Below are 42934 nucleotides of genomic sequence, written 5' to 3' on the forward strand. Positions count from 1 at the left end.
AGGCAACCAGGGGCGGAAGGTCTTGGGCTTGCTCATGGCCCATGATCTCGTCCAGAACCATTGCTGTCACTTGATTCTGGGCAGATACACAGCCGTCTGCGGAGAAGGTGCTCCGAGATCTATGCGCAACAGCCTCCTAGGCAGGCCTGGTGAGTTCGGCCACGGCCTCCACCAGCCTCTCCAGCTCCGCCTCCGTGGTGGTGATGTGGGTGCAGGCCCTGAGGCAGTGGGGATCGTCGAGGGTGCGCAGCCAGATGGCCCGCTCCCCCAGCTGACGCACCAGCTCCCCGGGAGAGGTGCCCTCCACCACAACGCTCACCAGTCCCGCCGGCGGCGGCACCTCCAGCAGGGGGTGCACGCCGGGCAGTTGCCCCAGGCTCTGCCAGAGCTGCTGGCTGCGCTTCTGAATCAGCTCCAGCCGCTCCGCCGCCGGGGCCACCGCCTCCAGCAATTCCAGCGAACGGCGCAGGCCGGCCAGCAGGGGAACGCAGGAGGTGGCCACCTCAAAGCGCCGGGCATCCCTGTGCCAGGCACTGCCGCCATCATTCTCCTGGGCCAGGCTGCGCCAGCCGCCCATGGTGGGCTGTGCCTCAGCCAGCAGCCGCTCCGAGAGCGCCACTCCGCCCAACCCCTCGGGGCCGCAGCACCACTTGTGGCCGGTGAAGGCATAGATGTCGGCCACGGCCGCCGCACCAGCCCCACTGGCTTCCGCCTCGGGCGAGGACAGCGGCAGGCTCCCCACCGACTGGGCCGCATCCACCAGCAACCAGGGCCGGCGCGGGTGCTGCTCCAGCCGCTGGGCCACGGCCGTGATCGGCATCAACTGGCCGGTGTTCCAGAGCAGGTGCGAGAGCACCACCAGGCGGGTGCGGGGCGTGAGGCTGGCCTCGAGGGCCTCCAGCACCGAGGTGCTGGTGCTGGTCAGGTCGCCCCGCAGCTCCTTCACCGCCAGGGTGGAGATCGTGAGCCCCTCACGGCGGGAGAGTTCACGGCAGGCGGCCACCACGCCCGGATGCTCGCAATCGCTGATCAGCAGCTCATCGCCCGCCTGCCAGGGCAGGCCCCACAGGGGCAGCACGCAGCCACTGGTGACGTTCTCGGTGAGGGCCAGGCGCTCCGGCGGCACTCCGCAGAGGGCGGCCAGGGCTCCGCGCAGGCCGCCCACCTCCTGCTCCAGCCACGGCCAGATGTCGGCGGTGAAGGGCCCCAGCTCCTGGATCGTCCCCCAGCTGGCGTTGATCGCCGCCAGCGATGGACTGGGCAGCGGCCCCTGGCCGCCGTAGTTGAAGTAGGTCTTGTGGGCCAGAGCCGGCATCAGCTGCCGCAGTTGCTCTGGGCTGATAGAGCCGATGCTGGAGCCAGGGTCTCTCGTCAAGGCGAACGATCGACAGGGTTCAGAAGCATGGCAGTGCTCCCGCTCCGTAGGGGCAGGCCTCAGGCCCTGTTCAAAACCGAAGGGGCCTGCTGATCAAGTGCCTGGATGCCCATCCAGGGATGATGACGCGGCTGAAGGGGCTCGATTTCAGAGCACCTGACCGACCATCACCGCAGCAAGAGCTGAGAAGAGGGTGATGCCGAGGGCCGTGAGGGGGTTCTGTCCCTGGGCCACAGCGAAGCTGGTGACGACACCGGCTCCGAGGCAGGCGACGACGATCTGGGTGGCGGTGGAGGGACGATCCAAGGCGGACATCACGACTGAGCAGCAACGTAGGGACCCTTTTTGCAGGCACCAGCAGGGATCAGGGGTTTCGTTACCGGGGGTTGGGCTTCGTTACAGGGCGACATTGTCCTGGCTTTGCGGCCCAACCAGGTTCGCTGACCAAAGCAGGCGCACTCCGACCTGAAAGCCATGATCCGAGAAGACAGAGTTGCCCGTTAGCCCATGGAGATCAATCACCCCAACCGCAAGCCGCTCACGGCCGAGGAGCTCGTGCTTTTGGAGGAGTTCCGCCAGAAGTTGAAGGCGCGGGTGCTCAGCGTGGGCCTCACCAGCGACGATGTCCGTCAGATCATCGAAGGTCTGCGCCGGCATCCCAACGCCAGTCTCGAAGTGATCCAGGCGGTGCTGGAGGACGCTCGTGCCCTGGTCCCTGGGCGGCGCCTGGTCACCTTCGACTGGGAATGAGGCCAGAGCCAGTGATGTCAGGGGCGATACACCTGGCGTTGGCAGACCCTCGAGGTCGTGGGAGGGTGCGCTGAACAGGACATAGACAGCCGGCATGGCCATGGACCACGACCAGGAGCTTCAGCTGCTCGACGCCTGGTGGCGTGCCGCCAACTACCTGGCGGTGGGGATGATCTATCTGCGCGAGAACCCGCTGCTGGCCGAGCCCCTCCGGGCCGAGCACATCAAGGCCCGCCTGTTGGGGCACTGGGGCTCCAGCCCCGGTCAGGCCTTCATCTGGGCCCACGCCAATCGGGTGATTCGCCACCACGATCTGGAGATGATCTACCTCTCCGGGCCAGGCCATGGGGCCCCCGGCGTGCTGGCTCCCACCTACCTCGATGGCAGCTACAGCGAGGTCTATCCCGATAAGTCGCAGGACGGCGGTGGGATGCAGCGCTTCTTCAAGCAGTTCTCCTTCCCTGGCCATATCGGCTCCCATTGCACCCCGGAAACCCCGGGCTCGATCCATGAGGGGGGTGAACTGGGCTACGTGCTCTCCCACGCCTGCGGCGCCGTTTTCGATAACCCCGATCTGATCGCCCTGGCCTGCGTGGGGGATGGTGAGGCCGAAACCGGCCCCCTGGCCACGTCCTGGCACATCAACAAGTTCCTCAACCCCATCAGCGACGGGGCGGTGCTGCCGGTGCTGCACCTCAACGGCTACAAGATCGCCAACCCCACCCTGCTGGCCCGCATTCCCCGCCAGGAGCTGGTGAGCCTGATGCGTGGCTACGGCTGGGATCCGATCCTGGTGGAGGGCAGCGAACCCGCGGCCATGCACGAGGCGATGGCCGCCGCCATGGATCAGGCCATCGCCACCATCCAGCGGGTGCGCCACGACTGCCGTCAGAGCGGTGAGGCCGTGCGGCCCGCCTGGCCGATGATCGTGCTGCGCTCCCCCAAGGGCTGGACCGGCCCCAAGGAGCTCAACGGCAAGAAGCTGGAAGGCTTCTGGCGGGCCCACCAGGTGCCCCTGCCGGCACCGAACAAGGATCCCGAGCAACTCAAGATGCTCGAAGACTGGCTGCGCAGCTACCGGCCCCAGGAGCTCTTCGACGCCGAGGGCACCCTCCGGCCTGAACTCCAGGCCCTCTCCCCGAAGGGGCTGCGGCGGATGGGCTCCAGCCCCCACGCCAATGGCGGCCGGCTGCGCCGCAACCTCAGGCTGGCGCCGATCGAGGCCCATGCCGTGCATGTCGAGCGACCCGGGCAGAGTGAGCACGAGAACACCGCACCGCTGGGGGCGCTGCTGCGCGACACGATCGTGCGCAACCCCGACTCCCTGCGGGTGTTCGGCCCCGATGAAACCGCCTCCAACCGGCTGCAGGCCATCTATGAGGTGAGCAAGAAGGTGTGGATGGAGGAGTTCCTCCCCGAAGACCTCAACGGCAGTGAACTGGCCCGAGAGGGCCGGGTGGTGGAGATGCTCTCCGAGCACACCCTGGTGGGAATGATGGAGGGCTACCTGCTCACCGGCCGCTACGGCTTCTTCCACACCTACGAAGCCTTTGCCCACGTGATCGCTTCGATGTTCAACCAGCACGCCAAGTGGCTGGAATCCTGCAATCTGCATGCCAGCTGGCGGGCACCGATCGGTGCCTGGAACTGCCTGATCTCCTCCACTGTCTGGCGGCAGGACCACAACGGCTTCACCCACCAGGACCCCGGCTTCATCGATCTGGCCGGCAACAAGAGCGGCGATGTGGTGCGGGTTTACCTGCCGGCCGACGCCAACTGCCTGCTGGCGGTGGCCGAGGAGGCGCTGGTGGAAACCAACGTCTGCAACATCATCGTTTCAGACAAGCAGAAGCACCTTCAGTACCTCACCCTGGAGGAGGCCCGCCGCCACGTGGCCAAGGGCATCGGCCTCTGGGGCTGGGCCAGCAACGACGACCGCGGCGATGAACCCGATGAGCCCGATGTGGTGATGGCCTGCGCCGGTGACATCCCCACCAAGGAGGTGCTGGCGGCGGTGGAGATCCTGCATCGCGAGGTGCCGAAGCTGCGCATCCGTGTGCTCAATGTGGTGAAACTGTTTGCCCTCACCCAGCCCAGCGAGCACCCCCACGGCCTCTCGGATCGCGATTTCGACAGCCTGTTCACCACCGACAAGCCAGTGATCTTCAACTTCCACGGCTACCCCTGGCTGATTCACCGGCTCACCTACCGCCGCACCAACCATCCCAACATCCACGTGCGCGGCTACAAGGAGAAGGGCAACATCAACACGCCGCTGGAGCTGGCGATGAACAATCAGATCGACCGCTTCAACCTGGTGATTGATGTGATCGATCGGGTGCCGGGCCTCGGCTCCCGCGCCGCCCACGTGAAGGAGCGGATGAAGGAAGCGATCCTCGGCCACCGCCTCTACGCCCACACCCACGGGATGGATTCCCCTGATGTGACCGGCTGGCGCTGGACGCCGCCCACCCCCCTCTAGCCGTGGACGCCCTGGCTTCCGCTGCCCCTGCCGGGGGGGCGGCGCTGGTGCTGAACGCGGGTAGCTCCAGCCTCAAGGCTGGGCTGTTCGCCGCCGATGGCCGCTGCCTGTGGCGGGAGCAGCGCCGCTGGCACCCTTCCTCCGGTGCCATGGAGGAGGTGCTCGGCAGCTGGCTTCCCGCTGCCCTGGCGGCGTGGGATGGGGAGCCGCTGCTGGCGGCCCATCGGGTGGTCCATGGCGGCGAGCACTTCACCGCGCCCACCCCGTTGAACCCTGCGGTGCTGGAGGTGCTGGAGGATCTGATCCAGCTGGCACCCCTGCACAACGGCCCGGCCCTGGCGGTGATGCGCTGGTTGGCCCAGTGGCGGCCCCAGCTGCCCCAGTGGGCCTGCTTTGACACGGCCTTTCACAGCACCCTGCCGCTGGAAGCCCGCACCTATGCCCTGCCGGCGGCCTGGCGGCAGCTGGGTCTACGCCGTTTCGGCTTTCACGGCCTCAACCATGAACATGTCAGTGACACCATCAGCCGCCAGTGGCGCTCCGGGGCCAAGGCCCCCAGCGGACCCCTGCGGTTGATCAGCTGCCACCTGGGGGCCGGCTGCTCCCTCTGCGCCATCCGCGAGGGCCGCAGTGTGGCCACCACCATGGGCTACACCCCATTGGAGGGGCTGGTGATGGCCACCCGCAGCGGCTCGATCGATCCGGGTCTGCTGCTGCGGCTGCTGCGCCAGGGGCTGACGCCCGAGCAGCTGGAGCGGGGGCTGCAGGGGGAGAGTGGTCTGCTGGGGCTCTCCGCTGGCCTCAGCTCCGACATGCGTCAGCTGCGCCAGGCCGCCGCCGCTGGCCACGACGGTGCACAGCTGGCCATCGCCGTGTTTCGCCACAGTCTGCTGGAGGGCATCGGCGCGATGGCGGCCAACCTGGGGGGGGTGGATGTGATCGCCCTCAGCGGCGGCATCGGCGAGCACGACGATGAACTGCTGGCTGATCTGAAGGCCTCCCTAGGCTGGCTCGGCCGTGTGGAGCTGGTGCGCGTTCCCGCCGATGAGGAGGGCCTGATCGCCCGCCGGTGCCTCAGCGCAGCAGGCGGGAGGCCGGCCGAGCCCGACCGCTGCTCGCCCACTGCTTGAGGGCCTCGAGCTGCTCGCGGGCCGTGCGCGAGAGGGGCACCAGATCACTGGCGGCGGCGATCAGATCCGCCTCGCCGAACTCCCGGTGCTGCGCAAAGGCCAGGTGCATCGCCTCCACCACCGTCTGCTCCAGTTCGGCGCCGGAGAATCCCGCCGTGCGGTCCACCACCACCTCCAGGGGAATGCTGTGGTTCGGTCGGCGGCGGCGCAGTTGCAGGTCGAGAATCGTGCGCCGCTCGGCGGCATCGGGCAGATCCAGCAGGAAGATCTCATCAAAGCGGCCCTTGCGCATCAGCTCTGGCGGCAGGCTCTCCACCCCGTTGGCGGTGGCCACCACGAACACCGCCGAGCGCTTCTCCGCCATCCAGGTGAGCAGGCTGGCCAGCACCCGCTGACTGGTGCCGCCGTCGCTGCGGCTGTCGCCGCCGAAGCCCTTGTCGATCTCGTCGATCCAGAGCACGCAGGGGGCCATGGCCTCGGCGCGGCGGATCATGTCGCGGGTGCGGGCCTCACTGGCGCCCACCAGGCCGGCGAACAGCCGCCCCACATCCAGGCGCAGCAACGGCATGGCCCAGCTGTGGGCGATCGCCTTGGCGGTGAGGGATTTGCCCGTGCCCTGGGGGCCCACCAGCAGCACGCCCCGCGGCAGGGGCAGGCCATAGGCGGCTGCTTCGTCGCTGAAGGCCAGCCGCCGCTGCTCCAGCCAGTGCTTGAGCGCCTCGAGCCCGCCGATGTCGGCAGGGCTGGCCTCGGTGGGGCAGTACTCCAGCAGCTCGCTGCGGGCGATGGCCTGGCGCTTCTCCTCCAGCACCTCCGCCAGATCAGGCTCCCCCAGCTGGCCGCGTTGGGCCAGGGCCCGCGCGGCCACCTGGCGGATGCGCTGTTCACTCAGGCCGCTGCAGCAGTGGCTGAGCTGCTCCAGCACTGCGGCGCTGAGGGGATGGCCGCAGGCCTGGCCGATGCTCTCCAGCAGGGAGCTGATCTCAGCGGCATTGGGCAGGGGCAGATCAAGGATGGTGAGGCACTCCTCCAGCTCCCGCGGCACCTGCCATTCCGGCGCGGTGATCACCAGGGTGCGCGGTTTCTGGCGCAGGCTGGTGGCCAGATTGCGCAGCCGGCGACCGATGCCGGGATCGTCGCAGTAGCGGTGGAAATCGAGCAGCAGCAGAATCACCGCCTGATCCGGTGGCAGGCTCTCGATCGCCTCCAGAGCTCCCATCGGATTGCGTTTGGCCTCACCCTCGCGGTTCGGCAGCCCTTGGAGCCCCTCCACGAAATCCCAGCGCAGCAGGGTGCGCTGACCCAGACGCTGGGCGGCCCGCCTGAGCAGGGTGGCGATGCGTTCCTCCTCGGGGCTGCGGATCCAGAGGATCGGTGCCCGGGCCCGGATCAGCAGATCCAGCTGGTCGGCCCACTCCTCGCTCATCGCCACTGGCGCAGGGCCGACCAACGGGGATCGATGGGCGCATCGCCGGATGGGTCTGAGTGGACCGCGGCGGCGGATGCGGAGCCGGTCTCCGCTGGATCCGGCAGGGCTGGTCCGGGGCAGTCGGCGCCGCAATGGTTCTGCAGCGGCAGCTGCAGGCTGAGTTGCTCGAACAGCCAGCGGGCCGGATCGAAATGGCCGCGGGGGTCGAGGCTCTCGATCAGATCGCTGTCGGGGTCGTCAGTGAGCTGATCGGCCTCGCCCAGCCAGAGCCGCTCGGAGCCGCGGAAGTGCAGGAGGTGGTTGTAGTGGCTCAGGCAGCGGTCGCAGCAGAGGCTGACGATGGTTTCGGCCTCCCCTTCCACCTCCAGCACCGGCTCACCGTGCTGGGCGCTCAGCCAGCCGCGCACCGGCGTGAGGCTCTCGAGGTCCTCCAGCTGCTGGTCCACGGCCCACAGCCGTGGCTCCGGCTGCACGCGCAACTCCTGCAGGGGCACGGGCCGCAGCAGGGATGGTTCGGGCAACGGCGTGGGACGCCGCGTCATCACTTCTTGCCCTTGGGCTCGAAGGGCAGACGCTCCATCCCGCCGCCGCTGGCGGCCACCGCCACCGTCTGCTGACTGAGTTGCTGATCGAGGATGTTCTGCAGGTTCTCGGGCAGGGCCTCGCGGCTGAGCAGGAAGGTCTGCAGGGCCTGGAAGATGTTGGCCACCACCATGTAGAGCAGTACCCCGGCCGGCAGCGGGAAGAACAGGAACATGCCGGTGATCATCACGGGGGTGATCTTGTTGGCCGTCGACTGCTGCGGGTTCGGCGGCATCCCGGCTCCCGAGAGGATCTGGGAGATGAACAGGCTGGCGCCGAAGGCACCCACCAGGATGGCGATGTCCCAGTTGACCGCCCCATCGGTGTAGAAGCCCACCTGGCCGAGGGCCTTGATGAACAGGAAGCCGCTGCGGGCCGCCAGGCCGGGCACCGTGCCCTCCACCGTGGCATCACCGACACCGATCGCCTCGATCAGCCCGGACTCGCTGACGCGCACCACCTCCTCGCCCTTGCTCACTTGCCAGACCGGCTTGAACTTGGAGCCGTTCTCTACACCTTCCAGCACACTGCTGAAGGGCTGACCGTCCTTGGTGTGCAGGTTCACCTGGGCTGAGTCGCCGATGCCGAGCTTGGTGCCGGCCTCCAGGCTGGCGACCACGGGCACATGGCTGGTTTCGGTGATGAAGATCGAGTGGCTGCCGCTGTTGAAGGGCTTGATCTCCACCGCAGCGATCTGATCCGATGGCAACACCTTGAGGTTGAGGGTGTAGGGCACATCGGCGAAGGGTGAGCCGCGCAGCGTGGCGAACAGGGCGAAGAGGATCGGCATCTGCACCAGCAGCGGCAGACAGCCGGCCAGGGGGCTGCCGAACTCCTTCATCAGCTTGCCCAGTTCCTCCTGCTGTTTCTGGGGATTGCTGGCGTAGCGGCTCTTGATCTCCGCCTGACGCTTCTGCATCACGGGCTGGGCGATGCGCATGCGCCGGGCGCTGCGGATCGAGCCTGCGCTCAGGGGGAAGAGGGCCAGCCGGATCACCACGGTGAGGGCGATGATCGCCAGCCCGTAACTCGGCACCAGCCCATAAAAGAAATCGAGGATGGGCAGCAGCAGGTTGTCGGAGATGTAGCCGATCACAGCGGAGAGGCGGCGGAAGGGGGAGGGTTTGGCCCAGTGTGCCCGAGCAGCCGATCGGACTGCTGCCGATGCGGGCAAATCCCATCGGGATGGGTCGCTCGGGAGGCCTGGGCCAGGGGGTCAGGCACTGGCGGCCTGAGGGTCGGCGAATCCCTTGATGTCGGCTGAGGGCCTGGAGCCACCGCGACGGGCCATCTGTTCAAGGATGTAGGCCTCGGTTTCACGGAAACGGGGCATGGAGCGCATTTCGAGCTTGGCCCCATCGCTGAGCACCAGCACCATGTCGCCCCAGGCGCCGAAGCCGCGGGGCACCGAGCGCACTTCCCGCACCTGGCTGTAGACCACCTGGGTCCGGTCGCGGCCCAGCCAGCCACCGCTGACGGAAATCCGTCGGCTGGTGATGCGGAACCGCAGCCACAGGGCCCGCACGATGGCCCCGACCGCGAAGGGTATGCCGATAAGCGTGAGCCCGAACAGCAGGTTGAACAGCAGGTCACCACGGGCTGGTCCCCCCTCGTAGAAGGTGGTTTCGGTTATCTCAACGGTCATGAGCTCAGGCCTGCCTTGCGCAACAGCTCGGAACATTCTCCCAGCAAGGCCTCGGGGCTGGCTTCAACGCAGCCCGGCTTGAGGCTGAGCAGCAGCCAGAGGCCGTGGGCATCGGCGGGCCACTGACCACAGCGTTCACTCAGCCAGCTGTGCAGCAGGCGTCTGAGCCGGTTGCGTCGCACCGAGCGTTTGCTCACCTTGGTGCTCACCACCACGGCGCAGCGGCAGCCCTGCAGTGGGGCCTGGCCCAGAGGCGCCCGCAAGAGTGTGGGATCACCCACCACGGAACGCAGCACCAGGTAGGTGCCATGAAAACGGCGGCCTTTGCGATACAGGTGATCAAAGGCCTTGTCGCCCCGCAGACGCAGATCCCGGGGCAGGGCCATGGGGCGAGGGGACTCTCTTCAGGCTTCAGACAGCCAGGCGAGCACGGCCGCGGCGGCGGCGGGTGCGGATCACGCGGCGTCCGGTGTGGGAGCGCATCCGCACGCGGAACCCCGACACCCGCTTGCGCTTGCGGCTCGTTCCTTCCAGGGTGCGCTTGGTCATGGGGCGTCTCGGCGTCGGGCCTGTTGTCGATTGGTCAACTTAACAGCCAGGGGTCAATCAATCCCGGGATCGATCTGGATCAGCCAGCTGCCCAGATAACCGCCGAAGGGCACATCGCCCGGCGCCTGGGCCAGGGCGTTGAACTGGTACATGCCGATGTTGAACGGGTTGAAGAGCGACATGTAGACGCCAATGGTGCCATCTACCGGCACGGGCCGCTCCGGGAAGATCTCGATCGACTTGCCATTGGCATTCACCTCGATAACGGCAGGAATCGTTTCCTTGCAGCGGGTTCGGGAGAGCATGCCGCCTTCCTTCATCACGCAGAGCTTGACATCTTTGGGGTCAATCTTAGCGTCGAAGTTATCAGGAACAGAAATGGTGAGCTTGAGCATGGCTGTCTTGCGATCCTTCGGCCTCAGGATCAGGTAGTAGTCCGACCGCTTCAGACGTGAAGTGTCGGTCATGAAGAAGTAGAGCCGCCGGTAGTCCTTGTTGTTGTCCCAGCGGAACTCCAGCAGACCAGGGGTGCCCTGGGCGAGGCTGGTGGCCGGAGCGATGCCGGCGCCCGCTCCCGCCAGCACGGCCCCCAGGCCCACGCCCGCGGCAGCCATCAGCAGGCCGGCCCGCTTCGGCCAGGTGGCCGCCAGTCGGCGCAGCCGTTGTTGCAGGGTCGGGAGGGTCATGGAAAAGGGAGCAGGTCTGGCCAGCGCGGGGCGGGCCCGGGTGTGAACTGGATTCTCGGCCCGCGCCAGCGGGGGCAGCCCCGTGGGGGTGCAGCGGTGCAGCTGTCAGTTGTGACCGGATCTGTCCGGCCGCAGCCGGGCTGCCTGCCTCAGGTAGGGGTGCAGCGGCACCCGGGTGGGCTCCATCCAGGCGTGGGCCAGCACGCGGATGCAGCGGGGCAGGTCCCCTGCCACGGCCATCTGCTGACAATCCAGCAGGGCCACACCGTCCCAGCCCGGCTGCCGCCGGGCGACGGCCGCCGGGAAGCCGGCATCGAGATCGGCGGTGACCGAGAAGGTCACCGACAGCACCCGGGAGCCATTCAGGCCGTTGGCGCTGATCAGGCTGTCGAGCAGCTCGCTCACCGCCTCCTCGATGGCGGCTGCGGTGTTGGCGTTGGCAGTGGTGGCGCCCCGCAGGGCCCGCAGCTCCCGGGCCTCGCTCATGGCCGCCAGAGCCACAGCGGTTGACCGCACCAGGCCAGCTCCAGGCTGAGGGCCTGCTGCAGGCCCCTCAGCATGTTGCGGCCGGGGATCAGGCCGCCCAGTCGCTTCTGGGGCTTGCCGAAGAGCACCGGCCGGGTCTTCTCCTCATCCAGACCGGCCAGCCGTGCCGCCAGCCGCCGGGCGTGCTCCTCATCGCCGAGTTCATCGATCAGGCCCAGCTCCCTGGCCTGGGCACCGCTGAACACCCGCCCGTCGGCGAAGGCACGCACGGTGCTGTCGCTGAGTCCGCGGCCTGTGGCCACCGCGTCGACGAACTGGCCGTAGCTGGAGTCGATCAGACCCTGCAGCAGCTCCCGTTCATCGGCGGTCAGCGCCCGGTCCGGCGAGAGGATGTCCTTGTAGAGGCCGCTCTTGACGGTTTCGAAGCTGATGCCGATGCGCTCCAGCAGCTTCGAAATATTGTTGCCGCGCAGGATCACACCGATCGAGCCGGTGATCGTGCCGGGGTTGGCCACGATTTTCTCGGCGGCCACCCCCACATACACGCCTCCGGAGGCGGAGATGTTGCCGAAGCTGGCCACCACGCGACAGCCCTTGCTGCGCAGGCGGCCGATGGCCGCATGGATCTCCTGGCTGTCGCCCACGGTGCCGCCGGGGCTGTCGATGCGCAGCAGCAGGGCCGGGAATTCCCTCTCCTCAACTTGGCGTAGGGCTTTGACCACGCGCTCCCGGGTGGGGCCGGAGATCGCCCCCTCGATCACGATCCTCGCCATGCTCTTTCGGGACTTGCGGCGCCAGGGCCAGGGCATGCGATGCAGCTCGGAGTCGCTGGATCTTAAAAAGGTCACCGCCGATCGCTTCGATGACCCCTCCGCTGCGTTGGCTGTTGATGCTGCTGCCCTTTGCCCTCTGGGGCACGGCGATGGCGGCGATGAAACCCCTGCTGGAGACGGCCGGGCCGCTCACGGTCGCCTGGATGCGGCTGCTGCCGGCGGCTTTGCTGCTGCTGCTGGTGGCCAAGCTGCAGGGGCGTTCGCTGGCGGTGGCGGTCTCCGATCGTCCCTGGCTGCTGGCCTTCGCCCTGGTGGACGGCACCCTGTTCCAGGGCCTGCTGGCCCGGGGCCTGGAGAGCACCGGCGCCGGTCTGGGCTCGGTGCTGATCGATTCCCAGCCCCTGCTGGTGGCCCTGCTGGCCCGCAGCCTCTTCGGTGAGGCGATCAATCCGGTGGGCTGGTCGGGCCTGCTGCTGGGCCTGGCCGGCATCGCCTGCCTGGGGCTGCCGGCGCCGCTGCTGCGGCACTGGTGGCTGGATGGACCGGAGGCCCAGGGCTTGCATCCCTGGAGCCATGGCGAGACCTGGATGCTGGCGGCGGCGGTGGCGATGGCGGTGGGCACCGTGCTCTGCCGCTACGCCAGCCGCGGCAGCGACCCGGTGGCCGTCACCGGCTGGCACATGCTGATCGGTGGGGTGCCCCTGTTGATCGGTTCACTAGGTGTCAACCACTTCGATGCGGCGGCGGCCCCCTTCTGGCCAGCCTGGAGCGCCCTGGAGTGGGGTCTGATGGCCTACGCCAGCGTGCTGGGCAGTGCCCTGGCCTACGGACTGTTCTTCTGGTTCGCCAGCCGCGGTGATCTCACCGGCTTCACCGCCCTCACCTTTCTCACGCCCGTGTTCGCCCTGCTCTGCGGCCTGCTGCTGCTGGAGGAGCGCCTGCTGCCGCTGCAGTGGTTCGGCTCGGCGCTGGCCCTGGTTTCGGTGCTGCTGATCAACCAGCGCCAGCGGCTCTGGCGCCCGGCCCTGGCCGATCCACCGGCCCTGTTGCCGTGACGGCTTCCTGGCGCCTGCTGGTGGTGAGCACGCCGGTGGGAGCACTCGGCTCCGGCGCTGGCGGCGGCGTGGAGATCACCCTCGAGGGGCTGGTGGCTGGTCTGATCGGTCGCGGCCACCGCCTCACGGTGCTGGCTGCCGAGGGCTCGCGGCTCTCGGCGGCCTGCGCCGCCGCGCGGCTCTGGACGGTGGCCGGCGTCGATCAGCCCAGCTGGCAGCACCAGCCCCGTGACGCTCCCGTTCAGATCCCCGCTGCCGGGTTGCTGCCGGCCCTCTGGCGCCAGGTGCAGGGCCGTCAGGGCGAGTTCGATGCGGTGCTGAATCTCGCCTACGACTGGCTGCCCTTCTGGCTCACTCCTCTGCTGTCCACGCCGCTGTTTCACCTGGTGAGCATGGGCTCGGTGGCGGCGGTGATGGATGAGGTGATCGAGGAGGTGGCCCGCAGCGACCAGCGTCGGCTGGCCTTTCACACCAGGGCCCAGGCCGGTGATTTTCACCTGCCCGCCCCGCCGCTGGTGGTGGGCAATGGCTTCGACCTCTCGGCTTACAGCTTTCAGGAGCGGCCGGATCCTGAGCCCCTGCTGGGCTGGGCTGGTCGCATCGCCCCGGAGAAGGGCCTGGAGGACGCAGCGGCAGTGGCGGCAAGCCTGGGGGAGCGACTGCTGGTCTGGGGGGTGCGGGAGGACCCCGCCTACGCGGCGGCTGTGGAGGCTTCGGTGCCGCCCGGCACCATCGACTGGCGCGGCTTTCTGCCCACCCAGGCGCTGCAGGCGGAGCTGGGCCGCTGTCGCCTGCTGCTGAACACGCCCAAGTGGAATGAAGCCTTCGGCAACGTGGTGGTGGAGGCGATGGCCTGCGGCGTGCCTGTGGTGGCCTACGCCCGGGGCGGTCCCGGGGAGTTGATCGTGCCGCGGGTCACCGGGCTGCTGGTGCCCCCCGACGATGTGGCGGCCCTGACGCTGGCGGCCCGGGGCGCGGCGGGTCTGGAGCGCTCCGCCTGCCGCCGCTGGGTGGAGCGCCACGCCTCCCGGCAGGCCTTCGCCGAGCGGATCGAGGCCTGGATCCGAGCCGGTCTGCGCCCGGCCTAAGTTCGCTGCGACTCAGGCGCCCGCGTGTCCCCCTCCCCTTCCCGTTCCCCGGATGGGGGTCATCTGGCCGCTGGCCGCTGGGCGGTGCTCGCCCTGATCCTGCTGCTGGGCGTCGCCCTGTTCCTCTGGCAGCTGGGCTCCACGGGGCTGGTGGATGAAACGCCCCCCCTGTTCGCCGCCTCCGCGCGGGCCATGGCGGAGACCGGCCAGTGGCTGATTCCCCATGTCAATGGCCTGCCCCGCTACGACAAGCCGCCCCTCACCTACTGGCTGATGGGTCTGGTTTATGCCATTCCCGCTCAGGAGCAGTGGAATCCTCTGGGCACCTGGGCGGCCCGCCTGCCCTCGGCCCTGTCGGTGATCGCCGTCATGCTCAGCCTGGGATACACCCTGCTGCGCTGGCCCCAGTCGGGCGGCGGAGGACTGCGCTCGGCCTGCACGGCCCTGGGGGCGAGCCTGGCCTTTGCCCTCTCGCCGCTGATCCTGCTCTGGGGGCGGATCGCCGTCAGTGATGCCCTGCTCACCGGCTGCCTGGCGGTGGCTCTGCTGCTGTTCTGGCAGGGCTGGGCCGAACCCCGTCGGGCGGTCTGGCCCGGCTGGGTCGTGCTGGGCCTGGCGGTGCTGGCCAAGGGGCCCGTGGCCCTGGCCCTGGCGGGACTGACCCTGCTGGGATTCGGGCTCAGTCAGCGCCGCCTGGGGGCGCTCTGGCGCCGGCTGCGGCCCCTGCCGGGGCTGGCGCTCACGGCCCTGGTGGCCCTGCCCTGGTACGTGGTGGCCCTGGCATTGGAAGGCGGCGCCTTCTGGGACAGCTTCTTCGGCTATCACAATCTGCAGCGCTTCACCTCGGTGGTGAACCAGCACCTGCAGCCCTGGTGGTACTTCGTGCCGGTGCTGGTGGTGGCCGGCCTTCCCTTCACCCCCCTGCTGCTGCTGGGGCTGCTCAGGGCCCTGGGCCGCTGCTGGCGCCGCTCGAGCCTTCCGCTGGCCCCTGGAGCCGCCGCCCGGCAGGAGCTGCCCTCCGGCTCCCTGGCCAGTTACTCCGCCTGCTGGCTGCTGGCGGTGCTGGTCTTCTTCACCCTGGCTGCCACGAAACTGCCCAGTTACTGGTTGCCGGCCACGCCGGCCGCCGGTCTGCTGATCGCCCTCACCGCCGCCGAGGGGGGACGGGCCAGCCGTTGGGCCCTGGGGGCCTCGGTGGCGCTGATGGGACTGCTGACTGTGGTGCTGGCCCTCTCCGCCAGCTGGATTCCCCTGATCAACGATCCGGAGATGCCCACCCTGCCGGCGGAGCTGCTGGCCAGTGGGCTGGTGCTGCGTGCGGCGGTCTGCTTCGGCCTGGCCACCGCAGCTGGGATCTGGCTCTGCTGGCCTCTGCAGCGGCGGGCCTGGGGGCTGCTGCCCGCCCAGCTGGCCCTGGTGCTGTTCCACCTGCTGGCGGTTCTGCCGATGTGGAGTCTTGGAGACGGGGTCAGGGGGCTGCCGGTGCGGACGGTGGCCCAGCAGGTGCGGCTGGCCCGCCGGGGCTCCGAACCACTGGCGATGGTGGGGATTCTCAAGCCATCGCTGCACTACTACAGCGGCCAAGTGGTGCTCTACGAGGGCATCTCCCCCGGTGCCCTGATCAACCTGGCCGAGCGCCTGGAGCGAGAGCGACGCCAGGGCCAGAGCCCCAGCTCCGCTGAAGCGCAGCCCACCGTGCTGGTGGTGATCGATCAGGGCACAGCTCAGGCCCCCCACTGGCAGGGGCTGGCTCCCGTCGAAGTGGGTGGTTCGGGGCTGTACCGGCTCTGGCGGCTCGAGCGGAGCCGCCTTCAGCAGAGGGCCGATGAGCTGCGGGCCGCTGGAGTGGCGCCCACCTGGCAACAGCCGGTGCCGGAGCGTTACTGAGCTTCGGCCGGCTCCAGATTGCGGCGGCAGAGGCCGCAGTGACCCCAGCGGGCCAGTTCGCCCGCCGGAGCAGGGCTGGAGCAGGCCGGGCAGAGGCCCAGGCCGTGCACATCCACCCGGCTGGGGTGGATCGCCCAGACCCGGGCAGTGTCCTCACTGCCGGGGAGTCCGGTGGCCGTGGCCTGATGCTGGCGGAAGCGCAGGTCGCGGACGGGAAAACCCGACCCCCGCAGGGCGCCCAGCAGCTGATGGCGGTTGTAGCGCAGGGCCTGCAACCACTGGGGATGGTGGGCTCCCACCGTCAGTACGCCGCCCTGGAGGCTGAGGGGCCGGCAGTGGGGGGCCAGCTGGTCACCGGCGATCCGGGGCCAGGCCTGCCAGAGGGCGGCCAGGCTGCCGGCCCGACGCCACTCCTGCTGCATCTGCTCCAGGCAGGACGCCACCGCCACGATCGGCGCAGGGGCTGCCGGCATCAGCACGCTCACGTTGCCGATCCGGCGCACCTGATCCCGCGGAGCCTTGGCCATGCTCTGAGGTTAGGGAGTGAGGGTGCGGGCAACCGTCCGTGGTGCGGCGGGCCACAGCAGCTACCCTCCGGGTTGCCCCCGCCTCGACCCATGGGCTTCTTCGACCGGCTCAGCCGCCTGCTGCGGGCCAACCTCAACGATCTGGTCAGCAAGGCCGAGGATCCCTCCAAGATCCTGGATCAGTCCGTTGCGGACATGCAGTCCGACCTGGTGAAGCTGCGCCAGGCCGTGGCCACCGCCATCGCCAGCCAGAAGCGGATCCAGAACCAGGCCGAACAGGCCGAATCCCAGAGCCGCACCTGGTACGAGCGTGCGGAGCTGGCCCTCAAGAAAGGCGAGGACGATCTCGCCCGCGAGGCCCTCAGCCGCCGCAAGACCTATCAGGAAACGGCCACCGCCCTCAACAGCCAGCTCAACGGTCAGGCCGGCCAGGTCGACACCCTCAAGCGCAGCCTCACGGCCCTCGAGGGCAAGATCGCCCAGGCCAAGACCAAGAAGGACATGCTCAAGGCCCGCGCCCAGGCGGCCCAGGCCCAGGAGCAGTTGCAGAGCGCCGTCGGCAACCTCGGCACCAACTCCTCGATGGCCGCCTTCGATCAGATGGAGGAGAAGGTGCAGGCCCTTGAGGCCCGCAGCCAGGCCGCCGCGGAACTGGCCGGGGCCGATCTGGAGAGTCAGTTCGCGGCCCTTGAAGGCGGCAGCGACGTGGATGATGAACTCTCCGCCCTGCGCAACCGACTGGAGGGGGGCGCCTCGGCAGAACCACTGTTGCCCGTCAGTGCTGAAGCCCCCAAGCTGGAGCCGGCACAGGCGGCCCAGGTGGATGCTGAGCTCGAGGAGTTGAAGCGCTCGATCGACAAGCTCTGAGCCCCGCCGGGGCAGCCGATCCCCAGCTGCCCCGACCCGGCTCCATACAATCCCTTCAACTGAACCGGGTCCGTGGCCGTTGCTGTTTTCACTGATGCCAATTTCGAGGCTGACGTGCTCGCCGCCTCCGGCACGGTTCTGGTGGATGTGTGGGCCTCCTGGTGCGGCCCCTGCCGGCTGATGGCGCCGCTGATGGACTGGGCTGCGGCTGAATACCCCGACCGGCTGCTGGTGGGCAAGCTCGAAGCCGACCCCAACCCCGTCGCCCGCGACAGCCAGAAGATCCAGGGCCTTCCCACCCTAATTCTCTTCCGTGATGGTCAGGAACTGGCCCGCCATGAGGGTGCCATGGCCAAACCCCAGCTCAAGGCCTTCCTGGATGCCCATCTCTGAACGGGTCAGCCGCCTGGGTCAGGGGGTCTTTGCCCGCAACGACCGGCGCAAGACCGCTTACTCCCAGGGTCTGCTGAATCCGGACCTGCCGCCTGGGCGGCCGCCACTGCTGGATCTCTCCCTGGGCTCCACCGACCTGGCCCCGCCAGAGGTGGCCCTTGAGGCCATGGCCGCGGCCCTGCGGCTGCCCAGCAGTGCCTCCTACTGCCTCCATGGCGCCACCCTGCCGTTCCGCGAGGCGGTGGCGGCCTGGGCCCAGCGCCGCTTCGGCGTGACGGTTGACCCCGAACGGGAGGTGCTGCTGCTGGTGGGGTCCCAGGAGGGCACGGCCCACCTGCCCCTGGCGGTGCTCAACCCCGGTGAGTCAGCGCTGTTGCTGGACCCCTACTACCCCTCCCACCGGGGCGGTCTGCACCTGGCCTCAGCCCACACCGAATTGCTGCCCCTGCGCGCTGATCAGGGCTGGCGGCCTCAGTTCGAGGCGATCTCCCCGTCTGCCTGGGACCAGTTGCGACTGATGGTGCTCGGCTATCCCCATAACCCCACCGCCACGGTGGGGGAGCAGGGGTGGCTGGATCAGGCCGTGGCGCGGGCCCAGCGCCATGGCTTCGTGCTTGCCCACGACAATCCCTACGTGGATCTCGCCCTGGAGGGCGAGGCGCCGGCCCTGCTGCGCAACCCCCACTGGCGCAGCTGCGGCATCGAGTTCTTCTCCTTCTCCAAGAGCTGGTGCCTGGGGGGCTTCCGTCTGGCTTTCGCCATCGGCGCCGAGCCGCTGATCACGGCCCTGCGCCAGCTCAAGGGCGTGGTGGATTTCAACCAGTCGCTGGCCCTGCAGGCCGGCGCCATCGCCGCGCTGGAGCTGGCGCCCCAGTGGCCTGGGCAGTTGCGGGAGGTGTACCGGCTGCGCCGCGACCGCATGGCGGCAGCCCTGGAGGCCCAGGGCTGGTCGCTCCAGCGCCCCTCGATGGCGCTCTACCTCTGGCTGGCCTTGCCGGAGGTGGCCCGGGCCAGGGGGCTGGATTCGGAGGCGTTCTGTGCGGCCCTGTTGGAGGCCACCGGTGTGGCGCTGACCCCTGGCAACGGCTTCGGTCCCAGCGGCGAGGGCTGGATGCGCCTGGCCCTGGTGCATCCGGTGGAGGAGCTTGAGGCGGCCGCCGAGCGGATCGGCCAGTGGCTGCGCTGCCTCGATGGGGCTCTGAGCCCCAGCGGTTGAACGTGCCGTGATCGGCCGGATTCAGGCGGCCCGGCTCCACGCGGCGGCCCTGCTGGAGCGGTCCCCAGGGGCTCCAGCGGTCCCAGCGGTCCCAAGGCTGCCCTGGCGGTTGTTGTGGTGCCCCTGCTGTGCCAGTACCGAGCTCGGGCTTGATCAGGCTCTGGCCTCTGGAGCCCGGCCACCGCTGGCCCTGCTGACCGGCCAGCAGCGCTTTGGCCATGGCCAGCGGGGTCGCCCCTGGATCTCACCGCCCGGAGGGGTGTGGCTGAGCGCAACCCTGCCCTGGCCAGCGCAGCCGGCAACGGCCGCGGCGGTGGGGCTGGCGGTGGCGGTGGGCCTGGCCCTGCAGCTCGAAGTCCTCGGCCTGGAGGTCCAGCTCAAATGGCCCAATGATCTCCTGGTGGACGGGCGCAAGCTGGCGGGCCTGCTGCCGCGCCTGAGCCTGCGGGGGTCGGCGATTCGCCTGGCCAGGGTGGGGGTGGGCCTCAACGGTCGCAATCGGGTGCCCGCTGGGGCCATCAGCCTGGAGGAGGCCCTGGGGCGGCGCAGCAGGGCCAGCGAGGTGCCGGTGCTGGCGGCTCGCGTGCTGGCCGCCCTGGAGTGGGCGGTGCACAGCAGTGGCCGCCCCGAGCTGGTGCGCCAGCTGGCGGAGCGCCGTCTGCTGGTGCCCTCCGAAGGCGTGATGCACCGCCAGGAGCGCTGCCAGGTGGAGGGCCTGAGCGTGGATGGCGCCCTGGTGCTGCGCCGGGCGGGGGAGCGGATCCTGCTGAGGCGATGCTTCTGAGGCGATGCCCCCAAGGGCCGCCACTGGGGGATCTGCTGGCCGGGGTCAGTTCTGCGGCTGAACACTCTCGAGGGTTCTTATGCTCCTCAGATCGGACTAGGTTTCTCGTTTGCGTCGCAACCCCTGGCCTACCCGCCTGCTGCTGGGCTCCCTGGTGCTGGCGTCAGCCCCCCTGAGCCTGGCCCAGTTGCAGCCTTCCGCTCAGCAGGCGGACCCCAGCCAGCCAGCCACGCCGTCAGCCCAGCCCGTGCCGGCCGCACCCCAGAGCCAGGCGCCGCCGGCTCAGGCACCGGCCCCCCGCACCCTCGCCCCCCGGCTGGCCAACGATCCTCCGGCGCCGCTGAAGCCGGGCCCCAATCAGGTGCCCCAGAGTGCTCCCCGCCGCTTTGACCAGTCGCTCGACGACCTGGTGCGCCAGGGAATCGTCACCCCTGCCGAGCGCAGCCGTGTTCAATCGTCAGGTCCGCTCCGGCCCGGTGAAGCCCCGGCTCACCAGCAGGCCTGCAGCAACGGCGCGCTCTCCGAGCAGGAGTGCCGCACCGGCGTGTCCGTGCGCTGGCGCGGTCGCAACCCCCTGGAGCAGGAGCGCCTCGACAACGGCGGCATGGCCAGCGGAGCGCTGCTGGCCGGCATGGGCCGCCTCGGCAGTGATGGGGTGCCCCTGCCGCCGATCACCGTGCCCGTCTCGGCCCTGCTCTCCGGCGCCGGCGGCAGTTTCCGCCTCAGCGATGTCTTTGGTGTCACGCCCCGCCCTGCCCCCCTGGCGGGCAATGGCAACCGCGGCCTGCTCTTTCCTCTGATCGGCTCGGCCGTCACCACCAGCAGCTTCGGCTGGCGCCTGCACCCGGTGCTGGGCAGCTGGCTGATGCACGCCGGCAAGGATCTGGCCGCCCCGGAGGGCACCCCGGTGGTGGCTGCCCTCAGCGGGCGGGTGGTGAGCAGCGGCGTGGCCGGTGGCTATGGCTTGGCGGTGGAGATCGAGCACAGCAAGCCCCTGCGGCGCACGCTCTACGGTCACCTCTCTGAGCTCTACGTCAAAGAAGGGGAGCTGGTGAAGCAGGGCACAGTGATCGGTCGGGTGGGCAGCACCGGTCTGAGCACGGGCCCACACCTCCATTTCGAACTGCGGCTGCCGGAGAACGGCGGCTGGGTGGCGGTGGATCCCGGCATGCTCGATCCCGGTGGACCCGCAGGCGCCTCTGGCCCCGATGCCATCGCGTTGCTGATGGGCCAGTTGCTCCAGAGCCTGGAGCGTCCCGTGGCCCCGCTTCAGGCGGCCGGCTGACTCTGAATCCAGTTCAGAGTCAATCGGCGATGTGGCCGTCGCGGAAATGCACCACCCGCTGGGCCCGCGCGGCCACATCGTCTTCGTGGGTCACCAGCACCACGGTCATTCCCTGACGGTGGAGGTCGTCAAAGATCTCCAGCACCTCCTGGGTGGTGTGGGAATCCAGGGCGCCGGTGGGCTCATCGGCCAGCAGCAGGGCCGGCTGGTTGATGATCGCCCGGGCCACCGCCACCCGTTGTTGCTGCCCACCTGAGAGCTCGTTGGGCTTGTTGCGCAGGCGCTGGGCCAGCCCCACCCGCTCCAGGGCCGCCACCGCCCGCTCCCGCCGTTCCCTGGCTGGAATGCCGGCGTAGACCATCGGCAGGATCACGTTGTCGAGCGCACTCATCTGAGGCAGCAGATGGAACTGCTGGAACACGAATCCGAGGCTGCGGTTGCGCAGGTCCGCCAGGGCATCGTCATCGAGCTGCTCCACTGGAACCCCCCGCAGCAGATAGCTGCCGGAGGTGGGGCGATCGAGGCAACCGATGATGTTCATGGCTGTGCTTTTGCCCGACCCGGAGGTGCCCATCACCGCCAGGTAGTCGCCGGGCTCGACCGTGAGACAGAGATCATCGAGGGCCTTCACCTCCGTATCGCCGGAGCCATAGACCTTGCTGATGTGCTCCAGCCGAGCCACTGGTTCGCCTACACCAGCCTGGCTGATGTGGGGGTGATGGGAGGCAGTGGGTGCGCTCAGGCTGCTCATCCCAGGGCCGCGGCGGCGGATTCACTGGCCGCGATGGCGTGCTGCAGCATCGGCGTGCCTGTGACCGCGGCATTGGCCCAGGTGAACAGGGGATTGGAGAGGATCCCACCGACGGCGGTCACCAGCACACAACCCACCAGAGCGGCTCGCAGGGGCTGCATTCCGGTGAGGTTCCAGCTGATTTCCGGGTAGGCCTTGACCACATCGGATGCTTCCTGGGGCTCTTTCACCACCATCATCTTGATCACGGAGATGTAGTAGTAGATCGACACCACCGAGGTGATCAGGCCCACCACCACCAGCAGGTACTGCTGATCGGCCCAGCCGGCGAAGAAGAGATAGATCTTGCCGAAGAAGCCCAGCATCGGCGGGATTCCTCCGAGGGAGAGCAGACAGAGGCTCAGGCCCAGGGTGATCAGGGGATCCTTCTGGTAGAGGCCGGCGTAGTCGGAGATGCGGTCGCTGCCGGTGCGCAGGGAGAAGAGAATGATGCAGGCGAAGGCGCCCAGGTTCATGAACAGGTAGGCGGCCATGTAGAGCACCATCGCGGCGTAGCCGTCCTCGGTGCCGCAGACCAGCCCGATCATCACGAACCCCGCCTGGCCGATGGAGCTGTAGGCCAGCATCCGCTTCATCGAGGTCTGGGCCAGCGCCACCACGTTGCCCAGGGTCATGCTCAGCACCGCCAGCACGGTGAACAGCACCTTCCACTGGGCATCGAAGCTCTCGAAGCAGCCCACCAGCAGGCGCAGGGCCAGGGCGAAGCCTGCCGCTTTCGATCCCACCGAGAGGAAGGCCACCACCGGGGTGGGTGAACCCTCGTAGACATCCGGAGTCCACTGGTGGAACGGCACCGCCGCGATCTTGAAGGCCACTGTGGAGAGCACGAACACCAGGGCCAGAGCCGTGACCGGGGTGGCGCTGGTCTGCAGGGCCAGACCCACCGCCTCCAGGCTGGTTTCACCACCGGTGAGGCCGTAGAGGAGCGAGGCGCCGTAGAGGAACACCGCGGCGGCGGCTGAGCCCACCAGCAGGTACTTGAGAGCGGCTTCGCCGGAGCGGGCATCCCGCTTCATGTAGCCGGAGAGCAGGTAACTCGAGACCGAGAGGGTTTCCAGCGAGATGAAGATGCTCACCAGGTCGGTGGACCCGCAGAGGAACATCGCCCCGAGGGTGGCCGCCAGCAGGATCGCGGCGTATTCCCCCACCGGCGTGCCGCTGCGCTCCACGTAGCGCCAGCTGATCAGCAGGGAGAGAAGGGTGGAGGCCGCCACAACGCCGCGGAAGGCGATGGCCAGGTTGTCGGCCAGGAAGGAGCCCAGGAAGGAGGGCTCCAGGGGGGCATCCCACTGCAGGGCCAGCAGCACCAAGGCGGTGCCCAGGCCTCCGTAACAGATGGGAGGCACCCAGCGGCTGGCGGCCTCCTCACCGGCGAGATCCACCAGCAGGCAGGCCAGCAGGGCCACCAGCACGGCGGTTTCCGGAGCGATGGCACCGGCGTTGAGCTGCAGGGCCGTGATGACCGGAGCTGCTCCACCGGTCAGGGCGCAAAACACCGTCATCACTGGTCTATGGCAGGGCGTGATGCTGCGGACTGTAGCCGCGATGGCAGGACTTGTTTGTGGCCTTGTTTGGCGGGGCGGCCCCTCGATGCGATAAAGAGGGGACCGGTTCATGCCTGCCTGTGGCACACACGCTGGTCATCGTCGAGAGCCCCACCAAGGCCCGCACCATCCGCGGCTACCTGCCGAAGGATTTCCGGGTCGAGGCGTCGATGGGACACGTGCGTGACCTGCCCAACAATGCCAGCGAGATTCCGGCCGCCCACAAGGGCGAGAAGTGGGCCAACCTCGGTGTCAACACCGCCAGCCAGTTCGAACCGCTCTATGTGGTTCCCAAAGACAAGAAGAAGGTGGTCAAGGAGCTGAAGGAGGCCCTCAAGGGGGCCGATCAGCTGCTGCTGGCCACAGACGAGGACCGGGAAGGGGAGAGCATCAGCTGGCACCTGCAGCAGCTGCTGAACCCCAAGGTGCCCGTCAAGCGGATGGTGTTCCACGAGATCACCAAGGAGGCGATCGGCCGCGCCCTCCAGGAGACCCGCGATCTGGACATGGAGCTGGTCCATGCCCAGGAAACCCGCCGCATCCTCGATCGGCTCGTGGGTTACACCCTCTCGCCGCTGCTCTGGAAGAAGGTGGCCTGGGGCCTCTCCGCCGGCCGGGTCCAGTCGGTGGCGGTGCGGTTGCTGGTGCAGCGGGAGCGGGCCCGCCGGGCCTTCCGCAGCGGCTCCTACTGGGATCTCAAGGCCCGCCTGGAGCACCAGGGCACGGGCTTCGACGCCAAGCTCACCCATGTGGCTGGCGAGAAGATCGCCGGCGGGTCCGATTTCGACGAAACCACCGGTGCCCTCAAGGCCGGCAGCAAGGTGCGTCTGCTGGAGGAGTCGGAAGCGCGCAGCCTGCGCGAGACGGTGCTCAGCCAGCCCTGGCGGGTGGCGGAGGTGGAGGCCAAGCCCACCACGCGCAAGCCGGTGCCCCCTTTCACCACCAGCACCCTGCAGCAGGAGGCCAACCGCAAGTTGCGGCTCTCGGCCCGCGACACCATGCGCACCGCCCAGGGGCTCTATGAGCGCGGCTTCATCACTTACATGCGCACCGACTCGGTGCACCTCTCTGACCAGGCCATCAATGCGGCCCGTTCCTGTGTCAGCGAGAAGTACGGCAAGGACTACCTGAGCCCGGCCCCGCGGCAATTCACCACCAAGGCCCGCAACGCCCAGGAGGCCCACGAGGCGATCCGGCCCTCCGGCGATGCCTTCCGCACCCCCAGGGACACGGGCCTTGACGGCAAGGATCTCGCCCTCTACGAGCTGATCTGGAAGCGCACGGTGGCGTCCCAGATGGCTGAAGCGCGGCTGACGATGCTGAGCGTGGAACTGCAGGTGGCGAAGGCCAGCTTCCGCGCCAGCGGCAAGCGCATCGACTTCCCCGGCTTCTTCCGGGCCTACGTGGAGGGCAGCGACGATCCCGACGCCGCCCTCGAAGGCCAGGAGGTGCTGCTGCCTTCCCTTTCCGTGGACGATCAGCCGGCCTGCGCCGGGGTGGACGCCCTCGGCCACCAGACTCAGCCCCCGGCGCGCTACAGCGAGGCCGCTCTGGTGAAGATGCTGGAAAAGGAAGGCATCGGCCGACCCTCCACCTACGCCAGCATCATCGGCACGATCGTGGATCGCGGATACGCCACCCTCGGCGGCAATGCCCTCACCCCCAGCTTCACGGCCTTTGCCGTGACCGCCCTGCTGGAGGGCCATTTCCCCGACCTGGTGGACACCAGCTTCACGGCCCGGATGGAGTCGAGTCTCGATGAGATCTCGACCGGCAAGCTGGAGTGGCTCCCGTACCTCACCGGCTTCTACAAGGGTGAGAAGGGCCTGGAAACCCAGGTGCAGCAGCGGGAAGACGACATCGATCCCACCGTTTCACGCACGATCGTGCTGGAGGGACTTCCCTGTGTGGTGCGCATCGGCCGCTTCGGCGCTTACCTGGAAGCCAAGAAGGTGGGCGACGACGGCAGCGAGGAGCTGATCAAAGCCACCCTGCCCCAGGAGATCACCCCCGGAGAACTCGACGGTGAGCAGGCCGAGCTGATCCTGCGCCAGAAGAGCGAGGGGCCGGAATCGATCGGCGTCGATCCGGACACCGGTGAGGCCATTTACCTGCTCTTCGGTCAGTACGGGCCCTATCTGCAGCGGGGCCAGGCGAGCGATGAGGTCCCCAAGCCCAAACGGGCCTCCCTGCCCAAGGGCCTCAAGCCCGACGAGATCAGTCTTGAGGATGCCCTCGGCCTGCTGCGCCTGCCACGGCTGCTGGGGGAACACCCCGAGGGCGGCAAGGTGCAGGCGGGTCTGGGGCGGTTCGGCCCCTATGTGGTGCACGACAAGGGCAAGGGCGAAAAGGATTACCGCTCGCTCAAGGCCGAGGACGATGTGCTCGTGGTGGACCTCTCGCGGGCCCTGGAGCTGCTGGCCATGCCCAAGCGCGGCCGGGGCGGGCGCACCGCCCTCAAGGATCTGGGCACCCCCGAGGGAGCGAGCGAAGCCATCCAGGTCTTTGACGGCCCTTACGGCCTCTATGTGAAGCAGGGCAAGGTCAATGCCTCCCTGCCCGAGGGGATGGGCGCCGAGGCCATCACCATCGAGCAGGCCGTGGAATTGCTGGCGGCCAAGGCCGCCAGCGGCAAGGGCAAGACCACCAAGGCCAGCAAGGGCGGTGCGACGAAAACCACCGCCAGCAAAACCACCGCCAGCAGCGCTTCGAAGGCCAAGCCCAAGGCACAGCCGAAGGCCAAAGCCGACGCCACCGGCAAAGCCAAGATCCCCTCCACCACCAAGACCGGCCGCCCCAGGGCCAGCGCGGTGCGGATCATTCAGGCCGGCTCGGGCTGATGGTCCGCCCCCTCGCCCGTGGGCTGAGCCAGGTGGGTCTGGTGGCCTTTCTGCTCGCCGCCCTGGCTGGTTGCAGTGATAGCCCTCTGGGTGAGCGTCTCGCCGGCAGCTTCGGTGCCCCGGCCACGCCAGCCGCCGGCGCCGAGGCCAGCCCCGGCGCTTCCGCGCCCGGCGCCGCCCCTGCCACGGCCCCCGCCGCGCCGGCGTCTCCAGCCACGCCCAACGCTGACGCAGCGGCCAAGCCTGCTGTGGTTGCTGCCGCCAAGCCCGCTGAAGCCGGTGCCGCCAAGCCCGCTGCAGAGACTGCCCCCAAACCGGCGAAGCCAGCTGCCGCTTCCGCCGCCTACCGGATCACCATCAAGCTGCCCGGCGCAGACCCCTCGGCTCCGGCCGAAGTGGTCACCGAGGCCCTGCGGGCCGCTGGGGTGAGCTTCGAAGTGGAGACGATCGAGCGCATGCCCTCTGCTGGCGGCGCTGGCACGGCGGCCCCGACCTCCAGCCCCGCCCCGGCCCCCCGCTGAGCCCTGCTGCGATGCCACTGTCGATGTCTCCGCCGCCGTCCCCCCCAACCCCCAAGCGCGCCAACACCAGTCTCAGCCGCCGCCAGGCCCGCCAGTTGGTCGAAACCGCCTATCTGGCCTCTGCCACCGCTCTGCTCTGGGCCGGCCTCTACTACCTGCCGGTGGGCGGCGCCCTGTTCCGGCTGGCGCTGCCCCTGCCCCTGGCCCTGCTGCAGGTGCGCCAGGGCTGGCGGCCCGGCTGGGAGGGCGCGGTGGTGACATCGCTGCTGCTGGTGGCGTTGATGGGGCCGATCCGCGGCCCGCTGGTGCTCTTCCCCTACGGACTGCTGGCCCTCTGGCTGGGCTGGGGCTGGGCAGAGCGCCGCAGCTGGTGGCTCACCTGGAGCGTGGGCCTGCTGATCGGCAGTGCCGGCTTCCTGGTGCGGGTGGCGGTGCTCTCGCTGCTGCTGGGGGAGAACCTCTGGGTGCTGATCACCGCCGCTGCCGCCGGGGTGCTGGAGCGCCTCAGCTCCCTGCTCAACCTGGGGCTCGGCCCCGACCTGCTGCAGGTGCAGCTGATGGCCCTGACCCTGGTGCTGGTCCAGAACCTGATCTACGTGCTGGCCCTGCATGCGGTGGCCTACTGGATCTTTCCGCGGCTGCAGGCGCCCATCAGCGAGCCTCCGCCCCAGCTGCGGTCGCTGGTGGCGCTCGATCCCCTCTGAGTTCCCTTGATCAGCCTCTGCGGTGACCCGGACCAGGCCCGTCGCTGGTGCGAACGTCTTGGTCGCGACTGGCGTGAGACCCAGGTGCTGTTGCTGCTGGCTGGCACCGACACCGCCGCGGTGCCTGGCATCTCCGCCGCCGGAGCCACTCCCGAGGTGCGGCTGGGCACCGCCGCCGCCGACGCCGAACTGCTCCTGCTGGGCCCGTCGGTGTGGCGGCCCCATGCCCTGCCCCCCCTGCCCGCCGGGGTCAGCCCGGCCCTGATCTCCCATGTGGTCTGCCGGGACCTGGCCCTGGTGCCCCGGGTGGCCGACCTGGGCTGCGCGGTGGCTCCCGCCGTCCCCCATCTGCGCCTGGGCGGCAGCCCGGCCCGCTGCCTCAGCACCGGAGCGGCGATGCCGCGGCAACGGGTGCAGCGGCTGCTGCGGCTGGGTCAGCGCTGGGGAGCCCACTGGGCAGCCGCCCGCCACACCACTCCCACCGGCGAGCCAGCACCGGTGGTGATCGCCGAATGCGTGCCGGGGGGCACCAGCACGGCCCAGGCGGTGCTCACCGGCCTTGGGGTGGAAGCTGGAGGTCTGGTGAGCGGCAGCCTGCGCCAGCCGGCCCATGCGCTCAAAGGCGAGCTCACGGCGCGCGGGCTGGCGGCGGCGGGGCTGGAACCGCTGGGGCCTGGGCCAGAAGCGGTGGCGGCGCTGGAGCTGGATCCCCTGGCGGTGCTGGCCGCCGTTGGCGATCCGATGCAGGCCCTGGCGGCGGGCCTCCTGCTCGGGGCCGCCGGCCGGCGGGTGCCGGTGCTGCTGGCTGGAGGCAGCCAGATGGCGGCCGTGCTGGCGCTGGCACTGGCGCTGGCGCCAGCCCACCAGCGCCCGGCCCTGGCGAACTGCGGGGCCCTCGGCACCACCGCCTGGGTGGCTCAGGAGCCCGACAGCGACCTCAGCCTGCTGCTGCAGCGGGTGGGGGAGCGCTGGGGCGTCAGGCCGATGGCCTTTGCCAGCTCCCTGCGCTTTGTCCACTGCCGCAGCGCCGCCCTGCGCGACTACGAGCGGGGTTATGTCAAGGAGGGGGTGGGGGCCGGTGGTCTGGCCCTGCTCTGGGAGCTGAGCGGCCGCAGCCCTGAGGCCCTGGCCGCCGCCTGTGATCAGGCGATGGAGCGGCTGGGGGAGAGCAGTTGATCGCCGCTTAGGGTCCAGCGATGCAGGCCGATTCCCGCCCCCCCAGCAGCTTGATGAGCCGCCGCAGGCTGCTGCAGCTCTCCGCCCTGGCCGGCCTGGGACTGGTGGGGGGCTGTGGCCGGGCCTCCGCCGTGCAGCTGGTCTATGGGCGCGGGGAGTTGCCCGCCGCCTGGGCCAAGCGGTTGCCGGATCCCTGGCGTGCCCAGCCCGTGGAGGGCCCCGAAGCGGTGCTCAAAGCCCGCTCGGCCGCCCTGATGCAGCTGGGCGACGGCTGGCTGGAGGCGACGGCTGCGTCGGAGTGGCAGCCGTTCGCGGCAACGGAATCTGTTGCGGCCTCTGAGCTCTGGGAGGGGCTGGCGCCCGAGGCCCAGGCGCCCAGTCGTCTGTTTCGGCCCGAACCAGCGCCGGCCCTGGCCTACCCCTGGGCCTTCGGCACCTGGCTGCTGGTGCTGCGCAACCGCCGCGAGCTGGTGGCCCGGCAGGCCGAAGGCTGGTCGCTGCTGCTGGAGCCGAGCCTGCGGGGGCAACTGTTGCTGCCCTCCTCCCCGCGGGTGGTGATTGATCTGGCCCTGCGCCAGCTGGGGCTGCCTCCAGGTGATTCCGCCAGCCTCGCTGATCCCCGCCTGGGCGATCAGCTCGGGCGGCTGCGCCGTCAGGCCGCTGCCTTTGATGATCGCGATGGTCTCAACCTGTTGCTCTCCGGCCGGGTGGAGGCCGCTGTGCTGCCCAGCCAGAGGGTGCTGCCGCTGCTGCGCAGCGATACCCGTCTGAGTGCCCTGTTGCCGGAGAGCGGCTCAGCCCTCTGGTGGAATCTGTTGCTGCGCCCGGCCCAGACCCGCGAGGTGCCGCCGTTGCGCTGGCTGCTGCAGGCGCGGGAGGCACCCCTGATCAGCCGCCTGCTGGCGGCCGGCTGGGTGCCGCCGCTGCGCCGGGAACTGCTGACGTCGGCGCTCTCCAGCTGGCCGTCAGCGGTGGCGGCCCTGCTCTATCCGCCACCGCCGCTGCTGGCACGCTGCACCTCCCTGCCGCCGCTGGCCGCCGAGCAGCGCCGCCAATTGCAATGGCTCTGGGATCGCAGCGCCCCCTAGCCCCAGAGTCGGCGCCGGGGGGCCGCCGCCAGACGCCTGTGGGTGTCGGCCAGCAGGGAAGGAATCTCCAGCCCATGGGGACAGCGAGGCAGGCAGGCGCCGCAGCTGCGGCAGGCGCTGGCATTGAGCGTTTCCCACCAGTGACCGGCCCTGCCGATCAGGTTGTAGCGCTCGCTGGCGAAGGTTTCCATGCCATGGCCCAGGGCCAGATTGCGCAGGCGCAACAGCTCGGGGATCGGCACCTCGCTGGGGCAGGGCAGGCAGGCCCGGCACTGGCCACAGCGCTCGGGGCCGAGGCGGGCGTGGCCGCTGGCCTCGAGGCGGCTGAGGGCCTGGAGTTCCAGGGGCTCCAGGGGGCCGGCGGCGGCCCTGAGTTGTCCGGCCAGCTCCAGGTCCTGCCGTGTTTCGGCCCCGAGGGTCAGGCTGCTGATTCCCTGGGCCAGCAGAAATCGGTAGGCCAGCCGCAGGGGCTGGAGGGGCGCGCAGTCGTCGATCAGTTCAGGAGGGGGGTCGTAGAGGCGCCCGCCTTTATCGGCCGGTGAAATGGCCAGGACCCCCAGGCCCTCGTCGAGGGCCCGCTGGGCCAGGGGCAGCCGCTCCTGATCGAAGAGATGCAGGTGCAGGCTGCAGAAGCTGAACCGCCCGCTGGCCAGGGCCCGCCCGATCAGAGGGGTGGAGCCATGGCTGCTGAACCCCAGCTGAGCCACCAGCCCCTGCGCCAGGGCCCACTCCAGCAGCTGCGCCCCTGGGCCCTCCAGGGCCCACTCCAGATGTTCGGCTCGGTTCAGTCCATGCACGGCCAGGTTGTCGAGGCGAGCGACCCCCAGCCGCTCCAGGCTGGCGCGCAACTGGGCCTGGCCGCCCTCCAGGGAGGCCCCGGGCAGGATCTTGCTGGTGAGCACCAGCTCGGCGCGCTCAGCGGGGCGGCGACTGCCGATCCGTGCCAGGGCCTGGCCCAGGTAGGCCTCAGCCGGCCCGTAGGAGGGGGCTGTTTCGATGTGGTTGATGCCTGCCTCCAGGGCCCCCTCCAACACCTCCAGCATCTGCTCGGCGCTGCCGAGGGCCCGCATGGTGCCGAGGCTGAACAGAGAAACCTCAGGTCCTGCGCCGAAGGGCCGCCGCTCGGGGAACACGTCGGCCTCAGGTGTTGCCGCTGTCCGCTGCATCCGGGTTCGGTGCGCTGTCGTCGCCATCGGGGCCGTCCTGGCGCTGGGCCCGGCTGAGGTTGCGGATCAGCTCGGCGGGGCTCACCTGGTCGATGAAGCGCCGGAAATCGGCCTTCTCTTCGGCATCGGCTTCTGAATCCACCGCGATCGAGGCATCCGCCACCACTTCCTCCAGCATCCAGATGGGGCTGCCGGTGCGCAGGGCCAGGGCGATGGCGTCGCTGGGGCGGCAGTCAAGTTCGCTGATCTCGCCATCGGAATCGCTGAGCTTGAGCACGGCCCGGAAGGTGGCGTCCTCGATCGAGTGGATGACCACCCGCTCCAGGCTGACGCCGCCCACGGCCATCAGGGCAGCCATCAGGTCGTGGCTGAGGGGTCGGGGCGGGGTGGTGCTCCCCAGCCCCGCCAGGATGTTCTGGGCCTGGGCCTGGTCGATCCAGATCGGCACCTGACGGCGGCCGGAGGGATCCCGCAGCAGCACGATCGGGCTGCGACTGGCCGCATCCAGGGCGATTCCGGCGACGCGCATCTCCACCATGGTCCTGCAGCGCTGGCCCTTTGTCCGATTATGGCCAGGAGCGTCGCAACCCCCCATGTTTACCGGTCTGGTTCAGGCGGTGGGCCGTCTGCGGCGCCACGCCAACGGCGTGACGATCGAGGCTGCCGGCGGCCTCGATCCGCTGGCCCTCGGTGACAGCGTGGCGGTGGACGGGGTCTGTCTGACGGTCAGCGCCCTGATGGCGGATGGCTTCCGCGCCGATGTCAGCGAGGAGACGCTGCGGCGCAGCACCCTGGCCGTCAAGGCCGCGGCCGGTGCGGCGGTGAATCTGGAGCCGGCTCTGCGGCTCTCCGACCGCCTCGGAGGGCACCTGGTCAGCGGTCACGTCGATGGCCTCGGTGAGGTGCTGGCGATCACGCAGGAGGCGGGTTCCTGGCGGCTGGAGCTGGCCTGGGCCGACCCCGCCTATGGGCGCTATGTCTGCGACAAGGCCAGCGTGGCCGTCGACGGCATCAGCCTGACGGTGGCGGGCAGCGACCCGGCCGGGGAGCGCTTCTGGATCGCCGTGATTCCCCACACCTGGGGGAGCACCACCCTGACGGGGCGCCAGGTGGGGGATCGGGTCAACCTGGAGGCGGATCTGCTGGCGAAGTACACCGAACGCCTGCTGCAGCAGACGCCGCAGTCCCCATCGGCCCCGCCGCCGCTGGATCGGGCCTGGCTGGCGGAGCACGGCTGGGGCTGAAGACTCGCCGTAGCCTGGGGAGCCTCTGCTCGCACCGGCACCCCATGACATCGCCACTCCCGCCCCTGCGCCCGCTGCAGCGCCGTCAGGTGGCTGCCCTGCGCACCTTCACCATCGCTGAAGGGGTGCTGATGCTGGTGCTGGGGGTGCTGGCGCTGGTGTTCCCGGTGGTGGCCTCCTTCTGGATCACGGCGATGGTGGCCCTGGCTTTCCTGGTGGGGGGTCTGGTGGGCTGGATCGACAATCTGGTGAGGGCCCGTCAACTCAGCCGCCGCCACACCTTCTTTCGGCTGGTGGTCTCCACCCTGTTCCTGGTAACCGGCGGCTGGATGATCTCCCAGTTCCGCGGCGGGCCGCTGCAGGTGGCCGACCAGGTGGCGGCGCTGTCCCTGGCTGTGGGCGTGGTGTTTCTGGTGGAAGGTCTGGTGGCGGTGCTGGTGGCGATCAGCCACCGGGGTGCACCTGGCTGGGTCTGGGGACTGCTCAACGGCCTGGTCACCCTGGTGCTCGGCGGCCTGATCCTCTCGATGAAGCTGGGGGGCCAGCTCTCCGTTCTGGGAATCCTGGTGGGGGTGAGCTTCCTGTTCAGCGGCATCGACCTGCTGGCCTTCGGGGCCAGCTTCCACCCCGAGGAGGACTAAGGGGAGGGGAACCCTGGGCCGGTGGAGGCGGAATCCGGGTCGCCGCCTTCCGCCTCCACCGGGTCGTCTGAACCGGGGCCGTTGTCATCCACGGGCAGGAGCCAGATCGAACCTGTTTCGTGATGGATCTGGATGTGAAACTCCTGGCCGGGCTCCAATCCCATGCGGCGGGTGTAGGCATGGCCGATCAGCAGGTTGCCGTTGCCGTGCACGCGCGTGCGGAATTCGGCCTGACGCCCCTTTCCTGCTCCGGTGCTGGCGGCAGCTCCCCCCAGCCGATAGCCCTTGGCTTCCACCAGGGCCCGGTAAAAACTCTTCTTGAGCAATCGTCCCGCCGGGCTGACATAGCCACAGCCTCGGGCGATGTCGTCTTCCGAGCAGTTGCTCAAGGAGCGGGCCTTGTCGAGCAACTCCTTACCCTGGAGCATGGTTCTGCCGGCAGACGGCATGACAGTCCACATGGTTATAACAGCCCTGCTGTCGATAGTGGACAGGCGGATGCAGATTCGCTCAGGGTCGCTTCAGAGCAGGTAGAGAATTCCGTAGAGAATCAACCAGATCCCATCGACGAAGTGCCAGTAGAGCTCAGCGGCTTCCACCCCGAAGTGGTGATCGGCCGTGAATTTCCCAGGGATGCGGGCCTGCCACCAGACGATCAGGATCATCAGGGCGCCCAGCGTCACGTGCAGCCCGTGGAAGCCGGTCAGGGCGTAGAAGGTGCTGGCATAGAGATTGTCGGTGAGGCCGAAGGGAAGCGTGAAATACTCCACCATCTGGCCACCGAGGAACGCCAGGCCCAGCCCTGCGGTGACCAGCAACCAGAGGCGGCAGGCTCCGAGCTGGTTCTGGCGCAGCTGTTTGGCGGCGCGATGAAAGGTGAAGCTGCTCACCACCAGCAGCACGGTGTTGATCGTGGGCAGGATCAGTTCCAGCTCGTAGATGGCGCCGGCCGGCAGTGGATTCACGGCCCGGAAGGTCAGGTAGGCGGCGAAGAAGCCGGCAAAGGTCATGCCGTCGGCCACCAGAAAGGTGGCCAGGCCGAACATGCGGTGGTCGGGATGGCCTTCTTCGGCCGTGCCATGGGCCAGCAGCTCCGCTCCCTCCGCCAGGGCTGGGGCGAGGGTGTCGGTGGGGGACTGATCCGAGCTGGGGGAGAAGGCTGTCATGGCGGCTCCTGGCGATGGAGGAGGAAATCAGGGAATCAGGGACGACTGGAAACGGGGGTGGTCCGGGGGCCGTCGTGACGACCGGACCCTGGCCAGGTCATTGGCCGCTGGACCAGAGCTCGCGACCGGTGGCGGCCTTGAGGTCGATCTGGCCAGGGGGCACTCCATAGCCGTAGGGGTGGGTCACCAGGGGAGCTTCACCCTTCCAGTTCTCCACCGGCGGCGGTGAGCTGGTGAGCCACTCGGGGGTGAGGGCATTCCAGGGGTTGTCACCGGCCACCTTGCCGGAGAAGGCACTCCAGAACACATTGATCAGGAACGGCAGGGTGCTCAGAGCCATCAGCAGAGCGCCAACGCTGCTGATCTGATTCACCAGGGTGAACTGAGGGTCGTACTCGGCCACCCGGCGGGGCATGCCATTGAGACCGAGCCAGTGCTGGGGAGCAAAGCAGAGGTTGAAGCCGATGAAGGTGATCAGGAAATGGAAGCGACCGAGATCTTCATTCAGCATCCGGCCGGTGAATTTTGGGTACCAGTGGTAGATCGAACCAAAGATCACGAAGACCGTGCCTCCATAAACCACATAGTGGAAATGACCGACCACGAAATAGGTGTCGTGCACGTGGATGTCAAATGGCACCTGGGCAAGAGCAACACCCGTGATGCCGCCAAACACGAAGTGAAGGATGAAAGCGCAGGAAAACAGCATCGCACTGTTGAGGGCGATCTTGCCGCCCCAGAGGGTGGCGAGCCAGTTGAAGAACTTGATACCGGTGGGTACGGCGATGAAGGCCGTGGCGATCGTGAAGAACAGGCGCATCCAGGGCGGTGTGGCGCTGGTGAACATGTGGTGAGCCCAGACGATCAGACCCAGGAACACAATGGCCAGAATTGAATACACCATCGTGGTGTAGCCGAACAGGGGCTTGCGGGCATGCACCGGCAGAATTTCACTGACCAGACCGAAGGCCGGCAGCACCATGATGTAAACAGCCGGGTGAGAGTAGAACCAGAACAGGTGCTGGTACACCACGGCATTGCCGCCCAGGGCAGGGTTGAAGAAACCGGTGTGGGCAATGATGTCGAAGCTGAGCAGCACCAGGGTGCCGGCCAGCACCGGGGTGGAGAGCACCACCAGAATGCTGGTGCCGAGCATCGCCCAGCAGTACATCGGCAGCTGCATCATCTTCAGCCCCGGCCGCCGCATCTTCAGGACCGTGGCGATGAAATTGATGCCGCCAAAGATGGAACTGCCTCCCAGCAGCAGCACACTCAGGATCCAGACCACCTGACCGGCCGCCGGAGTGGTCAGGCTCAGGGGTGGGTAGGCCGTCCAGCCCGATTGGGCGGCACCGCCGATGAAGTAACTGGCGATCAGCAGGAATCCGGCCGGAGGGATCAACCAGAAGGCCACGGCATTGAGCCGCGGGAATGCCATGTCGCGGGCGCCCACATAGAAGGGGATCAGATAGTTGCCGAAGGCACCATTCACCACCGGAACGATCCAGAGGAAGATCATTACTGTGCCGTGGAGAGTCAGCACCTCGTTGTAGGTCTCGCGGCCGAGGAAATCCGAGATCGGGCTCACCAGCTCAACGCGGATCATCCCGGCCAGGGCCCCGCCCACCAGGTAGAAGAAGAAGCCGGCCACCATGTACTGAAGACCGATCACCTTGTGATCCAAGCTGAAGCTGAGATAGCGCAGCCAGCCCTCGGGCTGAAGCCCCGGCGGCGATGAGCTGGTCTGCGGCGGAAGAGCGATGGTCATGGAGGCGAGCGGCGATGCAGTTGGGTAGGACTCAGGGACAAGACGGGATGGCCGAAAGCTGATGCCCTCAGGCTGCTCAGCGCGGCTGCTCGCTCAGCCAGTGGAGCTGGCGCCGGGAGCCACGGCCACGGTGGCGGTGTTGTTCTTCTCGAACCAGGTGGCGAACTCGTCGGGCTCATGAACCACCACCGTTGAGCGCATGCCGCCGTGGTAGGGCCCGCAGAGCTCAGCGCAGATGATCGGATAGCTGCCGGCCTTGATCGGCGTGAATGACAGCAGGGTGGGCTGGCCGGGAATGATGTCCTGCTTGAGGCGGAACTCCGGCACCCAGAAGGCATGGATCACATCGCGGGCCTCCATGCGCAACTCCACCGGCTGGCCCTTCTGCACATGCAGCTCGCCGCTGGTGATGTTGCCCTGGGGATAGTGGAAGAGGAAGGCGAACTGCAGGGCTGTGACCTCCACCGGCAGGGTGGGTGCGGCTGACACCTGACCGGATCCGATCCCACCCCAGATCCGCTCGGAGGGCTCAGGGGGGGTGCCGAGCACGGAGGCCTGAATCACGGCGCTGACGTCGCTATCACTGGCTTGGCTGCTCATCATCGCCCCATGCATGGAGTGGGGATCGCTGAGGGGAACCATGCCGCCCATGCGGTCGTAGATGTCGTAGCTGTAGATGCCCACGAACAGCACCACGACGGCAGGAATGGCGGTCCAGAAAATCTCCAGTTGCAGATTTCCCTCCACCGCCACGCCATCACCGGTTTCACCCTCGCGACGACGGAAACGGATCAGGCTGAACACCAGCAGGCAAAAAATCCCGATGAAAAGGATGCTGCCAATGCTGAAGAGAACCTTGAAAAGCTGATCGTAAATCGGCGCATTCAGGCTGGCTGCCACCGGCAGCAATTCGACGTTCTGGCCGATCCAGAGGCCACTGAGCACAAGGGCCATCCCCAGAACAAGGCTGAGAATGGCAGAAGGGATGGGCACAACTTGGACAAAGCTCCCTCCACCATATGGGGATCTCAGGCGCGGTGCTTGCGCTCAAGCGCAGGCCCTCCAGGGGCCGCGAAAGCCTGTGCGGAACTCAGCACATGATGGCGAGTCGTTGCGGATTGACCCGGTCGGTGCAGGTGCGTGCTTCCCCACAACAGACCGGCAACACCGGCCGCGATCGCTAGCTTCCACCCATGCAATCCGCCCGTGCCACCACTCTCCTGACCTCCCATCTGGTGGTGGCGCTGATCGCTCTGGTGGGCATCGGTGGCGCCACCAGGGTCATGGAAGCGGGTCTGGCCTGCCCTGACTGGCCCCTGTGCTACGGCTCCTTCCTGCCCGGCCGCCAGATGAACCTGCAGGTGTTCCTGGAATGGTTCCACCGCCTGGATGCCTTTTTGGTGGGTCTGGCGCTGGTGGCTCTTCAGGTGGTGGTGCTCAGGCGGCCCGCCGGCCGCCGCCCAGCCTGGTTGATCGCCGCCAGCGCCGCCGCCCTTGGCTTGGTGGCGGTCCAGGGGCTGCTCGGTGCCCTCACCGTCACCCAGCTGCTTCGTTTTGATGTGGTCACGGCCCATCTCTCCACCGCTCTGGTGCTGGTGGCTCTGGTGAGTGCCATCCACCAGGGGCTGCTGGAGCCTGATCCGTCCACTCTCGCGGCCTCCTCTCAGCCTGCAGCCGCCAGCGCTGGCTCCGATCGGAGCCAGTCTTCGCCTTTGGTCTGGCTGAGACGACAGGGCTGGTCGCTGGCCTCCGCCAGCGCCGCCCTGGCCGTGTTTGTCCAGGCGGTCAGCGGTGCCCTGATGGCCACCCAGTGGGCTTCAGGCCGTTGTCTGACCTCGGGGATCGACTGCGGTTGGCTGGCCCTGCACCGCCAGCTGGCCACGCCGGTGGCCACAGCGGTGCTGGTGCTGGCGGCCGCCCATCTGCTGGTGAGCCAGAAGCGACGGCGACAAGGTCCCTACGCCTTGGCGGCCCTGCTGTTGGTGGTTGCCCAGATCGCCCTCGGGGTGTTCACCCTGCGCCTCTCCCTGGCCGTGCCACTGGTCACCGTGGCCCACCAGCTCACGGCAGCCCTGCTGGTGGCCGTGCTCAGTGCCCTGGCCATGCGTCACCGGCCGATTCCTGTTTCCGCCTTGATGGCTCCCGTTCAGTCCCAGACCCCCCACCTCGAGTCCTGTCATGGTTAGCGCCACCAGCCTCAGCCCCCAGCTCAGCAGCCGCGATCAGGTGGTGCCCTCCCGCTCCAAGCTGAAGCTGCCGCCCTGGCTGGAGATCGCCAAGCCTCGGCTGATTCCCCTGCTGCTGGCCACCACCCTGGGGGGCATGGCCCTCTCCGAGGGTTGGCCAATGACGGCCCCACGGTTGGCCTGCACCCTTGGCGGCGGCGCGCTGGCTTCAGCGGCGGCCGGCGTGTTCAATTGCGTTTGGGAGCAGGAGCTGGATGGGCGCATGGTGCGCACCAGCGGCCGTGCCCTGCCCTCGGGCCGGCTCTCGGCTGGCACGGCCTTCGCTGTGGCGGTCTCCCTGACCTGTGCGGCGTCTCTGCTGCTGGTGAGTGGCGTCAATTGCCTGGCGGCCGCGCTCTCGCTGCTGGGCCTCTGCAGCTACGTGCTGCTCTACACCGCTCTGCTCAAGCCCCGTACCACTCAGAACATCGTCATCGGTGGCGTCGCCGGTGCCATCCCGCCGCTGGTGGGTGCCGCCGCGGCCACCGGCCATGTGGGCCTGGGCGGCTGGTGGCTGTTCGGCCTGGTGATGCTCTGGACTCCCGCCCATTTCTGGGCTCTGGCCCTGCTGCTCAAGGAGGACTACCGCTCGGTGGGCATTCCGATGCTGCCGGTGGTGAAAGGCACGGAAGTGACCGCCGTGGCGATTGGCCATTACGCCCGCGCCACCGTGCTGGTGAGCCTGCTGGGGGTGCTGGCCCTGCCCAGCGGTGGCTGGCTCTATGGCCTGCTGGTGATCCCCTTCAACGGCCGCTTGCTGCAGATGGCGCACAGCCTGGGACTCAGCCCGGATGAGGTGGCGCCGGCCCGGGGCCTGTTCCGCTGGTCGATTCTCTATCTGTTCGGCATCTGCCTGCTGCTGTTGATGGCCCGGCTGCCCGGAGCTGAGGTATTCAGTCTCCAGATCGGCGAATGGCTGGCTGGGCTCAACCCCCCGTCCGCCGCTTTCTAGATTGCAAACTCCCATTGGCCGGGCCTGAGTGTCAGCAACGCAGCCAGACGCCATGATCCAGCTGGATCAGATCAGCAAGGCCTACGGCCCGGTCACGGCCCTTGATGGCCTGAGCCTGCGTGTCCCGGCCGGCAGCCTCTATGGGCTGCTGGGGCCCAACGGGGCAGGCAAAACCTCCGCTCTGCGCATCCTCTGCACCCTGCTGGCCCCCGACAGCGGCGGTGTACAGGTGGCTGGGCTCGATGCTCTGCAGCAGCCCCGCCAGGTGCGCGAGCGCCTGGGCTACGTGGCCCAGGACGTGGCGATCGACAAGATCCTCACTGGACGGGAGATGCTGCGGCTCCAGGGAGCCCTGTATCACCTGGCTACGCCCCACCTGCGCCAGCGGATCGAGCAGCTGATCCAGCTGCTGGGCATGGAGAGCTGGGTCGATCGCCGCTGCGGCACCTACTCCGGCGGCATGCGCCGCCGCCTTGATCTCGCCAGTGGTCTGTTGCATCAGCCCTCGGTGCTGGTGCTGGATGAACCCACCGTGGGCCTTGACATTGAAAGCCGCGCCGTGATCTGGCAGGTGCTGCGGCAGCTGCGTGATGCCGGCACCACGGTGCTGCTCAGCAGCCATTACCTCGAGGAGATCGATGCCCTGGCTGATCGGCTGGCGATCCTTGATGGCGGCCGGGTGATCGCCGAGGGCAGCCCCAGTGAGCTCAAGCGCGCCCTGGGCGGTGATCGCGTCACCCTGAGGGTGCGCGAGTTCAGCGATGAGACCGAATCGGCCCGGGTGCAACAGGTGCTCCAGGGTTGCCCTGGCGTGCGCCAGGTGGTGGTGAACCGCGCCCAGGGCCATTCCCTCAACCTGGTGGTGGATGGGGAGGCCGTGATTGAAACCTTGCGACAGCAACTGAACCAGGCCCAGCTGCCCGTGTTCTCCCTCTCCCAGAGCCGACCCAGCCTCGACGATGTCTATCTCCAGGCCACCGGCCGTACGTTGATGGATGCCGAATTGGAGGTGGTCGGTGTCCGCGACCCCAAGGCCGAGCGCAAGCAGGCCATGCGCTGAGTTCCCTGTCGTGATGACCCGCTCGATTCTCTTTCCGTCCGCTTCTCCCGTCCCCCGGCCATGACCAGCGCCTCACCCCTGACGCTCAACGCCGCTCCGCCTGACCAGGCTTCGCCCCAGCGTTCGGCCTTCGCCGACCTCAGCCAGGAGACCCTGGCCCTCACGCGCCGGTTGTTTCTGCAGCTGGCCCGGCGCCCCTCCACCCTGGTGGCTGGGGTGCTGCAGCCCCTGATCTGGCTGGTGCTGTTTGGGGCCCTCTTCGCCAAGGCACCGGAGGGCCTGCTGCCAGATGGCATGAGCTATGGCCGTTTCCTCGGGGCCGGGGTGATCGTGTTCACCGCCTTCAGTGCGGCCCTCAACGCCGGTCTGCCGGTGATGTTCGACCGGGAATTCGGCTTCCTCAACCGACTGCTGGTGGCCCCCCTGCGCTCACGCAGCTCGATCGTGCTGGCCTCGGTGCTGTACATCACCAGCCTCAGCCTGATCCAGAGTCTGGCGATCATGGTCACAGCCGCCCTGCTGGGTTACGGCTGGCCCGGAGGTGCCGGGCTGCTGCTGGTGCTGGTGACCCTGCTGCTGCTGGTGTTTGCCGTCACCGCCCTCAGCCTGGGCCTGGCCTTTGCCCTGCCGGGACACATCGAGCTGATTGCGGTGATCTTTGTGGCCAACCTGCCGCTGCTGTTCGCCAGCACCGCCTTGGCACCGATTTCCTTCATGCCCACCTGGCTGGGCTGGCTTGCGGCCCTGAATCCACTTACCTTCGCCATAGAACCCATTCGTGCGGCCTATGCCGGCACCTTCTCCCTCCAGGCTGTCGTTCTGGAAGCTCCCTACGGGGATCTCACCGGCCTCACCTGCCTGGGCATCCTGGCCGCCCTCGCCCTCGGTCTCTTCCTTCTGATCCGGCCTGTTTTGGATCGCAAACTCAGCTGAGTCACCCTGTGTCCACCCCCCATCCCCGCCCTGTCGCCGACGACATGTCCCAAGTCAGCACAAGGCTTTTGCCCCAGGACCTCCTCCAGGCTCTCGCGCAACGGGATGGTGCCCTTCTCGCCGCCCACTCCCTGCGCTGGGCCCACCGCCATGGAGTCGAGGCGCTGGAGAAGCTGATCGAAGATCAGGGTCTCGATCACACCGCCCGCCTCTGGTGGCGTGAACAGCTGTTCTGCCCAGCCCCGATGGCCGTGACCATGGCCAGGTCCGCGGCCCCTGCGGCTCTCCCTGACAGCCGGCCTGCAGAGGTCATCTCGTCCGTGCCAGCGGCGGAGCCAGTGCTCAGCGCTCCCGTTCAGGGCGAGTCCATGGACTCGGTTCCCCTGCCTGCGGAGTGGCTGCTGCCCGCCAGCTTTGATCTGCCGGCTGCGGTCGTGGCTGACAAGAGCGACTCCGTTGAGCCCCCGGTGCCTGAAGCGCCTGAAGGGGCGGAGCTGGACGCAGCGGTTGCTGAATTCGAGGCGATGGAGCCACCCGCGGCTGAATCTGCAACTCCTGCACCTGCAACTCCCGAACCTCCAGCGCTTGAGCCTGCTGTTCTCGAATCTGCTGGTGTCGAACCCGCCGTTCTCGAGCCGGTGGCCGCCACATCCTCTGAGCCGCTGCCTTCCCTGGCGGAGGCCTTTGGGCCGATCCCCGACCTTGAGCCCCTGCCCAGCTTCAATGTCCAGGCCATCTTCGCGATGCAATCGGAGCTGGCGGAGAGGCCTCTGGCTCCCCCGATCGTTCCGCCGCTGATGGTTCCCCCACCGGCGCAGCTTGAACTGGAGGCCTTCCCGCCGGCGGCACTCCAATCTCAGCCTGAGCTCCAGCCTGACGCTCAAGCCGAGCTCCAGGCCGTGGCCCCAGCTGATGCTGTGGCTGTGCCGGCTCCACCCACGTCAGAGGAGAGGGCTGTGGAGAAGCCGAGTGGAGCGCGGCGCAATCCCTTCTCCCGTCTGCGTGGGTTGATCAAGGACTGCGTTGAGGAGGTGGCCAGCACCTTCGGCAACGATGAAAGGGATGCCCCCCCGACCCCGCTGGAGCCGGCCCGGTCCTCAGCTGAGGCCGTGCTGCCGTCCACCGGGCCGTTGTTGGAGGCCTTCCCAGTTCAGCCTGCGGCAGCTCGTGGCCCCATGGCACCACCACCCTTTGCCCTGCAGCAGCCGCCCCAGCCCACCCGGCAGGCCCAGCGGCGCCGCGCTGAAACCGGCAGTGCCGGTGGCCCAGCAGCTCGGGCGAATCGGCCGGCCCCCGCAGCGCCGGCTCCCAGCCATCCCGCCCTCGATTCGCTGCGGTCCTGGCTCCCGGATCCCCTGGAGCAGGATGATCACCGTCAGGCTTCCTGAGTTCCGTGATTCCTGAGCCACGCCTGCTGCGGGGAGCGCTGCAGGGCCGTCTGATCGTCTCGGTCCAGGCTCCCCAGGGTTCGCCGATGCGGGAGCCCTCGGTGATCGCCGCCATGGCTGAGGCCAGCCTGGCCCAGGGTGCCGTCGGGGTTCGCCTGGAGAGCCCGGAGCACATCGGCGCTGTGCGGCAGCGCTGTCCCGGGGCCCTGATCGTGGGGCTCTGGAAGCGGGTGTATCCCGGCAGCTCCGTGTACATCACACCGGGCTGGGAGGAGGTGAGGGCTGTGTGGGCCGCGGGGGCCGACATCGTGGCGATCGATGCCACCGCCAGGGAACGCCCGGACGGGGACGACCTGGCAGGGCTGATCGAGAGGGTTCAGCGCGATCTGGGGGCGCCGCTGATGGCCGATGTCGACAGCGTTGAGAATGGCCTGCGGGCGGCGGCGCTGGGTTGCCACTGGGTGGGCACCACCTTGATGGGTTACACCGAAGCCACAGCCCATCAGCGCCCACCGGCCTGGGATCTGCTCCCACCGTTGCGCCTGCAATTACCCCCTGAAACCGCCCTGATCTGCGAAGGGGGACTCTCCTCTCCAGATCAGGCCCACAGGGCTCTTGCTGAGGGAGCGGACGCTGTGGTGGTGGGTACTGCCATCACGGGCGTTGACCTGCAGGTGGCCGCCTACCTGGGCCGAATGGCTGCGGGCCGCTGAAGCAG

The 42934-nt window shown here is 68.5% G+C and carries 44 protein-coding genes; 24 read left to right on the forward strand and 20 right to left on the reverse strand.

The features are described 5' to 3' along the window. Positions 1-136: 136 nt before the first annotated feature. Together KQ304_RS03430 and KQ304_RS03435 are read right to left on the reverse strand one after the other, a co-directional pair. The gene (locus KQ304_RS03430) at positions 137-1315 is read right to left on the reverse strand and encodes an aminotransferase class V-fold PLP-dependent enzyme (protein ID WP_259735758.1); all 1179 of its coding nucleotides are present in this window, start codon (positions 1313-1315) and stop codon (positions 137-139) included. A gap of 207 nt (positions 1316-1522) precedes the next feature. Further along, a complete protein-coding gene (locus KQ304_RS03435; protein ID WP_259735763.1) occupies positions 1523-1690 on the reverse strand; it encodes a hypothetical protein in 168 nt (55 codons plus the stop codon). A gap of 192 nt (positions 1691-1882) precedes the next feature. Between KQ304_RS03435 and KQ304_RS03440 the strand changes: the two genes are divergently transcribed. The 3 genes from KQ304_RS03440 to KQ304_RS03450 all read left to right on the forward strand — a co-directional run bounded on the left by KQ304_RS03440 (position 1883) and on the right by KQ304_RS03450 (position 5737). After that, positions 1883-2125, forward strand: a complete 243-nt coding sequence (locus KQ304_RS03440) for a hypothetical protein (protein ID WP_259735721.1) — start codon at positions 1883-1885, stop codon at positions 2123-2125. Between the two features lie 94 nt (positions 2126-2219). After that, positions 2220-4607 carry a phosphoketolase gene (locus KQ304_RS03445; RefSeq protein ID WP_259735722.1) on the forward strand — a complete coding sequence of 796 codons (2388 nt, stop codon included), beginning with the start codon at positions 2220-2222 and terminating at the stop codon, positions 4605-4607. A gap of 2 nt (positions 4608-4609) precedes the next feature. After that, entirely contained in the window at positions 4610-5737 is a 1128-nt protein-coding gene (locus tag KQ304_RS03450; RefSeq protein ID WP_259735723.1) for an acetate/propionate family kinase, read from the forward strand. Here KQ304_RS03450 and KQ304_RS03455 read toward each other — a convergent pair. From KQ304_RS03455 to sppA, 9 genes are all read right to left on the reverse strand, one after another. Next, a complete protein-coding gene (locus tag KQ304_RS03455) occupies positions 5682-7163 on the reverse strand; it encodes an AAA family ATPase (RefSeq protein WP_259735724.1) in 1482 nt (493 codons plus the stop codon). The two genes, KQ304_RS03450 and KQ304_RS03455, sit on opposite strands and share 56 nt — an antisense overlap. Further along, the gene (locus tag KQ304_RS03460) at positions 7160-7708 is read right to left on the reverse strand and encodes a DUF177 domain-containing protein (protein ID WP_259735725.1); all 549 of its coding nucleotides are present in this window, start codon (positions 7706-7708) and stop codon (positions 7160-7162) included. The genes KQ304_RS03455 and KQ304_RS03460 overlap by 4 nt, the downstream gene beginning before the upstream one ends. Further along, entirely contained in the window at positions 7708-8844 is a 1137-nt protein-coding gene (yidC, locus tag KQ304_RS03465; protein WP_259735726.1) for a membrane protein insertase YidC, read from the reverse strand. Before yidC ends, KQ304_RS03460 begins: the two co-directional genes overlap by 1 nt. A gap of 120 nt (positions 8845-8964) precedes the next feature. Continuing rightward, positions 8965-9393, reverse strand: a complete 429-nt coding sequence (locus tag KQ304_RS03470; protein WP_259735727.1) for a PH domain-containing protein — start codon at positions 9391-9393, stop codon at positions 8965-8967. Continuing rightward, positions 9390-9779, reverse strand: a complete 390-nt coding sequence (gene rnpA / locus KQ304_RS03475; protein ID WP_259735728.1) for a ribonuclease P protein component — start codon at positions 9777-9779, stop codon at positions 9390-9392. The genes KQ304_RS03470 and rnpA overlap by 4 nt, the downstream gene beginning before the upstream one ends. Before the next feature lie 25 nt (positions 9780-9804). Further along, positions 9805-9942 (reverse strand): 50S ribosomal protein L34, encoded by a 138-nt coding sequence (rpmH, locus tag KQ304_RS03480; protein WP_006170261.1) that lies wholly within the window; start codon positions 9940-9942, stop codon positions 9805-9807. Positions 9943-9995: 53 nt separating this feature from the next. After that, the gene (locus KQ304_RS03485) at positions 9996-10628 is read right to left on the reverse strand and encodes a DUF2808 domain-containing protein (RefSeq protein WP_259735729.1); all 633 of its coding nucleotides are present in this window, start codon (positions 10626-10628) and stop codon (positions 9996-9998) included. A gap of 105 nt (positions 10629-10733) precedes the next feature. Continuing rightward, a complete protein-coding gene (gene aroH, locus KQ304_RS03490) occupies positions 10734-11114 on the reverse strand; it encodes a chorismate mutase (protein ID WP_259735759.1) in 381 nt (126 codons plus the stop codon). Further along, the gene (gene sppA, locus KQ304_RS03495; RefSeq protein ID WP_259735730.1) at positions 11111-11923 is read right to left on the reverse strand and encodes a signal peptide peptidase SppA; all 813 of its coding nucleotides are present in this window, start codon (positions 11921-11923) and stop codon (positions 11111-11113) included. The genes aroH and sppA overlap by 4 nt, the downstream gene beginning before the upstream one ends. 53 nt (positions 11924-11976) lie before the next feature. Between sppA and KQ304_RS03500 the strand changes: the two genes are divergently transcribed. The 3 genes from KQ304_RS03500 (at position 11977) to KQ304_RS03510 (ending at position 15917) form a co-directional block, all read left to right on the forward strand. After that, positions 11977-12942: a DMT family transporter gene (locus tag KQ304_RS03500; protein ID WP_259735731.1), complete on the forward strand. Its 966-nt coding sequence runs from the start codon at positions 11977-11979 to the stop codon at positions 12940-12942. Next, the gene (locus KQ304_RS03505; protein ID WP_259735732.1) at positions 12939-14030 is read left to right on the forward strand and encodes a glycosyltransferase; all 1092 of its coding nucleotides are present in this window, start codon (positions 12939-12941) and stop codon (positions 14028-14030) included. Before KQ304_RS03500 ends, KQ304_RS03505 begins: the two co-directional genes overlap by 4 nt. An 84-nt stretch (positions 14031-14114) precedes the next feature. Continuing rightward, positions 14115-15917, forward strand: coding sequence for a glycosyltransferase family 39 protein (locus tag KQ304_RS03510; protein ID WP_259735760.1), 1803 nt, complete (start codon positions 14115-14117; stop codon positions 15915-15917). Here the strand turns inward: KQ304_RS03510 and KQ304_RS03515 are convergent. After that, a complete protein-coding gene (locus tag KQ304_RS03515) occupies positions 15911-16444 on the reverse strand; it encodes a DUF721 domain-containing protein (RefSeq protein ID WP_259735733.1) in 534 nt (177 codons plus the stop codon). The two genes, KQ304_RS03510 and KQ304_RS03515, sit on opposite strands and share 7 nt — an antisense overlap. 90 nt (positions 16445-16534) lie before the next feature. Here KQ304_RS03515 and KQ304_RS03520 point away from each other — a divergent pair, with 90 nt between their 5' ends. From KQ304_RS03520 to KQ304_RS03540, 5 genes are all read left to right on the forward strand, one after another. Then, positions 16535-17311 (forward strand): PspA/IM30 family protein, encoded by a 777-nt coding sequence (locus KQ304_RS03520; protein ID WP_259735734.1) that lies wholly within the window; start codon positions 16535-16537, stop codon positions 17309-17311. 72 nt (positions 17312-17383) lie between these two features. Continuing rightward, the gene (locus KQ304_RS03525; RefSeq protein WP_259735735.1) at positions 17384-17704 is read left to right on the forward strand and encodes a co-chaperone YbbN; all 321 of its coding nucleotides are present in this window, start codon (positions 17384-17386) and stop codon (positions 17702-17704) included. Continuing rightward, complete coding sequence (locus KQ304_RS03530; protein WP_259735736.1) at positions 17691-18920, forward strand: aminotransferase class I/II-fold pyridoxal phosphate-dependent enzyme; 1230 nt, start codon at positions 17691-17693, stop codon at positions 18918-18920. Before KQ304_RS03525 ends, KQ304_RS03530 begins: the two co-directional genes overlap by 14 nt. A 7-nt stretch (positions 18921-18927) precedes the next feature. Continuing rightward, entirely contained in the window at positions 18928-19704 is a 777-nt protein-coding gene (locus tag KQ304_RS03535) for a biotin--[acetyl-CoA-carboxylase] ligase (protein ID WP_259735737.1), read from the forward strand. A 109-nt stretch (positions 19705-19813) separates the two neighbouring features. Continuing rightward, the gene (locus KQ304_RS03540) at positions 19814-20989 is read left to right on the forward strand and encodes a M23 family metallopeptidase (protein ID WP_399228294.1); all 1176 of its coding nucleotides are present in this window, start codon (positions 19814-19816) and stop codon (positions 20987-20989) included. A gap of 19 nt (positions 20990-21008) precedes the next feature. On the opposite strand, the gene KQ304_RS03545 is transcribed toward KQ304_RS03540, so the two are convergent. Beyond that, entirely contained in the window at positions 21009-21740 is a 732-nt protein-coding gene (locus KQ304_RS03545) for an ABC transporter ATP-binding protein (RefSeq protein WP_259735738.1), read from the reverse strand. Beyond that, on the reverse strand, positions 21737-23302 hold the full coding sequence (locus tag KQ304_RS03550; RefSeq protein WP_259735739.1) for an NAD(P)H-quinone oxidoreductase subunit N: 1566 nt from the start codon (positions 23300-23302) through the stop codon (positions 21737-21739). The genes KQ304_RS03545 and KQ304_RS03550 overlap by 4 nt, the downstream gene beginning before the upstream one ends. 122 nt (positions 23303-23424) lie before the next feature. On the opposite strand from KQ304_RS03550, the gene topA reads away from it, so the two are divergent. The 5 genes from topA to KQ304_RS03575 are packed head-to-tail and all read left to right on the forward strand — an operon-like array spanning position 23425 to position 29673. Beyond that, on the forward strand, positions 23425-26184 hold the full coding sequence (gene topA, locus KQ304_RS03555; RefSeq protein ID WP_259735740.1) for a type I DNA topoisomerase: 2760 nt from the start codon (positions 23425-23427) through the stop codon (positions 26182-26184). Continuing rightward, a complete protein-coding gene (locus KQ304_RS03560) occupies positions 26184-26705 on the forward strand; it encodes a hypothetical protein (RefSeq protein ID WP_259735741.1) in 522 nt (173 codons plus the stop codon). The genes topA and KQ304_RS03560 overlap by 1 nt, the downstream gene beginning before the upstream one ends. A gap of 11 nt (positions 26706-26716) precedes the next feature. Beyond that, on the forward strand, positions 26717-27409 hold the full coding sequence (locus tag KQ304_RS03565) for a DUF2232 domain-containing protein (RefSeq protein WP_259735742.1): 693 nt from the start codon (positions 26717-26719) through the stop codon (positions 27407-27409). Between the two features lie 6 nt (positions 27410-27415). Next, a complete protein-coding gene (locus KQ304_RS03570) occupies positions 27416-28585 on the forward strand; it encodes a nicotinate-nucleotide--dimethylbenzimidazole phosphoribosyltransferase (RefSeq protein ID WP_259735743.1) in 1170 nt (389 codons plus the stop codon). 53 nt (positions 28586-28638) lie between these two features. Then, on the forward strand, positions 28639-29673 hold the full coding sequence (locus KQ304_RS03575) for a twin-arginine translocation pathway signal (RefSeq protein WP_259735744.1): 1035 nt from the start codon (positions 28639-28641) through the stop codon (positions 29671-29673). Here the strand turns inward: KQ304_RS03575 and KQ304_RS03580 are convergent. Further along, positions 29670-30839, reverse strand: a complete 1170-nt coding sequence (locus KQ304_RS03580; RefSeq protein ID WP_259735745.1) for an aldo/keto reductase — start codon at positions 30837-30839, stop codon at positions 29670-29672. The genes KQ304_RS03575 and KQ304_RS03580 overlap by 4 nt on opposite strands. Next, positions 30814-31377, reverse strand: coding sequence for a bifunctional nuclease family protein (locus KQ304_RS03585; protein WP_259735746.1), 564 nt, complete (start codon positions 31375-31377; stop codon positions 30814-30816). Before KQ304_RS03585 ends, KQ304_RS03580 begins: the two co-directional genes overlap by 26 nt. Positions 31378-31432: 55 nt before the next feature. Here KQ304_RS03585 and KQ304_RS03590 point away from each other — a divergent pair, with 55 nt between their 5' ends. Together KQ304_RS03590 and KQ304_RS03595 are read left to right on the forward strand one after the other, a co-directional pair. Next, positions 31433-32083 (forward strand): riboflavin synthase, encoded by a 651-nt coding sequence (locus KQ304_RS03590; protein ID WP_259735747.1) that lies wholly within the window; start codon positions 31433-31435, stop codon positions 32081-32083. A 44-nt stretch (positions 32084-32127) separates the two neighbouring features. Beyond that, positions 32128-32724, forward strand: a complete 597-nt coding sequence (locus KQ304_RS03595; RefSeq protein WP_259735748.1) for an HdeD family acid-resistance protein — start codon at positions 32128-32130, stop codon at positions 32722-32724. Here KQ304_RS03595 and KQ304_RS03600 read toward each other — a convergent pair. The 4 genes from KQ304_RS03600 to KQ304_RS03615 form a co-directional block, all read right to left on the reverse strand. Next, positions 32721-33152 carry an AbrB family transcriptional regulator gene (locus tag KQ304_RS03600; protein WP_259735749.1) on the reverse strand — a complete coding sequence of 144 codons (432 nt, stop codon included), beginning with the start codon at positions 33150-33152 and terminating at the stop codon, positions 32721-32723. The two genes, KQ304_RS03595 and KQ304_RS03600, sit on opposite strands and share 4 nt — an antisense overlap. Before the next feature lie 93 nt (positions 33153-33245). Next, positions 33246-33770, reverse strand: a complete 525-nt coding sequence (locus KQ304_RS03605; protein ID WP_259735762.1) for a cytochrome c oxidase subunit 3 — start codon at positions 33768-33770, stop codon at positions 33246-33248. 217 nt (positions 33771-33987) lie between these two features. Beyond that, positions 33988-35658, reverse strand: a complete 1671-nt coding sequence (gene ctaD, locus KQ304_RS03610; protein WP_259735750.1) for a cytochrome c oxidase subunit I — start codon at positions 35656-35658, stop codon at positions 33988-33990. Between the two features lie 93 nt (positions 35659-35751). Then, positions 35752-36651, reverse strand: a complete 900-nt coding sequence (locus KQ304_RS03615; RefSeq protein ID WP_259735751.1) for a cytochrome c oxidase subunit II — start codon at positions 36649-36651, stop codon at positions 35752-35754. A gap of 200 nt (positions 36652-36851) precedes the next feature. Between KQ304_RS03615 and KQ304_RS03620 the strand changes: the two genes are divergently transcribed. The 6 genes from KQ304_RS03620 to KQ304_RS03645 all read left to right on the forward strand — a co-directional run bounded on the left by KQ304_RS03620 (position 36852) and on the right by KQ304_RS03645 (position 42929). Further along, the gene (locus tag KQ304_RS03620; protein WP_259735752.1) at positions 36852-37844 is read left to right on the forward strand and encodes a heme A synthase; all 993 of its coding nucleotides are present in this window, start codon (positions 36852-36854) and stop codon (positions 37842-37844) included. Then, positions 37837-38835: a heme o synthase gene (locus KQ304_RS03625; RefSeq protein ID WP_259735753.1), complete on the forward strand. Its 999-nt coding sequence runs from the start codon at positions 37837-37839 to the stop codon at positions 38833-38835. Before KQ304_RS03620 ends, KQ304_RS03625 begins: the two co-directional genes overlap by 8 nt. A gap of 52 nt (positions 38836-38887) precedes the next feature. Continuing rightward, entirely contained in the window at positions 38888-39895 is a 1008-nt protein-coding gene (locus tag KQ304_RS03630; protein WP_259735754.1) for an ATP-binding cassette domain-containing protein, read from the forward strand. Between the two features lie 60 nt (positions 39896-39955). Further along, positions 39956-40828 carry an ABC transporter permease gene (locus tag KQ304_RS03635; protein ID WP_259735755.1) on the forward strand — a complete coding sequence of 291 codons (873 nt, stop codon included), beginning with the start codon at positions 39956-39958 and terminating at the stop codon, positions 40826-40828. Between the two features lie 68 nt (positions 40829-40896). Then, positions 40897-42216, forward strand: a complete 1320-nt coding sequence (locus KQ304_RS03640) for a hypothetical protein (protein ID WP_259735756.1) — start codon at positions 40897-40899, stop codon at positions 42214-42216. A gap of 5 nt (positions 42217-42221) precedes the next feature. Further along, a complete protein-coding gene (locus tag KQ304_RS03645) occupies positions 42222-42929 on the forward strand; it encodes an N-acetylmannosamine-6-phosphate 2-epimerase (RefSeq protein ID WP_259735757.1) in 708 nt (235 codons plus the stop codon). The last annotated feature ends 5 nt before the right edge of the window (positions 42930-42934 follow it).

Origin of the sequence: Synechococcus sp. CS-1329 (assembly GCF_025128055.1) — a bacterium.
Lineage (GTDB): Bacteria > Cyanobacteriota > Cyanobacteriia > PCC-6307 > Cyanobiaceae > Regnicoccus_A.

Bases quoted from the DNA above. Each gene is read 5' to 3' on its own strand.
- KQ304_RS03430 (WP_259735758.1), bottom strand. From the start codon at position 1,315: ATGCCGGCTCTGGCCCACAAGACCTACTTCAACTACGGCGGCCAGGGG.
- KQ304_RS03435 (WP_259735763.1), bottom strand. From the start codon at position 1,690: ATGTCCGCCTTGGATCGTCCCTCCACCGCCACCCAGATCGTCGTCGCC.
- KQ304_RS03440 (WP_259735721.1), top strand. From the start codon at position 1,883: ATGGAGATCAATCACCCCAACCGCAAGCCGCTCACGGCCGAGGAGCTC.
- KQ304_RS03445 (WP_259735722.1), top strand. From the start codon at position 2,220: ATGGCCATGGACCACGACCAGGAGCTTCAGCTGCTCGACGCCTGGTGG.
- KQ304_RS03455 (WP_259735724.1), bottom strand. From the start codon at position 7,163: ATGAGCGAGGAGTGGGCCGACCAGCTGGATCTGCTGATCCGGGCCCGG.
- KQ304_RS03460 (WP_259735725.1), bottom strand. From the start codon at position 7,708: ATGACGCGGCGTCCCACGCCGTTGCCCGAACCATCCCTGCTGCGGCCC.
- KQ304_RS03470 (WP_259735727.1), bottom strand. From the start codon at position 9,393: ATGACCGTTGAGATAACCGAAACCACCTTCTACGAGGGGGGACCAGCC.
- rnpA (WP_259735728.1), bottom strand. From the start codon at position 9,779: ATGGCCCTGCCCCGGGATCTGCGTCTGCGGGGCGACAAGGCCTTTGAT.
- rpmH (WP_006170261.1), bottom strand. From the start codon at position 9,942: ATGACCAAGCGCACCCTGGAAGGAACGAGCCGCAAGCGCAAGCGGGTG.
- KQ304_RS03485 (WP_259735729.1), bottom strand. From the start codon at position 10,628: ATGACCCTCCCGACCCTGCAACAACGGCTGCGCCGACTGGCGGCCACC.
- aroH (WP_259735759.1), bottom strand. From the start codon at position 11,114: ATGAGCGAGGCCCGGGAGCTGCGGGCCCTGCGGGGCGCCACCACTGCC.
- sppA (WP_259735730.1), bottom strand. From the start codon at position 11,923: ATGCCCTGGCCCTGGCGCCGCAAGTCCCGAAAGAGCATGGCGAGGATC.
- KQ304_RS03500 (WP_259735731.1), top strand. From the start codon at position 11,977: ATGACCCCTCCGCTGCGTTGGCTGTTGATGCTGCTGCCCTTTGCCCTC.
- KQ304_RS03515 (WP_259735733.1), bottom strand. From the start codon at position 16,444: ATGGCCAAGGCTCCGCGGGATCAGGTGCGCCGGATCGGCAACGTGAGC.
- KQ304_RS03520 (WP_259735734.1), top strand. From the start codon at position 16,535: ATGGGCTTCTTCGACCGGCTCAGCCGCCTGCTGCGGGCCAACCTCAAC.
- KQ304_RS03530 (WP_259735736.1), top strand. From the start codon at position 17,691: ATGCCCATCTCTGAACGGGTCAGCCGCCTGGGTCAGGGGGTCTTTGCC.
- KQ304_RS03545 (WP_259735738.1), bottom strand. From the start codon at position 21,740: ATGAGCAGCCTGAGCGCACCCACTGCCTCCCATCACCCCCACATCAGC.
- KQ304_RS03550 (WP_259735739.1), bottom strand. From the start codon at position 23,302: ATGACGGTGTTTTGCGCCCTGACCGGTGGAGCAGCTCCGGTCATCACG.
- KQ304_RS03560 (WP_259735741.1), top strand. From the start codon at position 26,184: ATGGTCCGCCCCCTCGCCCGTGGGCTGAGCCAGGTGGGTCTGGTGGCC.
- KQ304_RS03565 (WP_259735742.1), top strand. From the start codon at position 26,717: ATGCCACTGTCGATGTCTCCGCCGCCGTCCCCCCCAACCCCCAAGCGC.
- KQ304_RS03575 (WP_259735744.1), top strand. From the start codon at position 28,639: ATGAGCCGCCGCAGGCTGCTGCAGCTCTCCGCCCTGGCCGGCCTGGGA.
- KQ304_RS03580 (WP_259735745.1), bottom strand. From the start codon at position 30,839: ATGCAGCGGACAGCGGCAACACCTGAGGCCGACGTGTTCCCCGAGCGG.
- KQ304_RS03585 (WP_259735746.1), bottom strand. From the start codon at position 31,377: ATGGTGGAGATGCGCGTCGCCGGAATCGCCCTGGATGCGGCCAGTCGC.
- KQ304_RS03590 (WP_259735747.1), top strand. From the start codon at position 31,433: ATGTTTACCGGTCTGGTTCAGGCGGTGGGCCGTCTGCGGCGCCACGCC.
- KQ304_RS03595 (WP_259735748.1), top strand. From the start codon at position 32,128: ATGACATCGCCACTCCCGCCCCTGCGCCCGCTGCAGCGCCGTCAGGTG.
- KQ304_RS03600 (WP_259735749.1), bottom strand. From the start codon at position 33,152: ATGCTCCAGGGTAAGGAGTTGCTCGACAAGGCCCGCTCCTTGAGCAAC.
- KQ304_RS03605 (WP_259735762.1), bottom strand. From the start codon at position 33,770: ATGTTCGGCCTGGCCACCTTTCTGGTGGCCGACGGCATGACCTTTGCC.
- ctaD (WP_259735750.1), bottom strand. From the start codon at position 35,658: ATGACCATCGCTCTTCCGCCGCAGACCAGCTCATCGCCGCCGGGGCTT.
- KQ304_RS03620 (WP_259735752.1), top strand. From the start codon at position 36,852: ATGCAATCCGCCCGTGCCACCACTCTCCTGACCTCCCATCTGGTGGTG.
- KQ304_RS03625 (WP_259735753.1), top strand. From the start codon at position 37,837: ATGGTTAGCGCCACCAGCCTCAGCCCCCAGCTCAGCAGCCGCGATCAG.
- KQ304_RS03630 (WP_259735754.1), top strand. From the start codon at position 38,888: ATGATCCAGCTGGATCAGATCAGCAAGGCCTACGGCCCGGTCACGGCC.
- KQ304_RS03635 (WP_259735755.1), top strand. From the start codon at position 39,956: ATGACCAGCGCCTCACCCCTGACGCTCAACGCCGCTCCGCCTGACCAG.